Consider the following 56047-nt stretch of genomic DNA (forward strand, 5'->3'; position numbering starts at 1 on the left):
TGTGCCGACGATCGAACTGGCCGGCGGCTCGGTGCGCTGCATGCTCGCGGGCATTCATCTCGCGCGGCGTCACGGCTGAGTCGCGCCGCGCTCGCCCGTCGTGACCGTGCAGACATCAGCGGATATCGGCGCCGTAGCACAAACCGCCGATCGGCCTCGGCAGTTTGCGCATCGGCGCTCGCCATCCGGCAGGTTTGCTCACTGTCCATTGGCGCAGCTCTTCGAAATAATCGCTGCACGACACGGCAGATGACGGACGCGACCCGTCGCATCCGCCGAAGGTCATTCATCCCCTCACCCATCCCAACACACAACAGCTGCATCCGGCGAGCGTGCGTCGCCGGTACCGCGGCAATGAACGGAGACAACATGTCGCAACGGCAAGCATCGCTGCATCGCGGACTCGAGGAGCGCCACGTCAGCCTGATGGCGCTCGGCACGGCCATCGGCGTCGGGCTGTTTCTCGGCTCGGGCAGCGCCATCACGACCTCCGGGCCGGCGATCCTGCTCAGCTACACATTCGCGGGTGTCGCGATCTTCATCATCATGCGCGCGCTCGGCGAAATGGCGATCACGAACCCCGTCGCGGGGTCGTTCAGCCGCTACGCGCAGGACTATCTCGGCCCGCTGACCGGCTATCTGACGGGCTGGACCTACTGGCTCACCGCGCTCGTCGGCAGCATGTGCGAGATCACCGCGGCCGGGGTCTACATGCACATCTGGTTTCCGCACGTACCGACGTGGATCTGGACGCTCGCCGCGCTCGCGTCGGTGACCGCGGTCAACTTCATCGCGGTACGCGCATACGGGGAGTTCGAGTTCTGGTTCGCGCTGATCAAGGTCGTGACGATCGTGCTGATGATCGTCGCCGGCGCCGGCATGATCGTCTTCGGCATCGGTAATGGCGGCATCGCCACCGGCATCTCGAACCTGTGGTCGCACGGCGGTTTCATGCCCAACGGTATCGCAGGCGTGCTGAAGGCGTTACCAATGGTCATGTTCGCATATCAGGGCATCGAGATGCTCGGCATTACCGCCGGTGAAGCGCGCAACCCCGAGAAAACGCTATCGCGCGCGGTGAACTCGGTGTTCTGGCGCGTGCTGATCTTCTATGTCGGCGCGCTGTTCGTGATCATGTCGATCTATCCGTGGAACCAGATCGGCACGCAGGGCAGCCCGTTCGTCCTGACCTTCGATCGCCTCGGCATTCATTCGGCCGCGGGTATCATCAACTTCGTCGTGCTGACCGCTGCGCTGTCGTCGTGCAACAGCAATCTGTACGGGACTTCCCGGCTTCTCTACAATCTCGCGCTCCAGAAGCAGGCACCGAAGATGTTCGCCCGCATCTCGGGCAACGGCATTCCGGCGGTCGCACTGACGTTCTCCTGCGCGTGCTCGCTGCTCGGCGTGCTGCTCAACTACATGAGCCCGAAGCACGTATTCGTCTGGCTGACGGCCGTGTCGACGTTCGGCGCATTGTGGACGTGGGGCGTCATCCTGGTTTCCCACTACCGGTTCCGAAAGACGCTTTCCGCCGCCGAGATCGCGAAGCTGCCGTGCCGGGTGCCGTTCTTCCCGTCGGCCAACGTGGCCGCGCTCGCGTTCCTGCTGATCGTCGTGACGCTGATGGCCGCGTTTCCCGCGACGCGCATCGCGGTGGTCGTCGGTCCGCTCTGGATCGCGCTCGTCATGTGCGTGTTCTTCATGACGAAGACGCAGCGGATGCCCACGCAACTTGGCGCGTCGTCGCTCGACTGAAACCGCGCTCAGCCCCGTCGGCCGCCGCGCGTCCCCTTGCGCGCGGCGGCCGGCGGCGCGCCCCCGCTCATCCGGTCCAGTTGCCGGACGATCTCCGCGCGCAGCTCGGCCGAAATCTCGACACTGTCGAGCAGCTCCGAGATCCACAGCCCGTCGGCCGCGAGCCGGCAGATCATCAGCGTCGCCGCCTGCTCGAGCGGCACCGGGTCCGGGCGCGTCCACTCGCGCATCGGCACCGACCAGCGCGCGCGCGTCTCCTGTTCGGTAATCATCGAAGCGACCAGCACGCGCAGCACGTCGGTACTCGCCGCCGGCTGCGCCGTGTCCAGCACCGCATGCAGATATGCGCGCGCCGCCGCCCCTTCGCCGTGCGGATCGGCCGCCCGGCGCGCTTCCATCTGCGTCGCGAAACGCTCGGTCGCCTGCCCGAACAACGCATCGAGCAACCCCTGCTTGTTCGCGAAGTGATATTGCAGCGCGCCTTTCGTGACGCCCGCACGCTCGGCCACCGCGTCAAGCGTCAACGCGGTCACGCCGTGATGGGTCGCGATTTCCGATGCGGCCGCCAGCAACTGCGCGCGCACCTGTTCAGGCGCCTTTTTTCGCCGCACGCCGACGGCGGCAGAAGCAGCGGCCGCGGCAGCAGGCGCTTCCCGGGCGTCGGCGCGCCGCGCGCCGGCCGGTTCGGCCGATTCGTCGGGCACGGCTGCGTCATGCAAGGCGGGTTCGAGGCGTTTTTTCATGGGGGCGATGGTAGCACCCGCGGTCTCGATATAAACATTCCGTCTGGATGGTATGATCCGCCGCATGAACAGACCCGCCTCTTCCCCCTGGTCCGCGCTCGACACCGCGATCGCCCGTGGACGCGACGCGCTCGCGCGTCTTCAGCAGCCCGACGGCAGCTGGTGTTTCGAACTCGAATCGGATGCGACGATCACCGCGGAATACATCCTGATGATGCATTTCATGGACCGGATCGACAATGCGCGCCAGGAAAGGATGGCCCGCTACCTGCGCGCGATCCAGCGGCTCGACACGCATGGCGGATGGGATCTGTACGTCGACGGCGCCCCGGACGTGTCGTGCAGCGTGAAGGCGTACTTCGCGCTGAAGGCGGCCGGCGACAGCGAGCATGCGCCGCACATGGTCCGCGCCCGCGATGCAATCCTGAAGCTCGGCGGCGCGGCGCGCTCGAACGTGTTCACGCGCATCCTGCTCGCGACGTTCGGCCAGGTGCCGTGGCGCGCGGCGCCGTTCATGCCGGTCGAATTCGTGCTGTTCCCGAAGTGGGTGCCGATCTCGATGTACAAGGTCGCGTACTGGGCGCGCACGACGATGGTGCCGCTGCTTGTGCTGTGCTCGCTGAAGGCGCGTGCGCGCAATCCGCGCAACATCGCGATCCCCGAGCTGTTCGTCACGCCGCCCGACCAGGAGCGCCATTACTTTCCGCCCGCGCGCGGGATGCGCCGCGCGTTCCTCGCGCTCGACCGCCTGGTGCGCCATGTCGAGCCGCTGCTGCCGAAACGCCTGCGGCAACGCGCGATCCGGCATGCGGAAACGTGGTGCGCGGAACGCATGAACGGCGAGGACGGGCTCGGCGGGATTTTTCCGCCGATCGTGTACAGCTATCAGATGATGGACGTGCTCGGCTATCCGGAAGATCATCCGCTGCGCCGCGACTGCGAGCACGCACTGGAGAAGCTGCTGGTCACGCGGCCCGACGGCAGCGTGTACTGCCAGCCGTGCCTGTCACCGGTATGGGATACCGCGTGGAGCACGATGGCGCTCGAACAGGCGCGCGGCGTGGCCGCGGCGGAGGCCGGCGAGCCGGCGGCGGCGCATGAACTCGACGAGCACATCGCGCGCGCCTACGACTGGCTGGCCGGGCGCCAGGTCAACGACCTGCGCGGCGACTGGATCGAGAACGCGCCCGCCGACACGCAACCGGGCGGCTGGGCATTCCAGTACGCGAACCCGTACTACCCCGACATCGACGACAGCGCGGTCGTCACCGCGATGCTCGATCGCCGCGGCCGCACGCATCGCAACGCGGACGGCTCGCATCCGTATGCGGCACGCGTCGCGCGCGCGCTCGACTGGATGCGCGGGCTGCAATCGCGCAACGGCGGCTTCGCGGCGTTCGACGCAAACTGCGATCGCCTGTACCTGAACGCGATCCCGTTCGCCGATCACGGCGCACTGCTCGATCCGCCGACCGAGGACGTGTCCGGCCGCGTGCTGCTGTGCTTCGGCGTCACGCGGCGCGCGGACGATCGTGCGTCGCTCGCGCGCGCGATCGACTACGTGAAGCGCACCCAGCGGCCGGACGGCAGCTGGTGGGGACGCTGGGGCACGAACTACCTGTACGGCACCTGGAGCGTGCTCGCGGGCCTCGCGCTCGCCGGCGAGGACGCATCGCAGCCGTACATCGCGCGCGCACTCGCCTGGTTGCGAGCGCAACAGCATGCGGACGGCGGCTGGGGCGAGACGAACGACAGCTACATCGACCCGGCGCTCGCCGGCACCAATGGCGGCGAAAGCACGTCGAACTGCACCGCGTGGGCGCTGCTCGCGCAGATGGCGTTCGGCGACTGCGAGTCCGACTCGGTGAAGCGCGGCATCGCGTATCTGCAATCGGTGCAGCAGGACGACGGCTTCTGGTGGCACCGCTCGCACAATGCGCCGGGCTTTCCGCGCATCTTCTACCTGAAGTATCACGGCTATACCGCGTACTTTCCGCTATGGGCGCTCGCGCGCTATCGGCGGCTGGCCGGCGCGAAGGATGCGGGCACCACCGCGTCGTCCGCGTCCGGCACGCCCGGCGTACCGGCCACACGCGCCACGGACAGCGCGCTTGCCTGAGCCGGAACCCCGGCCGAAACGGCAACGCGCCGGTAGGCCTCACGGCGCCCGGCGCGATCAGGACGACTTCCTCCTTCCTGCCTACGCATCGCGCGGCGCCCGCATCCGCGCAAACGCGTCCCGCAAGTCCGCACAGAACGCGTCGCCGATCATCGATAACGGCTGCGATGCTGACGTCACCAGATAGAAATGGTCGGGCACGGCGGGCTCGAACGGCTTGACGGCCACGCGTTGCCCCGCATACGCGGCCGTCACCGGATCGATCAACGCGACGCCCGCGCCGTTCGCGACGAACGCGACGATCGTCTGCGACAGTTGGGCCTCGATCGACAGCACACGCGACACGCCCGCCTCGACGAACACGCGATCGATCGCGCTGCGCGCCTCGAAGCTCGGCGGAAACGAAATGAACGGTTCGTCGCGCAGGTCGGCCGGCCGCACCACGCGCTTGCGCGCGAGCCGGTGTCCGCGCGGCACGATGCAGCACATCGCCGCTTCCGCGAGCCGTTCGCCGCGCACCGCCGGATGCGGCACGGGCTCGGCGATCAGCCCGACGTCGCACTGCCCCGACGCGACCTTGTCGACGACCGTGGACGCGCTGTGCGCGAGCAGCGTGATGTCGACGCCCGGATGCGCGCCCGAGAAGCGCGTGACGAGCTCCGGCAGCAGGTCGAGCGCGACGGCTGGCGAGCCGGCCACGCGCAGCGTGCCGCGCCGCATCGCGCGGATCTGCTCGGCGGCCTGCGCGACCCGGTCAAGCCCGACGAATGCGCGCTCGACCTCCTCGTACAGCACGCGCGCCTGCGCGGTCGGCGTGAAACGCCCCTGCTCGCGCTCGAACAGCACGAAGCCGACGCGATCCTCGAGATCGGCGATCAGCCGGCTCACCGCCGGCTGCGAGATATGCAGATCGCGTGCCGCGCGCGTGACGGTATGGCGCTGCATCACCGCGCGGAACGCTTCGATCTGACGAATCCTCAGCGAAGGCGTGGTCATAACATTGGATTATGGCTCGTTGATCAAGCTGTATTGGACAGTCTATTTTGCCTGCCCGAACATCGGTTCCGCAACGCTATAGAAGCCAGGAACCGCGCCATCATGGCCCATAACACGCAGAAATCGACCCACCACCACCGGAGCCGCACATGACCGTGCGCCGCTTCGACGTCGTCGTGGCCGGCGGCGGTCTCGTCGGCATGGCCCTCGCGTGGGGCATCGCGCGGCTTGGCAAGCGCGTTGCCGTGTGCGACGGCGACGACATCGCGTTTCGCGCGGCGCGCGGCAACTTCGGGCTGGTGTGGGTGCAGGGCAAGGGCGGACGCTGCCTGCCCTATGCGCGCTGGTCGCGCGAATCGTCCGGGCGCTGGCGCGCATTCGCCGCGCAATTGCAGCGCGAGACCGGCGTGGACTGCGGATTCGAACGCCCGGGCGGGATCGAACTCTTCGAGCACGATGCCGAGCTGGAAAGCGCGGCCGCGCTGCTCGAATCGCTGCACCGGCAGGACGCGGCGCTGTCGTACGACGTGCTCGATCCGGCTGCGCTGCGCAAGCGGATTCCGGCCGCGTCGCCGGCACTGGCCGGCGCGCTGTGGTCGCCGAACGACGGTCACGCGAATCCGCTCTACACGCTGCGCGCGATGCTGCAGGCGTTTGTGCAAAACGGCGGCGTGTACTTGCCGCGCAACGCGGTCAGCGAGATTCGCCCGCGCGCCGGGCGCTTCGAGATCGAGACGCGCGCGGGCCTGCTCGAAGCCGGTCGCGTGGTGCTCGCGGCCGGCCTCGACAACGCACGACTCGCGCCGATGGTCGACATGCTCGCGCCGATCTCGCCGCTGCGCGGCCAGATCATGGTCACCGAGCGCCTCGCGCCGTTTCTCGACTATCCGACGCTGGTCGTGCGCCAGACGCCGGAAGGCTCGGTGCTGCTCGGCGACTCGGCCGAAGACGTCGGCTTCGACGATGGCCAGACGCGCCCCGCGATGGTCGACATCGCGCGCCGCGCACGCACCGCGTTTCCGGCGCTCGCGCACGCACGCATCGTGCGCGCGTGGGGCGCGCTGCGCATCATGACGCCCGACGGCCTGCCCGTCTACGAGGCGTCGACGGCACACCCCGGCGCGTTCGTCGCGATCTGCCACAGCGGCGTGACGCTCGCGGCCGCGCATGCCGATCTCGTCGCGCCGTGGATCGCGGGCGACACCGCGCCCGCCGACCTGTCCGCCTTCACCACCGCGCGCTTTGCCGCACCCACGGATGCCCGGCATGTTTGAATCCATCGTTCCCTCCGCCGCGACGCTCGAGCGCGTGCGCATCCATATCGACGGCACGCCGCACGACGTGCCCGCGCATTACAGCGTCGCAGCCGCGATGCTCGCCGCCGGCGCCACGGCATGCCGCACGAGCGCGGTGAGCGGCACGCCGCGCGGCCCGTTCTGCATGATGGGCGTGTGCTTCGACTGTCTCGTCGAAGTCGACGGCGTGCCCAACGTGCAGGGCTGCATGACGCCCGTGCGCGACGGCATGCAGGTGCGCGCGATGCACGGCAAGGCGAGGCTCGCATGACGCGCCGCCAGTACGACCTGCTGATCGTCGGCGCCGGGCCGGCCGGGATGGCGGCAGCGGCTGCCGCGCGCCACGCGGGGCTGTCCGTCGTCGTCGCCGATGAAGGTCGCGCGCCCGGCGGCCAGATCTATCGCAACGTTGCGGACGCGCCCGCGACGCTCGCGCGATGGCTTGGCAAGGATTACGAAGCGGGCCGCGCGCTCGTCGACGGGCTGCTCGCGAGCGGCGCGCACTATCTGCCGCGCAGCACGGTGTGGCAGATCGCGTTCGAACCGGAACCGGTCGCGATGCTCACGCAAAGCGGCCCGTCGGGCGGCACGCTCGAGATCGGCGCGCGCGCGGTGCTGATTGCGACCGGCGCGCAGGAACGCCCGTGGCCGGTGCTCGGCTGGACCTTGCCCGGCGTGATGGGCGTCGGCGCCGCGCAGACGTTGCTGAAATCGTCGGGGCTCGCGCCATCGGCCGACACCGTGCTCGCGGGCAGCGGCCCGCTGCTGTGGCTGTTCGCCGCGCAGTTGCTGCATGCGGGCCGGCGCGTGCGCGCGCTGGTCGACACGACGCCGCGCGATGCATGGCGCCATGCGCTGCCGCACGCGCTGCCGGCGCTGCGCGGCATCGACTATCTGCTCAAGGGCTGGCGCATGCTGCGCACGGTGCGCGACGCCGGCATCCCGGTCTATCGCGGCGCGACCGACGTGCGCATCGACGGCGACGGTCGCGCGCAACACATTCGCTTTCTCGACGCGGACGGCATCGCGCAATCGCTCGACACGTCGCTCGTGCTGCTCCATCAGGGCGTGATTCCGTCGACGCAGCTCGCACGCTCGCTCGGCTGCGCGCACGCATGGGACGAACGCGCGGCATGCTGGCATCCGCAATGCGACGCCCGCGGGCGCAGCAGCGTCGCGCACGTCTGGATCGCCGGCGACGGCGCGGGCATCGGCGGCGCGCAGGCCGCGGCGCTCGCGGGCGAAGTGTCGGCGCTCGACATCGCGGCCGCGCTCGGCGCACTCGATCGTCAGGGACAAGGCGCACGCGAGCGCCCGGTGCTGCACGCGTTGCGCCGCCATCTCGCGGTCCGGCCGCTGCTCGATGCGTTGTACACGCCGCGCGCCGCATTGCGGCGCCCCGACGGCGACACGATCGTGTGCCGCTGCGAGGAAATCACGGCTGGCGAGATCCGGGAGCTCGCGGCGCTCGGCTGCCAGGGGCCGAACCAGATGAAGGCGTTCACGCGCTGCGGGATGGGGCCGTGCCAGGGACGCTGGTGCGGCACCACGGTCGGCGAACTGATCGCCGACGTGCAGCAGCGCGACGTCGACGACGTGGGTCACTACCGGATCCGCGCGCCGATCAAGCCGGTCACCGTCGGCGAGATGGCCGACGCACTCGAACTGTCGAACGATTTCCGGCGCGGCGAATTCCCGAGCTGACGCGCGGCCCGCACACCCCCACGCTAGTCCACACGAACGGAGCCTGATCATGAAGAACAAGACGCGCATCACGATACTGCTGTCCGCGGCCGCGATGGCCTTCGCGACGCTCGCCTCGGCGAAGGAATGGACGACGATCCGCATCGGCGTCGACCCCACCTATCCGCCGTTCGAATCGACCGCAACCGACGGCAGCGTCAAAGGATTCGACATCGATCTCGGCAACGCGCTGTGCACGAAGCTCAACGCGAAATGCGTATGGGTGTCGAGCAGCTTCGACGGGCTGATTCCGGGGCTGCAGGCGCGCAAGTTCGACGTGATCCTGTCGTCGATGGCCGCGACCGAACAGCGCCGCCAGCAGATCGACTTCACCGATCGCCTGTACCGCAACCAGACTCGGCTGATCGCGCGCACCGGCTCGGGGCTGCTGCCCGAGGCGACGAAGCTCGCGGGCAAGCGCATCGCGGTCGAGCAGGGGACGATCCAGGAAACCTATGCGCGCGAGAAATGGTCGGCGGCGAAGGTCGATGTGGTGCCGTATCCAAGCTACGACCAGGCGTATGCGGACCTCGCGACCGGGCGCGTCGACGGCGTGCTGATGGATGCGGTGCAGGGCCAGCTCGGCTTCCTGTCGACGCCGCGCGGCAAGGGCTTCTCGTTCGCGGGCGGCGTCGTGTTCGACCCGAAGATCATGGGCAACGGCGACGCGGCCGGCGTGCGCAAGGCGGATACCGACCTGCGCGACGCGCTGAACCGCGCAATCGCGCAGATCCGCAGCGACGGCACGTACGACAAGATCCAGTCGAAGTATTTCGACTTCGACATGTACGGGAATTGAGCGGCCCTTCAGCGGCACCCGGCCGGGCAATTTCACGGCGCCCCGGCGGGCGACGGTGCCGCTGTCGCCGCCGACATCGATCAGCGGGCTACCCGACACCTCATACGAACCCCTCTTCGACCAGCGTACAGCCGTTCGCCGTGATCGCGTGCCGCTGCCCCGAGCCGCCGGCCACCCGGCTCCAGCTTGCCGACACGAGCGTCGTTGCATCGCCGTCCGCCTGCAGCGCATAGGCGAACCCGCCATACATGCCCGGCACCGCGAACCACATGCGCGGCGCCTGCGCGTCGAATTCGAGCAGCGGTTCGAGTTCGGGCAAGCGCAGCGCATCGACGCGCAGGTGCGCGATGCGGCCGACGATCATCGCGTGAAAATGGCGCTGGATGTTCGTCAGCGTGTCGTGCGGCACGCTGCGCTTCGGCTGCGGCGTCAGCAGGTCGACGAGCGCGCGATGGCCGCGCGCGGCGGCGATATCGACCGGGCGCCGGCCCTGCGCATCGCGCAGCATGCGCCATGCGCCGAGCCGCAGCAGTTCGGCGACGACCGTCGGCGCCGCGCCGCCGTATGCGGCCTGATGCAGCGGCGCATGGAGCGACGTGCCGCCCGGCCGCGTCGCGTTGACGAGATCAGGCTCGCGCGCGGCGAGCGCCAGCATCGTCGCCCAGTCGCCGTTGCGTGCCGCGTCGGCCAGCGCGTGCCGGCTCGCGACATGTGCGGCGTCGAGCATGTCGGCGCTGATGATGCCATCCCAGACGAGACTCAAGCGATTGCCCTCCGTCGACCGGCGTCACGCGCATCGTGCGCCGGATAGCCCGCCCATCATAAGCACTTCCGCCCGGGCAGGCACGATGGACGTTACAGCCCGCCGGTCACGGACTCGACGATCCGGTATGCCGTCTTCACGCGATCCGCGATCGGAAAGCTGCGGTTCGCGAGCATCACGATCGCGACGCGCTTCGCGGGAACGAACGCGACATACGTACTGAAGCCGTTGGTCGAACCCGTCTTGTTGATCCACACGTCTTGGCGCGGCGCGAGCGGCGGCTCGAGTTCGGTCGCGGGCGTCGCGTCGAACAGCATCGCCGGCGCGTTGCCGTCGAGCAGCGTCGGCAGCGTGACCGGATACGGATACTGTTCCCAGATCAGGTCCTGCGTCAGCGGTCCCGCACGGAAATAGCCTGTGTGCGTGCGTTCGAGCGCGCGCTGCAGCCGCGGCGGCGTCTCGACGAGCCCCATGTTCGCCTGCACGAAGCGCAACAGGTCGGCCGCCGTCGTCCTGACGCCGTACGCCGGCTGCCACAGCATGCCGCCCGTCATCCGGATCGGCTTGCCATCCTGCGTATAACCCTGCGCGTAGTCGGCCCGGCGTGCGGCGGGCACGTCGATATACGTATGCATCATCCCGAGCGCGGGGAACAGTTGCTGCTCCATCAACACCGAGAAATCGCGGTGCATCGCCTTCGCGGTGAGCCGCCCGAGCATCCCGATCGCGACGTTCGAGTACGTGCGGCGCGTGCCCGGCGTGTATGCGGGCCGCCACGCGTCGAGATAGCGCATCAGTCCCGCATCGTCGCGCACGCTGTCAGGCACCTGCAGCGGCATGCCGCCCGGCGTGTGCGTGCCGAGTTCGAGCAGCGTCACGCCGCCGAACGGCTTGCCCTGCAGCGCGGGCAGATACTTGCCGGCCGGGTCCGACAGCGACAGCTCGCCGCTCTCCTGCGCATCGGACGCGAGCGTTGCGGTCAACGTCTTGCTGACGGAGCCGATCTCGAACAGCGTGTCGCCGGTCACGGGCTTGCCCGTTTGCGTCGACATCACGCCATAGTCGAACACGTACGGCTTGCCGTCGGCGACGACGCCGATCGCCATGCCCGGAATGGAGTACTGCTTCATCAGCGGCGCGACGTTGCGCGTCACGGTGTCGTGAATGTCGTCCTGCGTGGCGGCGGCCGCGCGGCCGGCCGTGGCAGCGGCGCACGCGGCGACGAGCAGCGTCGCGGCGATGCGTATCGCGTCGAATCGCATGGTTGCGGTTCCTTCGATGTCAGTGGTTTGCATGGGCGCCGGGCCCGATGCACCGCACGGCAAGGGCGGCGGGCCCGGCGAAGCAGGACTATCCACCGCCGGCCGCGCGCCAACAATCGATGATTTTTTGCGCGAACATAAAGAAAATCTTATGCAGCGAGTGAGTCGGCTTGCCGAGCGTCAACCCGGCAAGCGATCGAGAAAGGCGAGCATCGCGGTGTTGAACAGCGCGGGCCGCTGCAGCGGCGCGAAATGGCTGACGCCCGGCAGGATCGTCAGCGTCGCGCCCGGAATCGTGCGCGCGAGATACGACGCATGCTCGACGTGGATGAATTCATCGTGCTCGCCCTGCACGATCGCGACCGGCACGGCGATCGCCGCGAGGTCGGCCGTGCTGTAATCCGGTTGCGTGCGCATCATTTCGCCGACGGCCGCGACGAATGCATCGAACTGTTCGGGCGTTGCGGACAGTCGCGCGTAGTCCTTCCGGTGCCGCGCGAAGCAGCGCTCGATCAGCGGGCTCGGCACCATCTCCTTCGTGCCGCCCGGATCCATGTTGCACGCGAAGAAGAACACCCCGGCCGCACGATCCGGCGCACGGGCCGCCAGCACGAGCGCGATGCACGCACCGTCGCTCCAGCCGACGAAACGTGCGCGGCCGATGCGCAGCGCGTCGAGCACCGCGAGCACGTCCGAGGCCATGCGGTCATATGAATAGGGGGGGTCGTCGCGCGTGCTGCGGCCGTGACCGCGACTGTCGATCACGATCGCGCGATAGCCGGCCGCGAGCAGCGCCGGCACCTGGTTGCCCCAGTTGCCGCCGTGGCCGAGGCCGCCGTGCAGCAGCACGACCGGCGGGCCCTGGCCGAACGACGCGTGCCAAATGCGCGCGCCATCATGGTCCAGCCATCCTTCGGTGTCGGCCGGCGGCAGCGGCGTACCGCCTTGCGTGTCGAAGCGGACGAGGTCGTCGTCGGTGAATGACGCATTCATCGTTCTGCCGTCCTGTCGGGGAGAGACGTGCTTCCGATTGTAGTGCGCGTCGCGCGCGGTCATCCCGCGCCGGCACATGCGGCGTGGTGGCAGCCCGCCGTCAGGCCTGCGTCGACACCAGGCCACCGGACGTCGAGCCGCCCGTCTGCTCGATCGCCTGCGTGAGTTGCGCAATCGCCGTCGACAGCGCGGCCGAGATCGAACTGGCTTCCGCGCCAAGCGACTGCTGCTCGATCGCGGCGGCCGGATCGTTCTTCGCGCGCTGCCCGGCATTCGCCATTTGCTGCTGCAGTTGCGCGAGCTGTTTCTGCAAGCGCTCGATGAGCTGCTTCAATTGCGCGACCGCGGGATCCACCGCCGACGATCCCGACGCGCCCAGCGTCTGGCCCGCGGCGTCGGACGACGCGGCGCCGCTCGTCGGCGAGGACGCCGAGGCCGAGACCGTCGAGGTGGAGGAGGTGGTGGTCGACGTCGAGGCCGCCCCCGCGCCGGACGGGCTGGCGGTCGCATTGGCCGTGGTGAGCGGGGTTTGTGCGGCGGAAGAGAGATCGATCTGCATCGTGTCGGTCCGTCGTGAGTCTGCGACTCGTATCGGTTGATCGGGAATACCTTCCAATCGGTTTACGGCATTCGTCCGATGTAACTTTAGCGACGCTGAAATTCCCGAAGGGGCCAGATTGACGCTCCGATCGCGCTGGTAAAATCGCCGGCTGGCCTACCGACGCAACACGTCGGCTGCTCCCCGCAGCGCCGCACGGCACGTCCGTATCGGCGCCCGCCCGGTCGAGCACGAGCGCCAGGTCGTCCAGCGCCGGCACGTGGCGTGCCTTGCGCTCGCGTCGACCCGACGAAGCGACGGCCGGGCCGCGCACGCTCTTCATCACGCATCTCGAGGTACTCACGATGGCCCGCATCGGCGCCTTCTGCCTGACGACGTGGCTCGCCGCCGCGATTCTCTATTTCGGCCAGCACTCGGTCGCGATGATCGCGCTCAGCGGCGTGGTCGTGTTCGGCGGGTTCGACTTGCTGCGTCCGTAACCGCCTCCGGCGGCGCGCCGGCGCCCGATCCGCTCGCAGCGGCCTCTCGCGACCGCGCGCCGCCCCCCCGCCCCGTTCGCCACCGCAGACCCGCTCTCGCATGCACGAACCGGAACGACTCGCATGCCGTTCCGGCTCATGCGCAGCCCGTCACCGCGGCAACGTCCGCAACGACGACGGGCCGCCCGACAGCGCGATGCGCTTGCCCGTATCGCGCAGCTTGCCGCCTTCCACCGCATACAGTGCGAGTTGCCGCTCGACGTTGAACTGCACGATCACGTGCCTGCTGTCCGCCGTGAACACGATCCCCTGCGCGGCCTCGCCGCCGGGCACTGCGCTCGTCTGCACCGCACGGCCATCGCGGATCTCGAACAGCACCACCTTGCCGAGCGTGTGGCGGCCCGGGTTGTCGGGCGTCAGGTTCGAGCCGTCCATCGCCTGCACGGCGATCCACTTCCCGTTCGGCGAGATCGCGACGCCTTCCGGCAACGACGGCACCGTCAGGTACTGGACCGTGCGGAACGGCACGCGCGACACGTCGATCAGCGCGATCGAATCGGCATCGCCGGCGAGCGTGCCCGTGTAGCCCGGCAGCCCCGCGAGCCCGACGTTGCTGACCACCGCCCAGCGGTTGTCGCTCGACACGTCGATCGTGTAAGGCGCGACACCTGTGCCGAGCCGCGTACCGCTGTCGGTCACCTTGCCGTCGTCGACGTTCAGCACCGCGACGCCCTGCTCGTCGCGCAACGACACGAGCGCATGCTTGCCGTCGTGCGTGAAGCTGATCCCGGCGAGCCGCTTCTTGCCGATCTTCAGGTTGCCGTCGAGCGTGACGTGCGTCCCGTCGATCCGCAGGATCGACACGCTGCCATCGACGTTCGCGACGAGCGCGAGCCGGCCCGAGCGGTCGATCGCGATGCCTTGCGGATGCGTGCCGAGTTCGATGCGCGTGACGGCCGGCGGCGACGCGTCGAGATTCACGACCTGCAGGAACGTGTCGTACACGAGCTGCTTCGCACCCGGGTCGTAGCGCGTCGGCGCGCCGACCAGCACGACTTTCGCGTCGGGCGTGATCGCGACCGCCTGCGGCGGTCCCTGGATGCCGTTCTCGACGTCGACCTGAAGCGCGACCTTCGGCGGGAAGACGCTCGCGTCGAGCAGCGTCAGCGTATCGGCTGGCGGCGACGCGAGATAGGTATCGCGCCCTTCGACGCGCTGGTATTTGCCGTCGTTGCCGGACACGATCCAGTCGGATGCATGCGCGGCGACGGCGGTCGTGGCAAGCGTCAGCGCGGCGAGCAGGTGGGCGCGGCGAAGGCGAAAAGGGTTCGAATGCATGGTGGTCGGTTCTCCGGATCGGTTGCGGACGCAAGGAATGGCACGACCCTGCTGCTCGACGGGCCGATGCAGTCGCATGATGCACGAAAGCGCGCAAAACCGGCCTCGCGTACGCACGGCACCGTGACCGGCCCTGCTTCCCGCTCCCGCGTCACGCCGGATCGACCGAACGCGCGACCGGCGACCGCGAAACGCACGCCGCCAGTGCAACGAGCGACAGCACGAGGATCGACACCGTCAGCACCGTCCGGCCGGTGCCGGCCATTGCGCTGACACCCGTCGTGACCAGCGCCGCGCTGCCGATCTGGCAGAAGCCCACGAGCCCCGACGCGGTCGCCGCATGACCGTGCCGGCCCGCCACCGCACCGGATACGGCCAGCGACAGCGACGAACCGTTCGCAAGACTGACGATGCACATCGGCACGACGATCGCCGCGACGCCCGCGATCCCGCATGCGCTCGCGATGCCGAACGCCACGCCGCCGAGCACGAAACACGCGATACCGGCCGCGACGATGCGGTCGTACGGCCAGGAGTCGAGCAGCCGCTTCGCCGCGAAGTTCGCGACGATGATGCCGGCCGTCAGCGGCAGGTAGAGCCAGCCGCGGCGTGCCTCGTCCAGCCCCGCCGCCGCAAACAGAAACGGCGATTGCGTCAGATAGACGAACCATGCGCAGTAGATCGCACACACCAGTGCCGTATAGCGGCGAAACGCGGCATCGCGCAGTACGCGGCCGAACCCGGCGAACGGCGACGTGCGGGCGCGGGCATGCGCGGGGCGGGTTTCCGGCAGCAGCGCGAGCGTACTCGCGAGCGCGGCACCGCCGAATGCCGCGACGAACACGAAGTCGGCGCGCCAGCCGGCCCACGCGGCGAGATGCCCGCCGATCGCGGGCGCGAGCGCCGGCGACAGGGAAACCAGCGGATAGACCACTGCATAGACCTTCGCGGACACGCGTGTGTCGCAGGTGTCCGCGATCACGGCGCGGCCGATCACGAGCCCCGCCGCGGCGCCGGCCGCTTCCACCATGCGCCAGACGACGAACGCCGCGAAACTGCCGGCAGACGCGCAGCCGAGCGAGCCGCCGATATAGAGCAGGATGCCGGCCACCAGCACCGGCTTGCGGCCGTAACGATCGGACAGCGGCCCGTAAGCCAGTTGCGCGACGGCCAGCACGAGCAGGTACGCGGACACGGTCTGCGGCATCCGCCAGCCGGCGACGCCGAAATCGGCGGCCATGCCCGGCATCGCGGGCAGGTAGACGTCCGACGCGATGAGGCCGAATGCGCTCAGCATCGCGACGACGAGAATCAGGGAAAGACGCGGCATGACAAGGCTCCTCGCACGCCGGCCCGCCCGGCGCGCATGTGATTGAACTCAGGCGCCGCATGGTAGAGATCGGCCTGTCATGTGAAAATGCACGAAATCGCACGCCCTACCTGCAAATTCGCATCACCTCGGCACGACATGAACTGGGACGACGTTCGCATCTTTCTCGCCGCGCATCGCGCCGGCACCCTGCGCGGTGCGGCCGAGCAACTGGGCATCGACCAGACGACGGTCGGGCGCCGCCTCGGCGCGTTCGAGCGCACGCTGGGCAGCCGGCTGTTCCTGCGCACCACCGGCGGGCTCGTGCTGACCGACAGCGGTCGGCAGGTGCTCGACACCGCCGAGGGCATGGAGCGGCTGGCCGTGTCGTTCGAGCGGCGCAGCGAAGGCGCCGACGCGCGTGTGGCCGGCGAAGTGCGCGTGACCACGACCGATGCGCTGGCGGTCGATTTCGTGGTGCCGGCGATAGAACGCCTGCAGCAACGCCATCCCGACGTGCGCGTGCTCCTGAGCACGACGACGCGCGTCCTCGATCTCGCGCGGCGCGAGGCCGACATCGCGGTGCGCACGACGCGCCCCGACCAGCCCGACCTGATCGTGCGGCTGCTCGCGCGCTGGGACGTCGGGCTGTATGCGACGCGGCGCTATCTCGCGCGCTTCGGCGAGCCGCAGCCCGGCAGCCGCTTCGCGGGCCACGACATCGCGCGCTACCAGCCAGGCGTCACGCAACGGCAGCACGACACGCTCGCCGGTGAATCGGCCGCCGACGGACGCATCGTGGCCGAACTCGATTCGAGCCTGATGCTGGCCACGTTCGTGCGCGCCGGCCTCGCGCTCGGCGAGCTGCCCGCGTACCTCGCGCAACGCGATCCGGAACTGGTGCGCATCTGGCCCGAACGGCAGCGCGCGCAACCGTACGAGACATGGCTCGTGCTCCATCAGGATCTTGCCCGTACGGCGCGGGTACGCGTCGTCGTCGACGCGCTCGTCGAGACGTTCGCGCACTAACGACGCTGACGCCCGGCCGCGCGGCTTGCGCACGACTTGCGCGCGGCGGGTGATGCTGCGTCAACGCATCCACATCAGAGCGCGACGCCAACCGCGTGATCGACCGCGGTCGTATCGGCCGGCCCATGTCCGGCGTAGGCAGCCCATTCACCAGCAGCGTCTCGATCGCGTGCATGATCGCGGCGCGCCACGATCCGCGTGCGCCGCCTAGCGCCGCGATCCGAGCATCGTCGCCAGCGCGACGTCCGCGAGCTTGCCGAACGGCGCACGCAGCAGGCTCGGCAAATTCCAGCGCCCCTGCACGAACACGCCCTTCGCATGACTCATCGCGCGGAATCCTTCGATGCCGTGATACGCGCCCATCCCGCTCGGGCCGACGCCGCCGAACGGCAGATCCTCCTGTGCGACGTGCAGCAGCGTGTTGTTGATCCCGACGTTGCCCGACGTGGTGCGTTCGAGCACGGTCTTGCAGTCGGCGTCCATCGGGCCGAAGTAATAGAGTGCGAGCGGGCGCGGACGCGCGTTCACGTAGTCGATCGCGTCGCTGATCGTCCGGTACGTGCGCACCGGCAGGATCGGCCCGAAGATCTCTTCCTGCATCAACGCCGAGTCGTCGCTGGCACCGACCACCAGCATCGGCGCCAGCGTGCGCGGACGGCTGCCCGCGTTCCGCGGCGTGACGCCCGCCTCGATCACGCGCGCACCCTGCCTGCGTGCGTCGTCGACCAGCCCTGTCAGCCGGTCGTAATGCCGGTCGCTGACGATCGACGTGTAGTCGGCGCTCGTCGGGCCGTCCGGATAGAAGCGCGCGACCGTCGCGCCGTATCGCGCGACAAATGCGTCGAGGTCGTCTTCGTGCACGAGCGCGTAGTCCGGCGCGACGCAAGTCTGCCCGCCGTTCGACAGCTTGCCGAACACGATGCTCGACATTGCCCGGTCGTCGACATGCCCGCGCGCGACAATCACCGGACTCTTGCCGCCCAGTTCGAGCGTGACCGGCACCAGGTTGTCGCTGGCCGCCTTCATCACCTTGCGCCCCACCTGCGTGCTGCCCGTGAACAGCAGATGATCGAACGGCAAGCCGCTGAACGCGGCGCCGACCTCCGGCCCGCCGGATACGACCGCGACTTCCTCGCTCGGGAACGTGGCCTCGAGCATGCGCCGCATCACCTCGCTCGTGCGCGGCGTCAACTCCGACGGCTTGAGCATCGCACGGTTGCCGGCGGCGAGCGCGGTGGCCAGCGGTATGAACGTGAGCGCGAACGGATAATTCCACGGCGCCATCACGCCGACCACGCCGACCGGCTGGTATTCGACGCGCGCATGCCCGGCGCGATAGAACAGGCCGACGTGCCGGCGCTGCGGCTTCATGAAGCGACGCAGGTTGCGCGTCAGGTAGTCGATCGCCTGGACCACGCCGACGAGTTCCATGATCGCGGTCTCATGGCGCGAGCGGTTCCCGAAATCGGCACTGACCGCCTCTTCCACTTCGCGGCGATGCGCGAGCACCACGGCGCGCAGCCGCGCGAGCCGCGCCTTGCGCTGCGCAAGGCCCGGCGGCCCGTCCGCGATGAAAGCACTGCGCTGGCGGGCAAGCAACGCCGCCGGATCGATACTCAAGCTGGATTCTGCGGGAACGCCCATGTCGAACCTCATCGGTTTGAGTCAATGTAGACACTGTCAACTTGCGTGCCACGGATCATAGGATCACAATGTGTTCCATGTCAACATTGGAACCTCACGATGCCAGCTGACGCCGATGCCGGGCAGAAGACCTACCACCACGGGGATCTGCGTCGCGCGATCATCGACACGGCGCTCGACACGTTGCAGGAGCAACAGGGTTGGCAGTTCACGCTGCGCGAAATCGCGCGGCGCGCGAACGTCAGCCATTCCGCGCCATACCGCCATTTCCCGGACAAGGCCGCGCTGCTGCACGAACTCGCGCTGATCGGGTTCGATCGCCTGCGCGACGAACTCGCCGTCGCCATCGATGCCGCGTCGGACGCACCGACCGTGCTGCGCGCACTCGCCTACGCGCACCTCGCGTTCGGCCAGCGCCACCCCGATCTCTATCGCCTGATGTTCGCGGCCGATGCCGGCGACCCGTCGGACATCCACCGAGATCCGCGCACGCAAGCGCCTTTCCTGCTCGTCGTCGATTTGCTGGAACGCGGGCAGCAAGCCGGCACGATCCGTCCGCGTTCCGCGCTCGGCCAGGCGACCGCGTGCTGGGCGCATCTGCATGGCCTGACGATGCTCGCGATCGACGGGCGGCTGGTGCGCGAGAAAGTCGGCGATCATGCGATCGAGGATGCGCTGACGACCTTGCTCGACGGCCTCGTGCTGACCGACGAACCGCGACGAGCGAGCCGGTCGAAAAGATCTTGACCTTCAACTTTACTCAAAGGTTATGGTCTGCGTCAGAAACGGCCGCCGGTGGCCGATGAAAAGGAGGTCGCACCCATGACCAGGCGGATACTTCATGTCGTCAGCAACGTCGCGCACTACGCCGATCCGTCGCAGCCGACCGGGCTATGGCTGTCCGAGCTGACTCATGCGCATGACATCTTCGCGAAGAAGGGTTATGAGCAGCGGCTCGTGAGCCCCAGGGGCGGCGTGTCGCCGCTCGAGCCGCGCTCGCTCAAATGGCCGCACTCCGATGCCGCAACCAGGGCGTGGCGCGCCGACCGGGCCAACGAGGCGCTGCTCGCGCACACCGCGCGCCCCGACGAGATCGACCCGGCCGAATTCGATGCGATCTACTTCACGGGCGGCCACGCGGTGATGTGGGACTATCCGGACGATGCGGGCTTGCAGCGGCTCACGCGCGAAATCTACGAACGCGGCGGGATCGTGTCGTCGGTCTGTCACGGCTACTGCGGCCTGCTGAACACGACGCTGTCGGACGGCTCGCTGCTGGTCGCCGGACGCCGGATCACCGGCTACTCGTGGGTCGAGGAAGTGCTGGCCGGCGTCGCGAAGAAAGTGCCGTACAACGTCGAGGAAGCGATGCAGCAGCGCGGCGCGCGCTACGAGAAAGCGTGGCTGCCGTTCACGTCGAACGTCGTCGTCGACGGCCGCCTCGTGACCGGACAGAATCCGCAATCGGCGAAGGCGACGGCCGAGCAGGTCGTCGCGCTCCTGTAACGCGGCAGGCGGCGCGACGTACCCGCGACAACCCGCGCCCGACGCTCCGCCTACGCGCCGTTCGGGCGGCGCCGCACCGGCTTGTCCTGTATTTTCCGCTTCCTGTCGCAACGCGCTCAAAACAATTCGAAACGCATCCCGGCATGACGCACGAGGCGCTCGACGAAGCGCTCGTCGAACATCGTCGCGGGCGTCCAGAAGCCGCCGGGGCGCCCGGTCTTTTCGCCGCCGCCGGCCCGGTCCAGCGCGAGGCCGACGGCGGCCTGCCCCAGCATCTTGCCGGTGGAGCCGTAGCCGGGATCGCGATCGCCGGTGACTTTCACGCGCAGCGTCCGCCCGTCGTCGGCGCGGCCGAAGAAGCGCAGGTCGTAGCGGCCGGCCTGCTGCGCGGCGACGCTCGGCCCCTCGCCCGGCTTCGGCAGCAGGAAGCGCTCCATCAGGCCGCGCACCGGCTTGATCAGCACGCCCGCCATGAACGCGCCGAGGCCGGCCACCATCGTCAGCGCCGCGAGGCGGCCCTTCAGGCCCGTGCCCGTGATGACCGCTTCGTCATACGTGAAACGGCTGCCGTACGCGTAGCCCGCGAGCGCATTGGAGCGATGCACCACGCGCTCGTTGATCGCCGCCATCACGAACGGCGCGATCCACGTGCCGCCGTCGCGATCGAATTCCGCCGACCTGACCGCATGCTGCCGCACCGTGAAGCGATGATCCTTCGGGCACAGTGCATACGGATCGAGCAATTCGCGGCGCAACGCGGGATCGGCCGCGGCTTCGCGCACGACGTTGATCACGCTCGCGACCGTGCCGCCCGACGCGCCGCCCTTCAGCGTCCTGACGCGCATCTTCACCTGGGTGGCCGGCACGCCCCACTGCCGCCGCGCGTGCTGCTGCAGGAACAGCACGCCGAGATCGGACGGCACCGAGTCGAAGCCGCAGCAATGCACGATGCGCGCGCCCGATTGCCGGGCCGCCGGCTCGTATCGTTCGATCATCCGCTTGATCCACTGCGTCTCGCCGGTGAGGTCGCAGTAGTCCGTGCCGGTTTGCGCGCAGGTCCGGACCAGCGGCTCGCCATACAGCGCATACGGGCCGACGGTCGACACGACGACGCGCGTTTGCGCACACAACGCCCGCAATTGCGCTTCGTCCGCCGCGTCGGCGACGATGATCGGCAGCGCCTGCCCCGCGGCGCCCAACGAATCCCGGAGTTCCCGCAGCTTCGTTTCCGAGCGGCCGGCAAGCGCCCAGCGCAGCGTTTCACCGCTGCCCGGCAGGTATTCCGACAGGTAGCGGGTCAGGATCTGCCCGACGAAGCTGGTGGCGCCGAAGACGACGAGATCGAGAGCGGGGGCCGGCTGGGTCATCGACGCGTCCTCCGGAAAGGGGTGGCTACGGGCGGCCGGGTTCATCGAACGGGTTCATTCAACGCCTGCAACGGCGTCGGCAGGTTCAGCACCAGCTGCGCATCCTCGACCACGTCGAACCGCATGACGGTGGCTACGCCCAGCCCGTCGAGCAACTGGCTCAGCGGGCCGCCGTGGCGCACCAGCTCGACGTCGCGCGGCAACAGGCGCTGCGCGAACGACAGCGTATTGGTCTGCACCGAACTCTGGTGCCACACGCCGTCGACGAGATTGATCATCGTGTTCGTGCCCATGCGCGATTGCGGTGCCACGCGAGTCAGCGCAGGCGCCGGCGCGTTCAGCGTCAGGTCCGGCCGACCGTCGGGCCCGGCAATCCGGGCGCTGACGCGCGTGCCGATGTTCAGGTCGATATCGGCGAGCCATTTGGGCAGCTGATAGCCGTGCACGCCGCGCACCCGCGCGATTTCCGTGGTGACGGGCAGCGCCAGCACATGCGCGAAGAAGCACCTGCGCCGCATCGCGTCGAGCAGTTCCAGCGCCTGCGAGCCGCGTGCGCCGGGCCGGCGAATCACCACCGCGACGGATACCTCATCGTACGGATCGTTGTCGCAGACCGAATACGAAAAGAACGTCAGCGCGACCAGCCCGTATCCGGGAACCGCGCGCAGCGGCTCGAGCGGCGCCGGCAGCATCGTGCGCAGCCTCTCGAGCGGCGCGAGAAACAGCAGCTGCGCGCTGCTGGAACGATAGTAGAAGTTCGGCGCCCACGTCGGCCCGACGCGCGACGCGACCTGACGCTTCGGAATCCGACGGAAAAAATCGATGTTCCCGGCGGCGGGATCCCGCGCGACTTCGTCGAGATCCGGATTCATCCGGAACCGGTCGTAATACCCGCCTTCGGGCACGTCGACCTTGTGCGGCCCGAATTCGACCTGTGTAAAGCGCCTGTCCATGTGCGTTGCCTCCCATCGAAGATTGATCGTGGCAGGCAACATGTGCGGCCCGCTGATTCACTACCGTCAGCAGGCACTCTAAGATTCAACTCGACTTCAAGGTCAAGGCCCCGACTAGAGGAACGGGTCGGAATCCACGACGCACCTCATTTGGCGTTCGGCCGGCGCCCCTTGCCGCGTATCGACACCGCGCCGCGATCGCGCAAACGATCCATCACCCAGCGCGTGCGCTCCGCGCAATCCAGATCGGCCGGCCGGTTGCGGATGCTGTCGATCGCGACGAGCAACTGCGCCTTGTTCTCCTTCAAACGCTTCTGCATCGCGTCGATTTCGGTGACCTTCCGTTCGAGCGCATCGATCAGCGCGTCGTGCTGCCAGTTGCCGGCCTTCAGCGGCAACAGATGGCGGATCTGCTCGAGCGAGAAGCCGGCGCGCTGCGCGCCCGCAATGATCTCGAGCATCCAGACCGCCGCCTCGGAATATTCGCGATAGCCGTTCGCGCCGCGCTCGACGGCCGTGATCAACCCTTCTGCCTCATAGAAGAGGATCCGCGACGCCGTGAGGCCGCTGAGCTTCGCGAGCTCCCCAATTCTCATACCTGCCTCGCCAGCGTATTGACATTCAACCTAACTTTAACCCTAGAGTCGATTCGTCGCCAGGCCACGCCGGCACCGGCCCGCGATTTCGGCAGACCGTGCACCACGGATCGAATCACTCACTGAATCAGGAGCCAACATGGGCTACGTCACCACGAAAGACAATGTCGACATCTTCTACAAGGACTGGGGTCCGCGCGACGCACCGGTGATCTTCTTTCACCATGGCTGGCCGCTCAGCGCCGACGACTGGGATGCACAGATGCTGTTCTTCCTCGCGCAGGGGTTCCGCGTGATCGCGCACGATCGTCGCGGCCACGGGAGATCGAGCCAGGTATGGGACGGGCATGACATGGATCACTACGCCGATGACGTCGCGGCCGTGGTCGACCACCTCGGCGTGCAGGGCGCCGTGCATGTCGGCCATTCCACCGGCGGCGGGGAAGTCATCCACTACGTCGCCCGCCACGGCGAGGATCGCGTGTCGAAGGCCGTGCTGATCAGCGCCGTGCCGCCGCTGATGGTCAAGACCGACAGCAACCCCGGCGGCCTGCCGAAAGAGGTGTTCGACAACCTGCAGGCGCAACTCGCGGCGAATCGCGCGCAGTTCTACCATGACATTCCGGCCGGCCCGTTCTACGGCTACAACCGCGACGGCGCGACACCGTCGCAGGGCGTGATCTGGAACTGGTGGCGCCAGGGAATGATGGGCAGCGCCAAGGCGCATTACGACGGCATCGTCGCGTTCTCCCAGACCGACTTCACCGACGACCTGAAAAGCACCACGATTCCCGTGCTCGTGATGCACGGCGACGACGACCAGATCGTTCCGTATGCCGATTCCGGCCTGCTGTCGGCGAAGCTCGCCAGGAACAGCACGCTGAAGACCTACAAGGGCTTCCCGCACGGAATGCCGACGTCCAACGCCGACACGATCAACGCCGATCTGCTCGCGTTCATCCGCGACTGAGCCGGTGACCGTCGCTGCCTTCGACCGGCAATCGCCGGCCGGGGGCAGCCCCGGCTGCCGGCCGCCGCGCTGCATCCGCCTCACCCGATCCGGAGCGTCACTGCGCCGGCATCCGCACGTCGCCATCCACGCGTAACGTGCGCTTGCCGCGCGCGACATCGTATTCGACCGTCTGCGCCGGCGCCACCGAACCGTAGGACACGCCGTTCACATAGACGGTGCCGGCCTTCAGTTCGATCCTGTCCCCGTTGACCGTCGCGGTACCGTGTTCGCCCTGCAGGACCGCGCCCGCGCAGCCCTGGCGGGAAAAACTGCGGACCGACGAACCGGATATGCCGGCGGCCCCGCCCTGACCGGGCGACGCAAACGACGGGATCGCGGGCGTCGGCGCGCTCGATGCGCTCGCCGCGCGACATGGCGCGGTGTCGCCGCCATCGGCGGCGCGGGCAGCCCGGGGGAAGAGGAACAACGAGGCGAAGCCGAATGCGGCGAGCAATGCGATCTTCATGGATTGCGGTCGGTTCATGTCGATCTCCATCGTCGCTCGATCGGGTTGAACGTTTCGAGTATGCGCCCATTCCGCCAGCGTCGGCCATCCGATCGAATACCCGTCGCATCCACTGCGGCGGGTATCCGGAACCCATACGGGGTCACAACGACACCGCGCGCCATCGCGTTTTCCGTTCGACCGGGCGCGCTCCGAGTTCCACAACGTGCCGCTCTTTTCGACGCAGGCGGCCGTCGTCGGGCGACGCGGCCATCCGAAGCAGGACTGCCGCACGCTGCACGACCTCGTGGATGCGGAATGGCTGCTGACGTGGGGTCCGACCGATCAGGCATCGTTGCTCGATACGCTGTTCCGCAAGCACGGGATGCGCGTGCCGCAAACCATCCATCTCGCGCACTCGGTGTCGGTCGGGCTCGGCCTGCTCACGCAGACCGACATGCTGGCCGTCTATCCGTGGCCGTTCGTCGCGAGCGAGCGGCGCGCACGGAGAACGGCGCCTCCGCATGCTGACGACGCGCGCGGAAGCTGGATTCGCCGCCCGCGCGCGCCCCGCCTATTGCACGACCGCCTCCGCCGCCTGCCGCACGGCCGCAATATGCTCGGCCGCGACGTAGCCGAACGTCATCGCGGGCCCGATCGTCGAGCCGGGGCCCGGATAGGTCTTGCCCATCACGGCCGCCGACGTATTGCCGAGCGCGTAGAGCCCGTCGATCACCGAGCCGTCGGGCCGCAGCACGCGCGCATGCGCGTCGGTGCGCAAGCCGCCTTTCGTGCCGATCTCGCCGGGATCGATCCGCAGCGCATAGAACGGCGCACGCTTGATCGGCCCGAGGCACGGATTGGGCTTCGACGACGAATCGCCGTAATAGCGGTCGAACAGGTTGCCGCCCTTGCCGAACTCGGTATCGATGCCCGTTCGCGCATAGCCGTTCATCTGCTCGATCGTCTGCGCGAGCCCCTGCGCATCCACGCCGATCTTCGCGGCCAGCTCGGCCAGCGTGCCGGCGCGATAGATGACCGAGTCCAGCCAGCCGGCCGGCATCTTGCTGTCGGGCTGCACGCTGCCCGGCAGCAACACGCCGCACGGATAACGCTTCCGGTATTCGGCATCGAAAATCAGCCACGCCGGTACGTTGGCCCCGGTTTTCGCCTGGTCGGCATACATCGCGTGGATCACGTCCGGATACGGCGCTGATTCGTTGACGAAGCGCCGTCCGAGCCGGTTGACCATCACGCAGCGCGGCGCCGAGCGCTCGACGAACAGCCCGCGCTGCTTCTCCTCGCCCGGCACGCGCACCGTCGGCACACCCCACACGAAATCCATCAGCGCGACGCCGGCGCCGAGCGCGAGTCCCGCGCGGATGCCGTCGCCGGTGTTGATCGGCGGTGCCGCGCTCCATTCGGCGCGCGTCGGCTTCGGCAGATACTGGTCGCGCATCGCCTGGTTCGCTTCGAATCCGCCACACGCGAGCACGACGCCGTGCGTCGCGCGAATGCCGAACGGCCGGCCGTCGCGCTCGACGATCACGCCGTCCACGCGCGCGCCGTCGGTATGCAGCGAGCGCATCGGCGTATCGAGCCACAACGCCATGCCGCGCTGCGCGAGCGCCGCGCGCAGGCTCGCGACGAGCGCGTTGCCGAGCGTCAGGCGCCGGTCGCGCGGCGTACGGCGGCGCCATCTGAAATCGGTCGCATAGCGCAGCATCAGGCGCGCGGCGAGCCGCAGCCAGCCGCGCTCCTTCGCGAGAATCGTGTGCGCCTCGATCTGCGTCATCGCGATGCGCCCGCCGATCAGCGTGGCCGGCGACGGCGCGCGCAACGTGTCGAAATGCGCGCCGAGCCGCGCGGCATCGAACGCCGCCGGCTCCATCGTCCGGTAGCCGGGCTTGCCGCCCTTGCAATCCGGGTAGTAGTCGGGATAACGCGGCACCGCGTTGAAACGGGTGTGTGCGTGCTTCGCGAGATACGCGACCATCTTCGGGCCGTTCTCGAGATACGCGTCAATCCGCTGCGCGTCGAAATCCTCGCCGACCACATCGCGCAGATACGTAATCGCTTCGTCATACGAATCGTTTCCGCCGAGCGCGGCGATCTGGTCGTTGCAGGGAATCCAGATGCCGCCACCGGACACCGCCGTCGTGCCGCCGTAGACGGTGCTTTTCTCGACCACCAGAACTGACAGCCCCTGATCGTGCGCGCGCAGCGCCGCCGTCATCGCGCCCGCGCCGGAGCCCACCACCACCACGTCGTACGTGGCGTCGCCGAGCGGATCGTGTCGATCGTCGTGCATGATGGCCTCCCGTCAGATCGTCGCGAGCCGGCTCGCGGCATCGGCCGGCACGTCGGCGAGCTGGCGCCACGCGCCGTGCTCGCCGCGGTACTCGTGCACCTCGACGCGCGCGTGCTGCGCGGGCAACGCGGCCACGTCGGTATAGAACTGCCGATACCACTGGCGCAGCCGGTAGATCGGTCCGTCGCCCTCGCACAGCAGCGGGTTGTCGACGCGCGTCTTGTGATCCCAGATCGCGACGTCCTCGCGGAACGCCGACTGCGCGGCCTGCACGTAGCCGTCGACCATCGCGCGATTCTGTTCCTCCGTGAGCGCCGGATTCCGTTCGACCATCACGCCGAAGCGCAGCTCGAAGCTGTTCGTATCGATCGGCACGTGGCTGTTGAGCAGGATCGACCGGAGCGGCTGCCCATGCGCTTCGCCCGTCATCAGCGTGACGTGGTACGCCGGGCCGAAGTACGCGGAGTCGGCCGTCAGGCCGCCGCTGCCGGCGAGCCGCGTACTGCCGCCGCGCAGCTTCTGGTACGCCACCGGGCCCTCGAACGTATTGCAGAAGTAGTCGATCGGCGCGCCGTGCACGGGGCCGAAGTGCGCCATGTCGGACTGGTTGTCGATCAGCTCGCGGCAATTCGTGCCGATCACCCATTTGACGATCGCCCAGTCGCTCCATGCATCGGAGAAACACGCGGCGATGCGCGGAATCTCCACCGCCGGATCGGGCACGTTGCCCTCCGGATCGTTCCATACGAACAGCAGGCGGTTCTGCTCCAGCACCGGCCACGACTTGATGCGCGCCTTCGGCGGGATCCGCTGCGAATACGGAATCGCGACGCAGGTGCCGTCGCCGTCCCACGACCAGCCGTGAAACGGACACGCCAGCGCATTGCCTTCGACGTGTCCGCGCCCGAGGTCGGCGCCCATATGCGGGCAATAGCCGTCGAGGATCCGCAACCGTCCGTCCTCGCCCTGGAACACGACCACGCGCGTGCCAAACACCGACAGGCCATGCGCCCGGCCGTCGCGGTAGTCGTCGGCGAGGCCGAGGCAATGCCAGCCGCGGGCATAGCGCGCGTCGATCGGCGCCGCATGAATCCGGTGAACGGGATGCCGGCTGGCCGGCGCGAGTGATTCGGTCATGGATCGTCTCCTTCCAGTCGAGAGGCGCAGCCCTGCATCCGTATGGCGGACCTTGCCGGGAGCACGTCGGGCCGATCGATCCGCCCGAGCGCTATGTCACAAATTCTCTAATTTGTGACGCTCATAATGACACAAATTCCAATTTTGTGACAATGTGTGAGAAAATCCGGTGCTGACGCATTCGGTCGGCACACCGGCACATCGGGACGGGCCGCGCGACACACGGCATCGAGGAAGGGTATGGATCGGCAACTGCGCTGGGGCGACGCCAGCAGGATGGACAGCGTCGATGACGGGCGAAGCGCAATCCTGCGCGCGACGCTCGACGCGATGATCGAGCACGGGATCGACCGCCTGTCGATCGACGACGTCGCACGCCGTGCGAATATTTCGCGGCGCACGCTGTATCGGTATTTCAGTACGAAGAAGGCGTTGATCCAGGGCGTGATCGGCGTGCAGAACGCCGAGTTCTTCGACGAGATGCAGCGCGCTCTCACCGGCTTCGAGCAGGATTTCGAGGCCTACTGCGAAGAGAGCGTGTGCTTCGCGGTGCGCTACCGCGATCGTCATCACGGCGGCTTTCACCACAACTACCTGGCCACCAACCTGTCCACCGACGTGTTCGGCTACATCGTCGAGAACATCGCGCCGATGTGGCAACGCGTGCTGGAAAAACCGTATGGCGAATACGTCGCCGCGCACGGCGCACAGGTGCCCGCGCTCGACGACATCATCGCGCTGATCAGCCGCATCGGGCTCGCATACTGCCTCGTGCCGGCCGACGAGCCGGCAATGCGCGCGCAGATGCGCATCCTGCTGACGTTCCCGCGCGAGCCGGCCGGCAAGCCGGTCGCGGCGCGGATGAAGGCAGCGCGCTGAACGGCGACCTGCCGCACAACCCGGCCGATATCGTTCCTGCCGGCCCCGCCCCCATTCAACTCACACCGGATCACCCCATGACGACCTGCGGAGTTTCTGTCTCCGGCCGAACGCTCGATCGCGCCGACCTGCTGCTTCTCGTCGAAAGCTCGCCTGCACCGCTTCATCTGGAAGACTGCGACCTCGAAGGCGCGGACTTGTCGCGGCTCGACTTGCGCGGCGTACGGTTCGAGCGCTGCGCGCTCGCGGAAACGTCGTTCGTCGGCGCCACGCTCGCGCAAACCGCCTGGATTCGCTGCCGCGCGCGCCAGGCGAGCTTCGCGTCCGTCGATCTCGAAGACGCGCAGTTTCAGTCCTGCGACCTCAACAACACGAGCTGGCGACGCAGCAAACTCGGCTCGGCGCGCTTCGATGAATGCCGGTTGACCGGCGCCGATTTCGACGAATGCAAGACGCTCGGCATCGCGTTCTCGAACACATTGCTCGTCGGCGCGAGCTTGCGCCGCTTTTCATTCCGGAAGACGCGACTCGTCGCGCTCGACTTCTCGGACGCCGATCTCGCCGGCGCGGACTTTCGCGACGCCGTGTTCGAAGGCGGCAGCCTGCGCAACGCACATCTGAACGATGCCCGCTTCGACGGCGCCGACCTGCGCGACGTCGAGCTGGACGGCACGCCCAAGCTGCTCGCGTCGGGCGTGCTGCGCGGCGCGATCGTGTCGCACGACCAGGCCGCGCTGCTGATCGAGAATTTCGGGATTCGCGTCATGTGATGGCTGCGGCGTTGCGGCAACCGCAGCGCGGCCTGCAGCCGAACGACGCGCGCCGCCGTGGCGCACGTCGCACGCGATCAGAACCGGTGAATGATCCCCGCACCAAACGCGAACTGGTTACCCGTCGACGACGGCGCGCTGTTGAACCCGTCGCCCAGCGTCGTGGTCGCATCGACGATGCTGCCCGCGCCGCTCGTGCCGAGCGTCTTGCCCTTCGCGTGCTGATACGCTTCCAGCAGGTACAGCCCGGTACGCTTCGACAACGCGTAGTACTGCGACAGGTTGAACTGGTGATACTGCGCGCTGTCGGTGATGCCGTTCGACTCGGTCGCACGCGTATACGCATAGCCCGCGCCGAAATCCCACACCGCCGACGGCTTCCAGTGCAGCACCGCACCGGCCGTGTTGAAGATCGCGGTATTGAAGAATTTCGACGCCGAGCCAGGGATGTATTCGGTGTTGGTGTACGTGGCCGTCGCATCCCACGCGTCGCTGAACCGGTAGCTGAGGCCGACCGCGAACCGCTGCTGCGCCTTCGCGGTCTGGTAACCGTTCGTCAGCGCCGACACGCCGACCTGCGAGCCGCCGTTCGACGTCGTCGAATTCGCGCCCCATGTGCCGCCGGCCGTGTTCGCGTTGTTCACGCGCTCGAACGCGACGCCGACACCGAACGGGCCGGCCGCGTACTGGATGCCGGTCGCCCACGTCGAGCCGGCGTTCGTGCTGCCGGCCACACCGCCAAGCGAATACGAACCGCTCAGCGTCAGGCCGTACCATTTCGGCGACGTGTATTCGATCGTGTCGTTCGCGCGGTAGATGGTGTCGAGCCCGTCGACGTCGCCCGGATGCGCGCCGTAGTAGCCGGTGACCCACGTGGTCGGACTGAACGGCGCCATCGTCTGGTAGTACGACGCATATTGCCGCCCCGCGGTCAGCGTGCCGTACGTCGCGTGGGTCAGCCCGACCCACGCCTGCCGGCCGAACATCGCATCGGTGTATTGCGTGGCACCCGAAGCCGAATTGAATCCCGATTCGAGCGTGAAGATCGCCTTCGCGCCGCCGCCGAGGTCTTCGGCGCCCTTCAGCCCGAACCGGCTGCCGGCCCACACACCCTGGTTCATCCGGACGACGGACTTGCCGCCGCCCGTCGAGCCGAGCGTCGTCGCGTTGCTCTGGTAGCCGATCCCGTTGTCGACGATCCCGTACAGCGTCACGCTGCTCTGCGCGAATGCCGGTGCGACCGCCGCCATCGCGACGCCGGACGTCAGCACCGCCCGCAATGCCTGCTTCTTCATCGATCAGTCTCCTTCCTTGCCTTGTTGAGTGGTGAATGCGTTGTTGTGGTGGCGGCTCGCCATCGCCGGATCACGGTCGATACACATGCCAGCCGTTGCCGCCCGTGCAAACGAGTTGCGAACCCCTGACCTGGCATTGCGCCTCGTACCCCGGCGAGTACAGCCATTCGCCGGCCCAGTGCAGGTCGACGTACGGGTCGGCCTTCGGCGTGTCGGCGACGAAACTGGCCGCATCGTCGGTGCTGCCGGCGCCGGTGTAGCGCGCGGTGGCCGGATACGGAAACACCGGGCGCGTACGCGTCGTATTGCCGTTCGCATCGACGATCGACGCGACGATCCGGCCGGGCGTTGCGCCCGTCTCGGTCCACGCCATCAGCGGCGTGAGGACATCGAACACGTTCGGCCCCTGCCCGCCGCCGCAGTGCGCGACACCCGGGAACAGGTAGAAGCGCGCGAAGCGCTCGACGTTCGTATCGCCCATGTCGCGCTTCATCGCTTCGTAGTACTCGATGCTCGAACGCGGCGAGATGTGCTGGTCCTCCAGCCCGTGCCACAGCAGCAGCTTGCCGCCGCGGCCGGCGAAGCGGCCGAGGTCGGGGTCGGTCGCGGCCATGTAGTTCGACACCGGCACCGTCTTCGCGAACGCGTCTACCGAGAATTTCAGGTCGCCGATCGTCGCGGCCGGATACGACGCGTTGTAATAGTCGAGATAGCGCAGAAACGGCAGCACGAAGCTGATCGTGCCGCTTGGCGCGGCCGCGGTCGCCGGAACGAACAGGTCCCAGTTCAGCTCCGAGCCCCATTCGCGCGACACGGGCGGCTCGAGCCGCGTACCGTTCGCCGCGGTCGCGCCATCGTGAATCCGGCGCACGACGTCGGCTTCCTGCGGCGTCAGACAGGTCGCGGTGGATTGCCCCTTCGCGCAGACGAGCGTCGCGGGATCGAACCGGCATGCGCGCGGATTGTCGATCACGCCGTCGACCACGCCATCCAGCCCGTCGCACGCCTTCAGCACAGCCGCGTGCAGCATCGGCAGCTTGCCGGCGAGCAGGATCGCGTTGCCTGTCTTCGGGTCCGTGTTGACCGCGGCCGGCCACGCATGGTGGAACGTGTTCTGCACGATCACGTCGTTGGCGGGCGCACCGGCGGCGATGCCGTCGAAGTCGTCGGGGAAACGCTGCGCTTCCATCAGCGCCTCGCGGCCGCCGTCCGAACAGCCGTCGAAATACGCGTATCGCGCGGGCCGTCCATAGAACTTCGCGATGATGGCCTTCGCGACCTGTGCGGTCGCGTGTTCCGCGCGATAGGCGAAGTCGAGCTTCGCCTTCGGGTCGAGCGCCCACGAGCCGTCGTTGCCGCCTTCGTGCCCCATGTCGGTCGCGGCCATCGCGATCGTGCCGTTCGTCACCGGAACGCAGGTCGATGCCATCGGCGCGTTGACCGACAGGTTGCCACACAGGCCGCCGCAGCCGGTTTGCAGATAACGCAGCGTCCAGCCCTGGGTCGGCAACTGCAGTTCGAACAGCGACGCGCCCGGGCCGATCGTGCCCTTCACGTCGCATACGGGGGCGGGCAGCGCGTTGGCCCCGACGACCGTGCCGGCCGGCAGCAGTACCGCCGACGTGATCGTCACCGTGCCGTCGGTCACGCCGCTCAGGTCGAGCGCCGCCACCGACGGGCACGACATCGCCGGCATCACGGCCGGCAGATTCGCGAGGCCGTTCGCGGCACTTGCGGCGTTCGCCGCGGCGGGCCAGCCGGCCAGCGCCGCGCACAACCAGACGACGCCGATTGCCCATATCCGAACGAGCGCGCCACGCCGGACATCCGCCACGCGACGCCGCGCGTTCAACCACCACCCTGCCCTGCAGTTCGCCTGCATGTCTGTCTCCTTGTCGTTCCGTTCGATATGCCGCTCGCCCGGAACGAGCGATGCGGCAACGTTGCGAAGGTGCTGCGGTAAACCGGATAAAGCCGACCGATCCGGCTTGTCGCGTGTTACTTCATCAGTATGACTAAGTGCTGTATCCGAACCCGTTGCGAAGAAGCCTGAATCCCATCCGATTCGTTTATCGACGCCGGCCGACCGCGGCCTTACGCGGGTTCCATACCGTATTCGCGCTTGACGCGATCAACCTGTGGCGACGCGATATGCGCAAGAAACCGTGCCGCGGCTGCGCGGTCCTGCGCGGTATTGCAGATCGCTGCCGAGAACACCGTCACGGACTGAGCGGCATCCGGCAGCGCGCCGACAACGGCGATGCCCTGTACGTGCATCAGCTCGCTCAATTGCTGAAAACCGAGTTCAACATCGCCGGACGCGATCAACGCACCGACCGGCACGCCTGGCGGCGCCTGGACGAGACGCGGCGCGATCTCGTCGGCGATGCCCCAACGCGCGAACAGACGACTCAGGTGCGTGCCGCTTGGCCCCGTCGAATAGCCGATCCGGCCGGCCCGCAAGACGGTGTCGCGCAACGCGGCGTCGGTGCCGATCTCCGGCCGCACACGGCCCGCCGCAATCGCGACCGCAATACCCGAGCGCGCGATCGCCACGCGGCTGCGCGGATCGACATGGCCGTCTGCCGCCAGCCGCTCGATCGCATCGGACGCCAGCACGAGAAAGTCGAACGGCTCGCCTTCTCGCACGCGCCGCGCCGCATCGACGCCGCCGACCGACGTGATCGCGACACGCGTGCCGGTCTCGTGTTCGTAAGCGGCCGCAAGCCGCGCAAGCAGCGACCGCGTCGCCATCGACGAAATGCCCGTGACGGCGCCCGTCGCGCCCGGTGTCTGCTCCATCGCCACCGCCCGCATCAGTCGATGTAACGCAAGCCGGCCTGTCGCAACGGCTCGCGCATGTCGTACATGTCGAGACCGAGCACGCCAGACGCGAGCTTCGCGCGCTTCGCGGCTTCGTTCGCCTCGCGCGCGACGGCCTTCTCGAGCACCTGTGCCGCGCGTGCGGCCGGCACCGCGACCACGCCGTCGTCGTCGGCGACGATCACGTCGCCGGGATTGACGAGCGCGCCCGCGCAGACGACCGGCACGTTCACCGAGCCGAGCGTCGCCTTGATCGTGCCTTTCGCCGAAACAGCCTTGCTCCAGACCGGGAACGGCATCGCCTCGAGCACCGCGACGTCGCGCACGCCGGCGTCGATGATCAGTGCATGCGCGCCGCGCGCCTTGAAGCTCGTCGCGAGCAGGTCGCCGAAATAGCCGTCGGTGCAATCCGCGGTGACCGCCGCGACGACCACGTCGCCGGGCTGAATCTGTTCGGCCGCGACGTGCATCATCCAGTTGTCGCCCGGATGCAGCAGCACCGTGACGGCGGTGCCGGACGCGTGCGCGTGCGGATAGATCGGCCGCATGTACGGCTTGAGCAGCCCCGTGCGGCCCATCGCCTCGTGCACCGTCGCCGAGCCGAGCGCGCCGAGGCGCGCCGCGACATCCCGGTCCGCACGATGGATCGTGCGGTACACCACGCCAAGTTCAGTCATGTTCACAGCCCCTTCGCTTTCAGTTGCGCATCCAGGCGCGGATACACGCGCCGTGCATTGCCTTCGTAGATCTTGTGACGCGCCTGCGCATCGAGCGACGATGCTTCGATGTAGCGCTTCGTGTCGTCGTAGTAATGGCCGGTTTCGGGATCGATGCCACGCACCGCGCCGATCATCTCGCTCGCGAACAGGATGTTGTCGACCGGAATCACGCCGGTCAGCAGGTCGATGCCCGGCTGGTGATAGACACACGTATCGAAGAACACGTTGTTCAGCAGGTGATCCTTCAGCAGCGGCTTCTTCAGCTCCTGCGCGAGCCCGCGAAAGCGCCCCCAGTGATACGGCACCGCACCGCCGCCGTGCGGAATCACGAAGCGCAGCGTCGGGAAATCGCGGAACAGGTCGGAAGTCAGGCACTGCATGAAGGCCGTCGTGTCGGCGTTCAGGTAGTGCGCGCCCGTCGTGTGGAAGCACGCGTTGCAACTCGTGCTCACGTGGATCATTGCGGGAATGTCGTACTCGACCATCTTCTCGTAGATCGGGTACCAGTAGCGGTCCGACAGCGGCGGGCTCGTCCAGTGGCCGCCGGAAGGATCGGGATTCAGGTTGATCGCGACGTTGCCGTATTCCTCGACGCAGCGCACGAGCTCCGGAATGCAGGTCGCGACGTCGACGCCCGGGCTCTGCGGCAGCATCGCGGCCGGCACGAAGCGATCGGGAAAAAGGCGATGCACACGGTGGCACAGCTCGTTGCACACGGCCGCCCAGGTGCTCGACACCGAAAAATCGCCGATGTGATGCGCCATGAAGCTCGCGCGCGGACTGAAGATCGTCAGGTCGAGACCACGCTCGCGCATCAGGCGCAACTGGTTGTGCTCGATCGATTCGCGCAGTTCGTCGTCGCCGATGTGCAGCTCGGCCACCAACGGCCGCTCCGACGGGCTGCCGATCGCCGCGACCTGACGATTGCGCCACGCTTCCAGCGCCTTCGGCGCAGTGGTGTAGTGGCCGTGAATGTCGATGATCATTGATGCTCCTGCGTTTGATGATAGGTCCGGCACCCTGCCGGCAGCCGCGCCGGACAGCGGTTTCCACACGCCGTCAGTGCGCCGGGTTTTCCAGTTTCTGCGGTTCGGGCGGGCTCGCGCGCTGCGTCGTCATGATCGCGATCGCCGCCAGCGCGGCCGGCACCGCGAGCATCGACAGGATCGCGTCGAACTTCCAGCCGACCCCGAGCAGCGCACCGCCGATCGCCGAGCCGAAGATGCTGCCGAAGCGGCCCATGCCCAGCATCCAGCTCACGCCGGTTGCGCGCGCAACGGTCGGATAGCGTCCCGGCGCATACGCGTTCAGCCCCGTCTGCGCACCGCTCATGCAGAAACCTGCCGCGAACACCAGCAGCGCGAGCGACGACGACAGCACACCAGTCCACGCGAGCACGGCCACGCACAGCCCGCCGCCGAGATACGCGGCGCCGATCACCGGCGCCGGCCGCACGCGGTCCATCAGCCAGCCCACGCCGATCGCGCCGATCGTGCCGCCGATCTGGAACATCGCGGTCACGTTCGCCGCCGTGCTGACGGACAGGCCCGCGTCCTTGATCAGCGTCGGCAGCCAGCCGGTCAGCAGATAGATCACGAGCAGGCCCATGAAGTACGTGATCCACAGCGACAGCGTCACGCGGCCATATCCCTGCGAGAACAGCACGCCGATCGGCTTGCGCGTCGGCAGCGGCGGCTCGTTCGACACGAACGTCTCGTCGCCGCTGAACTGCCCGCCGCACACGCGGTTCAGCAGTGCGCCGATGCGCTGCGACGGCGCGCCGCGCACGGCCATCAGTCGCGCCGATTCCGGCAGCAGCCACAGCTGCAGCGGGATCAGCAACAGCGGCAGCGTGCCGCCGAACAGCAGCACCGCGCGCCAGCCGTGCAGCGGAATCAGCCAGCCGGCGACGAAGCCGATCAGCGCCGAGCCGAGGTTGAAGCCGGTGAACATCACGGTGATCATCAGCGCGCGCATCCGTAGCGGCGCGTACTCCGACAAAAGCGTCGTCGTGTTCGGCATCGCGGCGCCCAGACCGATGCCGGTCAGCAGGCGCAGCATCGCCATCTCGAACGGCGAATGCGCGTGCGCGGTCACGATCGTGAACACGCCGAACAGGAACACCGACGCGATCAGCACGCGCTTGCGCCCGAACCGGTCGGCGCTCGGGCCGGCCACCAGCGCGCCGATCACGAGCCCGATCGGCGCGGCGCTCATCACGAGCCCGAACTCGGGCCGCGAGATCGCCCAGTCACGAATCACCGAAGGCGCAACGAACCCCATGATCGCGACGTCCATCCCGTCGGCGATCACGACGAGGCAGCACAGCACGACCAGCAGCCACTGGTAGCGCGAGACCGGCCGGTCGTCGATGAACGACTTGATGTCGATTGTCTTGCCACTTGCCATCATCTATCTCCTGTCTCCTTGGCGACGATCGTTCATATCGATTCGTCGTCCTATTTATACGGCCTGGCATGCTGCCGGATTTCCGTCCTGGAAGGCGCCGCGCTGCCGCGTGCTCCTTCGTTACGCGTTACGGATTGCGTTTCTCCCCGGCGCCGTCCCAGCCGAGCGTGCCCGCACTCTTGCCGGCCACCGAGTACAGCGCGCCCGGCGCATTGCGCGTGCGCTGGAAATCCTCCAGCGATTCGCCGCGCATCGCCGCGTAGATGTGCAGGTTCGATACGCCCGTCACCGCGCCCAGCTTTTCCAGCAGGAAGAAGATCACGCCATGGCGCAACAGGCCCGGCCAGTCGCGCTGGCGGATCAGCTCGCGCTCCTGCGTGCTGAGGCCCGCCGCTTCGAAGCTCGCTTCCGGGTCGCTCAGGAACTGCGCGCGATGCGCGGGTTCGATCATCCGGTGCAGATAGTCGTTGATCCGGTACGCGCGGACGGCGCGCTCGATCGTGAACGGATACGTGCCCGGCAGCGTCTCGACGCCGGCCAGCTCGGCCGCCAGCCGTTGCCGGTGCCGTTCGGCCGCCACCTCGTCGACGTCGGTGTCCGCGGGCTCGTAGACGGCCGTCGCGATCCCCGTCATCGATGGCAGGTAGTAGCTGCGATGACGGCACACGACACCCGCCGGCAACGCACCGCGCATCGTGAGCCACATCACGACCTCGGCCCCTTCGAAGCCGCCGAGCGTCGCGTATTCGCCGAGCGTCATGCCGGCGAGACGTTCGGGGTCGCGCTCGAACAGGTCGAGAAAGCGTGCGTCCCATTCCGGATTGTTGAAGCCCGAGCGCTCGCCGTGCACCTGGTGCGACAGCCCGCCGGTCGCGACGATCGCCACGCGCAGGTCTTCCGGATAGCTCTCGATCGCGCGCCGCAGAGCCTGCCCGAGCCGGTAGAAGCGGCGCGCGGACGGCACCGGCAACTGCAGCACGCCCATCTGCAGCGGCACGAGCCGCACCGGCCAGTCGGGCCGGTGCGGACACAGCACCGACAGCGGCGAGAAGCAGCCGTGGTCGAGCGGCTTGTCCTGGAAGAACGACATGTCGAACTCGTCGGCCATCAGCGACTGGCCGATATGCGCGGCCAGCGCCGGATGACCGGCGATCGGCGGCAGGTCGCGCGCGCCGCCGCCCTCGTCCGCCGGCTGCCACTGCGGCCCGACGCCCAGCGAGAACGCCGAGTAGTGATCGAAGAAGAACGACGTCACATGGTCGTTGTAGATGAACAGCAGCACGTCGGGGCGCTTCTCGGCGAGCCACCCGGCGAGCGGTGCGAAGTTTTCGAAGATCGGCGCCCAGGCCGGATCGTCCTGCTTGTTCTTGTCGAACGCGAACCCGATCGTGGGCGTGTGGGAGGCCGCGATGCCCCCGATAATCCGTGCCATGCCTGTGCTCCTTCGTGATGCTCGAATGCGGCCCGGCCTCGCCGTCCGCAACAGATTGAATGCGTGCGTGTTCGCCGGCTACGCGCGGCCGTACGGCTGCGGCGCGAAGCTGCGCTTGACGACCAGCGCGAGCGGCATCGGGTGCTGCGCGCCGACCGACACCAGCGCTTCGTACACCCGGATCAGCACCGCGCCCGTCAGGCCGCCGCGGATACCGGCACGTACCGTGCCGGCAAACGGCGCGCGCGCCTGCACGGCGTCCGTCGCGCTGCCTGCGACCGGATCGCCGGCCCCGACGATGTACTGTCGTCCCATTGCGCCGCCTCGCTCGTGAGTTCGGGCGGCGCACTCGGCCAAGCCCTTTCGTGATCGGACCAACAATGAATCAGATGGCGGTCCGATGCGCCGGCCACCGCGCTTGTGCAGTGCCCGGGATCGAAATTACTCATTCGGTGGCCTGGCCAGACAGTCAGGGCAAACCCTAATAAACCGATGAAACCGCATGCCCGACGAGCTTTCAGGCGGCATGCGATCGGCCGCGTCAGCGCCCGGAAGGCCCGCCGGATATGGCGCTCGCGCGCGGGCTCGCCCGCGGCCGCCGGCACCGCGATACCGCCGCGCGCTTCACAACCGATAAATAAAACAGATAGATCGATAAGCACGACGCAAGCTCCGGCGCCACCGTTCCGGTAAAGTCGGTCAACCGTCGACACGACGCGCGCAGACCCACCGACCGCCCCATGGACGACACCGAACTACCGAACCTCGCATGCCTGTACGCGGTGCAGCGCGTGGCCGAAACCGGCAGCGTGAGCCGGGCGGCCGCGACGCTATTTCGCGCGCAGTCGGCCGTCACGCGTGCGGTGCAGGATCTCGAAACGACCCTCGGCGAGGCGCTGTTCGACCGCAAGCCGTCGGGAATGCTCGCGACGCCGGTCGGGCGTGCGGTATTGAAACGCGGCGAGCGCGTGTTCGCCGAACTCGGTGCGCTCGCGAACTGGTGCGCACTGCGCCAGTCGCGCCGCCGCGCGTCGGCCGACGGCGGGCTGCCCGCATACCTGCTCAGCACGCGGCGGCTGCAACTGTTCTCGACGCTTGCGCGGCACCGGCACATGCCGAGCGCGGCACGCACGCTCGGCGTCACGCAGCCGGCCGTCAGCAGCGCGATCCGGATTCTCGAAAGCGGTGCGGGGTTCGCGTTGTTCCATCGCCATCCGCGCGGCCTGCTGCTGACGACCGACGGCGAAACATTCCTGCTGCACGTGCGGCGCGCGCTGAACGAGTTGCGGCACGTCGCCGACGACGTCGCCGCGTTGCACGGCAGCATCCAGGGCGTCGTGACCGTCGGCGCGCTGCCGCTCGGCCGCACGCTGATCCTGCCCGAAGCGGTCGCACGCGTCGTCACGCGCTTCCCGAAAGTCCGCGTGATCACCGACGAAAGCGCATACGAAGCGCTCGTCGCCGGCGTGCGCGCCGGCGACATCGACTTCATCCTCGGCGCGTTGCGCGCGAGCGATCCCGCGAGCGATCTCGAGAACGAACGCGTGATGTCGGAGAGCCTCGTGGTCTTGGCGCGGCACGATCATCCGCTCGCGAGCGTGCGCAACCTGGGGCTCGGGAGCGTGGCCGACGCACAATGGATCCTGCCGCGCAGCCACTCGCCCGCGCGCGGCCTGTTCGAATCGCTGTTCCGGCGCATGAAGCTCAAGCCGCCGATGCCGACGGTCGAGAGCGCCGACCTCGCCGTGATCCGCGGCGTGCTGCTGCACACCGACATGCTGGCGGTGCTGTCCGCGCAGCAACTGCACTACGAATGCGAAGCGGGGCTGCTGACCGTGCTCGATGTGCCGATGCGCGAGACGACCCGAGACATCGGCCTGATGACGCGCGCCGGCAGCCCGCCGTCGCCGGCCGCGCGCGCGCTGATCGACGCGATTCGCGTCGTGGCGACCGAAGTCGCGCGCACGCCGCACGCCATGGCCGCACGATAACGAAAGCACATGGCCGCCGCGCAACGCGACTATCGCGGCGCGGGCTAGGCGCGCGAAGGCGCCGGCGCGAACGTGGCTTCGATGAACCGGATCACGTCATCGAGCGACGACGTGCAGGTGGCGCCCGGCGCGAGTTCCCGGAACGCGCCGTCCGGGCCGAAGCAAACGAGCGGCTTGCGCCAGCGCTGCGCAAGCGCGATTTCCTCGGCCGTCCCGTGGCCGCCGGGCAACGCGACGATCAGGTCGCTGCTCAGCACGTTCACGTAATTGCGGTTGATCGTGTGCGGATCGGCGCCCGGTTCGCGGCGCGGCAGCGGCGTGAGGATCGGGATCTCGACGAACGGATGCGGATAGCCGTCGAGCGGCACGAAGCCGGCATGTGGATCGGCTTGCGTCGGCAGGATGCCGATCGAGCGCCCGGCGCGCGCCGGCACGGCGGCGAACGCACGCGCGACCGCGAGCATCACGCCCTGCCCGCCGCCCGTCAGAAGATTGAAGCCGGCGTGCGCGAGCCATGCGCCGAGCGGCTCCGAAAACGCGAGCCACGGCTCCTTGCCCGAGCCCATCACGCCGATCGTCAGTTTGTCGCGTTGCATAGGGAATTCCGGTGGAGATCGTCAAGTTGTCTTGAGTAGCGTCGACGCGCTGCGTCGAGCCGGGCTGCACATGCCGCTATTCGAGTTCGACGCCCTTGAGCTCGGGGATCAGGAACAGCGTCGCGACCATGTCGAGCACGTAGAGACCGGCGAGCAGCGCGATCGCCGTCTGGAACGAGTAGTGCGCGGCCAGCGCACCGACCGCGACCGGCCCGAACCCGCCGATCGCGCGGCCGATATTCCACAGCACGTTCTGCGCGGTCGCGCGCGCGGCCGTCGGATAGCCTTCGGACATCAGCGTCCCGTATCCGCCGACCATCCCGTTGACGAACATCCCCATCAGCGCGCCGGCCCACAGCATCGTCGCCGGATCGGACAGGCGCGCATACGCGATGACCGTCACGACCGCGCCGAGCTGGTACAGCAGGAACGTCGGCTTGCGCCCGATGCGATCGGCGAGCTGCCCGAACACCCACACGCCGGCCATCATTCCGATCACGGTCGCCGCCGTCCATAGCCCCGACTTCGTCAGCGAGAAGCCCATCTGCTTCGACAGGAAGGTCGGCAGCCAGATCATGATCCCGTAGTAGCCGAAGTTCTGGACCGCGCAGAGGATCACGATGCCGAGGCTCGTGCGCGCAGTACGGCCATCGGCGACGAGCATCCGGAACGTGTTGGCGCGCGGCTGCGTCGCGCGCTGCACGAACACTTCCGGCTCGTGCAGCCGGTTGCGCAGCACCCACGCCAGCAGCGCGGGCAGCACACCGACAACGAACATCCCGCGCCAGCCGAGCGCGACGTAGCACGACACGCGCGCCCGCTTGCTCGCCGGCCATGCTTCCGCAGCGAGCGCCATGCCGATCCCGAACTCGCCGCCGAGGCCGATGCCGGCGATGGTCCGATAGACGAGCAGATCGCGGAAGCCCTGCGCGAACGCGCAGAGGCCGGTGAAGATCGCGAACAGCAGGATCGTCCAGGTCAGCACGCGCACGCGTCCGTAGCGGTCGCTCAGGGCACCGAACAGAATGCCGCCTGCAACCGCACCGATCAGCGTCCACGTGACCAGCGCGCCGCCCTGCCCGGGCGTCAGTTGCAGCGCCGCGGTGATCGCGGGCAGCATGAAGCCGAGGATCAGCAGGTCGAAGCCGTCCATCGCATAGCCGATCGCCGAGCCGGCCAGCGCCTTCCACGCGTAAGCGCCGACCTGTTCCCCGCGCGGTGCCGCCCGGTCGCCGAGCGCCGAAGATTTCATGTTTGCCGCCATCGTGTTGTGCCGGAAATGTCCGGGCGACATTCTAAGGCCAGTTGCCGCGCGTGACCGGCCGGTCAACGGGTTCAGGCGGAAAAGCACCGCGTCCCGCCTTCCGGAACGGGAAGCGGGACGCGAAAAGTAATCTGTTTGAAAGATGGAGCGGACGACGCCGCGCTTGCGCGGGACATCGAAAGGACAGGACGGTGACACCTGGCCGGAATCCCCGCCGGCGCGTGTCGAACGGTGCCGGAGCGGCTCCGGCGCCGTGCTGGATCAGCCCTGGTCGTCTCCGGGCCACCACGTTTTGGCCTCGCGGTCGACGAGCAGCGCGCCGAGGTCCTTGCCTTCGAGCCATTTCGGCTTCGGGCCGCGGCCCGACCACGAGCGCCCCGTCGTCGGATCGTAATACTTGGCGGGCGACTTGCGTTTTCGCTGGACGATATAGCCGAGGGCGCTCAGCACTTCCTGCTGCGAGATTCCCAACAGCTCGACCTGTTCCTTGAATGCCGCGAGCGCGGCCTGCTTCTCCTTCTGCTTGGCTTCCGACAGCTTGATGTTCAGGTCCCGAAGTTGTGCTTCGAGTTCCTGCAGGGCCTGGGTCATGTACTCATCCTCTTTGGGCATGTTTTTATTCAAAAAACGTCCGATGGCTGAACCTATCACGAAGTTCCGCCAATCAGTGTTGCGATATGTGAATCGTTTGCCTGAACCCGAAAGGCTTTCGAAGTTTGCCGAGGGCAAATGCCAGCGTCGAAAGCCGGACCGATCCGGCGCGCAACACGTGGCCCACCGCACGCGAACGCGTGGCGAACCGTGGGCAGCGACCTCCTCGCCGCCAGGCGCCGCCCCCTGCACGGGCGCGACATGGCGCGAATGATAGCAGCGCGCAAGCGTCGTGTTTGAAGACTTTTTCGATCCGGCCCGCGCCCGTGTCGGTGAACGGCGCGCGGCGACGCGCGCACGACGATTTACGTGCCCGGGCTGCGTGTATCCCACGTTATCCGGTCGAACAGCGCCTGCAGCTTCGCGCCGCGCGCGGGGTTCAGCGCGGCGGCGTGCGCGACCCGCCCGGCCAGGTGCGCGCGGAAATCCGCGTGGTTTGCACGATTCTGCGATGCCGGCCCGTGACGGATGCAGTTGGTCAGGATGGCTTTCAGCAGATCGAACGCGTCGCGCGCGAGGTTCGGGTGACGGTTGACCACGACGCCGGCCAGTTGCTGCCGTGTGCCACGCCGCATCACGCGCGTCTTGCGCAACTGCAGCGCGAAGCCTTCGTCGAACGCGATCGCGGCGACCCGGCGTTCCAGCCGCCCGGCGTCGCGCGCGAGAACGTCGCCACCCGAGAACGCAAGATCGTCCGCATAGCGCGTGTAGGTCGCGCCGAGCGAACGCGCGAGCGCGGCGAGCCGCATGTCGAGGCGAAACGCGCACAGGTTCGCCAGCGCCGGCGACGTCGGCGCCCCCTGCGGCAGATGCCGGTAACGGTAGCGCTGACGGGCGGCCCAGTCGAGCCGGTCGCGCAGGTCGGGCGCGAGCAGCCGCGCCGACGGCACGCGGTTGGTGCACAGCGCGGTCAGCGTCCGCGCGACCTCGACCGGATAGCCGAGCGTGTCGAACAGCGCATGGACCCGCGCCGCCCGCACCGACACGAAGAAATCCGCGAGATCGAAACGCACGACGACGTCGCGATCCGCATGCGGCGCGGCGAACGACACGATCCCGCACGCCTTGCGAAAACCGTGCACCGCTTCGTGCGGCGGAACGCGATCGAGCAGCCCGTGCAGGATTCGCCGCTGCGCTTCGCGCAGCCGGCCCTTCGGTATTTCGATCAGCCGGCAGCCGCCGCTGCGCTTGTCGTATCCCGTGTACGTGTAGTGATGCAGCGGCGTGTCGGCGCTACGCGCGTCGACGCGCCAGCGATCGGACAGCCAGTCGAGCTCGGCCGCGCTCACGCCGAGCCACTCGGCAAGATCGCCGCATGTCGGCCAGAGCGGTACGTCGCAGCCGGCGAGCCGGGGCGGCAACGGCCGCTGCGCCGCCGGCCGCCGCACGACGCGAATCACGACCGGCCGATGCGGGCCGTACCACGCGTTCAGGAACGCCGGCGCGTCGGCCAGCATGCCGGCGAGCCGGTCGGTATCGACGTCGGCCCACTGCGCGCCGAAGCGTGCCAGCGCGTCGTCCGACACGTCGTGTGCCCATGGCGGCGCGGCGCCGAGCACGGCCGCGATCCGGTCGACGACGCCGCCGCGCTCCGGCGCACCGGCCAGCATCGCTTCGGCAATCGTGCGGACGGTATCGAACAGGGACGCGTGCATGAGGAAGAATGGGCGGGACGATGAGTCAACGTGACAGGTGCTGCGAGAGCAGTCTTTGCGCAACGCGCAATCTGCGCTCTTGCGACGCATCGGCGTGTCGATCTCATCCACGGGGTAGCCCCGTGGTCCTGGAACATCGGCTGCCTGTTCCGGGGGGGGTGCTTGACCCACCGCCCCGCGACGCGACTTTACTGGCCGCGAACGCGGGGTGTCAATTCGAGGGTCGCGCGCCGCTCATGCGCGCCGCGAAAAAAGCTCGCTGAACGCGATCGGCGACACGCCAACACCGGCCATGTTGTTCAGCATCATCGCCCAGGTCGCTTCGTCGACACAGACCGGAAACGATCGCACGCGATTCGCGAGCAGCCAGTAGGTGCGCGTCATGCCGTCGCTCATCGCGACTTCGTAGCCGCTGCCCTCGAGCCAGTAGCCGACCGGCGGCAGCGTGACGGGTTCGAGACGGCCGGCCCTGAACGCGGCGGCAGCCGTCGAGAACTTGCGATCGAGCGGCATGATGCGGCGCGGCACGCAATCCTGCGAATCGGGCCGGGGAAAGGCCGGGCTCGTGCCAAGCCACAGCGCATAGAACCGGTCGGCATCGAGATGCACGACGTAGCGTTCCGTTTCGCCGGGCGTCGCGGCCAGATAGCAGTCGGCCTGGCCGGGAACGGGCACGCGCCAGGTCGCGCGCCTGGCGCTCAGGTCGACCAGCTCGCATGCCTGCGGGCGCGGCTGAATGGGCGATGGTCGGCTGGCGTCGCGCAGGTCGCGCGCGCGATCGAGTCCGATACGAAGACGTGTCAGCATGGGCCCTCTCTCTTTCTTGATTTGTTCGAATGAGTCAGGACATCGGCGAACCAGTCCGGCGCCCTGACGCTCCCCGGCACTCGGGAACCTGCGCAGTGTATCGCCATTCCGTGCACGCACGATGACCGGGGGCACCGTGCCGCGGCACCCCGGCGCGCCGGCTTTACGGCAGCGGCGGCGCGTTGCGCAGCACGGCTTGCAGCGCGGTGTCGAACGGCGTCGCCCGGTCGATCCCGAGCACGCGCACGCGCGATGCATCCAGATGGCAGTCGTACGGACGCGGCGTCGCGTCGGACGGCTGGTCGATTGGCATGAGCGATGCGTCAATGCCGAACGCGGCCGCGATCCGCCGCGCGATGTCGTACTTCGTCATCGGTTCTTCGGCGGACCAGTGACGGATGCCCGTGACGGACGCGTCCGCGAGATGCCGCAGCGTCAGGTCGCGGATGACCTGTGCGACGTCCGGCGTGTAGGTCGGGTAGCGGATCGCCCACGCGTCCATGCCGACTGCCGGTGCGCCCGGCCGCGCGGACGCGACGATCGCCGGCACGAGGCTCGTGACGGCCGACTCGCTCCAGTCGACGATCGGGCCGTACAGCAACGGCAGGCGCAGCACGCAGGAGAGCGGCGACGCGGCGAGCAAAGCCGCTTCGCCCTCCAGCTTCGTGCGGCCGTAGATGTTCAGCGGGTTCGGCGTCGCGTCTTCGCGGTAAGGCGCGGCCTTGCCGTCGAATACGTAGTCGGTGGAAATGCCGAGCGTCCACGCGCCGTACCGGGCGGCGAGCGCGCCGATGCGGGCCGGGGCGTCGACGTTGATCGCGCGGGCGCCCGCCGGATCGCGCTCGCAAACGTCGGGGCGGCGTTCGGCGGCACAGATGATCACGGCGGCCGGCCGGCGTGTGTCGAACAGATGCTCGAGGGCCGGCTGGTCGAGAACGTCGAGCGTGACGACGTTGTCCGGCGGCAATGCGACGCGGGCGGTACCAGCGCGTTGCGGATTCCGGATCGTCGCGATCAGGTCGAGCGACGATTCGCGCGACAACGACGCGGCGACTGCGCGGCCGAGCAGGCCGGCGGCGCCGATGAGAAAGATGGTCGGATGCGGCACGATAGTCGGCGATGAACGGGAAACATGGGGCTTCCAATCTATACGGGAACCGGCAGCCGATGTCGAGCTCCGCCGGACGTGGGCGACACGCGCCATGAAAAAACCCGGAGCGCGATGGCGCGCACCGGGCCCGTCATGCCGCACGAACTGCCGTGCTATCTCACTTCCGGTCGAGCGAATACCGCCCCGGCCCGGTCACCGCGAGCAACAGCAGCCCGCCGATAATGCTGATGTTCTTGTAGAAGTTGATCATCGCCACGTACTGGTCCATCCCCTGCAATTGCCAGTAGCGATGCCCGATCAGCGCGGTCGCGAGCGTATAGGCCGCGAACAGCAGCGCGAGCGGACGCGTGTAGAAGCCGATCGCGATCAGCGCGCCGCCGACCAGCTCGACCGCCACCGCGATCACCGCCGACAGCTCGGGCGACGGCGAACCCGTCGACGCCATGTACGCGACCGTACCCGAGAAACCGTTCAACTTCTGCCAGCCGAACAGCACGAACAGGATCATCAGCAACACGCGGGCTGCCAGCAGCAGCTCGTCCTTCTTCGACTCCAGCGAAACGTAACGCATGGCACTCACCTTGAATTGACGGTTTGACGCATCCGCTGCCGGCGTCCGCCGGGACGGCGAACCTGCGGGTCGGCAACGAACCACTCCTCGCGCAATCGGACCACGGGCCGGTCGGCCCGCCGCCGAAGAATCCGCCCCTGCCGCACCGTCGTGGCGCGCTCCGGATCGGTTCTGGCGAAGCACGGGTGCAGTCTACTGTCTCATCGAAAATCATCAATCCGTCGAAATAATATTCGCTGTCACACTAAAGTGGACAATTGTCACGTAACAAACGCGTCATGAAGGGCCGACACGTGTGTCGGCCCTTTGTCCCATCGCATCACATCATGTCGATCGGCAGCGTCTTGCCGAGATTGTCGTGCCACGCGCGAATGGTCTTCGGCACGGTCTTTTTCCACGTCGGCACATTGGTGTAATAGCGCATCCGCACGTTGTCATGCGCATCGAACACGAGCAGCCCGATCCACAGATCGGTGCCGCGGCGCATCACGATCGCCGCGTTCGTCGTCGCGATGCCGCGCACCCAGTACGACTGCACGCTGGCGTTCAGGCCGTCGAGATCCTCGTCTTGGGCGCCGTAATTGATCGTGTCGACGAGCGTCTGATAATCGGCGCCGAGCAGCTTGTGCGCGATCGCGTTCTGCTTCGCATCGGCCAGCACCTTCAGCGTCACGAGGTCGGCGGGCGACTTGCTCTGCGCCTTCGCTGCGGTCACGTAGTCGCCGCCATACACGACGCCCGCACCGGCGCCGCAATCGGCATCGTCGCCGTGTTGCACGATCTGCACGCGTGCGCCCTTGCGGCTGAAATCGAGCCGGCATCGATCCTGGCGGAACGTGCCGCTGTCGCCGTGCAACTGGATATCGCCGCCGAGCTCGCCGGTATTCGCGCCGTTGTTGCCGCTCAGTTCGAAATGAAGACGCGGCGCGGTGCCGGTGAACGTCAGCGCACCGCCGAACGACGGATTGTCGCTGTCGAGATACCACGTCTGCCGCCACCGGTCGGCCGCGAGCGGCGTACCGTTCAGGCTCGCGAGCCGCTCGCGATAGCGATCGCCGACGCACGCGGCGTCGCCGCCGCACAGGTCGCGCTGCTTGAGCCATTTCAGTTGCGCGACTTTCAGCGCAGCCGTATCGCCGCCTTTGGCCAGCACCGCCTTCCAGGCCGCCGACAACTGGCCGTCGAGCTTCGACAGGCCGGCGTCCGCGCAGATCGCCTTCTCGGTCGGCGAAGCGGCTTTCGCACAGTCGAAGCCGGCCGCATGCGCGGCCAGCGGCGAGATCATCAGTACTGCCAATGTCATCGCGGATCGCACGGTCGCGTTCCGGACCAGCCGGCCGCGAAGCACGGCTTGCCCTCGCGCGCCGGCGCGAGCATTCGATCGGTTCTGGATTGTCATGGCCTGGAATCGTCGCTGGGTCGCGGACCCGTAAAAACGTCGTGTCCGCAACGTTCGAAGTAAAAGTACCCGACGCGGCATGCGCGGCATGTCACGCCCGCCGAAGCGTAACCCGAACCGGCCGCGCCATCCACGCCGATCACGCGCACGATGCCTTTGCCCCGCCGGCGACGCTCGCGAAGGCCGGCAGCGCCGTGTCTTGCAAGCATTTCGCGAGAGCGGCCCACTTGCTGGCCGTCAGCGTCCCTTCGAAGCCGTCGACCAGGCAATTCATATTCATGACCTTGACCTGACGTGCATTCATCGCGACGCCAGCACATCGCTGCCAGAGCGGCACCTTGGCCCGAACCGCATCGAGCGTCGTGCGCGCGCGATCGACGGATCTCCACTCATGATGCGAGGATGACCCAACCGATTCCCCGCGTCGCTCGACAATCTCCGCCAATCCTGCGGAGATTAAGCCCCTGTTCGCCGCCCGCGCGCTCCGCGACCGCCGCCGGCACGCACCGTCGCCGCGGCCGGCTATCCGCGCGCATCCAGCCGCTCCGCGATAAACCCGATGAACGTGCGCAGCGTGACGAATCCCTCCCGATGCTGCGGAAACACCGCGTTCAGCGTGATCGGCGACGGCGCATACGCATCGAGCACCGGCACCAGCGCGCCGCTGTCGATCGCCGCGCCGGCGATGAAATGCGGCAGCAGCGCGACGCCGAGCCCGGCGATCGCCGCATCGCGCACGACTTCACCGTTGTTCGCGACGAGCGGGCCCTGCACGTCGAACGTGCGCGCCGCGCCGTCGACCCGGAATTCCCAGCCGACACGCCGTTCGCGCCCGTACATCAGGCACGTGTGGCCGGCCAGCTCGGCGGGCGTCGCGGGTATGCCGTGCCGCTTCAGGTAGGCGGGACTCGCGCACGCGATCATCTTCCACGCTCCGAGCGGACGCGCGATCAGCGTCGAATCCTCGAGCGCGCCGATCCGCAGCACGAGATCGAAGCCTTCGCCGATCAGGTCGACGCGCCGGTCGGTCAGGTCAAGGTTCAGCCGCACGGCCGGATGCGCTGACAGGAATTCGGCGATCAGCGGCGACAGATGCGTGATCCCGAACGACAGCGGCGCACTGATCTTCAGCGAGCCGTGCAGCTCGGTGCTGCGCACCGACATCGCCTGCTCGGCATCGGCGACCTCGGCGAGGATCCGCTGCGCGCGCGCATAGAACTCCTGCCCCGATTCCGTGACCGCGAGATTGCGCGTGTTGCGATGTAACAAGCGCACGCCGAGCGCGGCCTCGAGCGCCATCGTGCGCCGGCTCACGAACTGCTTGGACAGCATCAGCTGATCGGCCGCGGCCGTGAAGCTGCCCGCATCGACCGTCGCGACGAAGATCCTCAGGTCGTTGAGTTCCATATTGTCCACTCCAAAGAGACAGTCATTATCTATATGGCCATTTATTTGTCAAATAGATTGACCTAAGATTCATCTCAACGAATGTCCGGGCCCACTTCCGAGGTCCGGCAGACATCCAGGACAAAATCATGATCGAGACTCGTGCAGCAAACCAACGTGGCCGTGCCGAGCATGGCTGGCTCAGCTCCCGTCACACGTTTTCTTTCGCAAACTACTACGACCCGCAGCAAGTCGGCTTCTCCGACCTGCTGGTGATCAACGACGACCGCGTCGCGCCGGGCCGCGGCTTCGGCACACACCCGCACCGCGACATGGAAATCCTGTCGTACGTGCTCGACGGTGCGCTGGAGCACAAGGATTCGATGGGCACCGGGTCGGTGATCGTGCCGGGCGACGTCCAGCTGATGAGCGCGGGAACCGGCGTGCGTCACAGCGAGTTCAACCACTCGCACGAAACGCCCGTCCACTTCCTGCAGATCTGGGTCGGGCCGGCTGAAAAGGGTGCCGCGCCGCGTTATCAGCAGACGAATGTCGCGGCGGCCGACAAGCGCGGCAAGCTCGCGCCGATCGTGTCGCCTGACGGCAACGGCGGCTCGCTGACGATCCGGCAGGACACGCGGATCTACGCAGGCCTGTTCGACGGCGACGAGCGCGCCACGCTCGAACTGGCACCGGACCGCTTCGCCTACGTGCACGTCGCACGCGGCAGCGTGACGGTCAACGGCGTGACGCTCGGCGAAGGCGACGGCGCACGCATCCGCGGCGAACAGGCGCTGACGTTCGCCGACGGCAAGGATGCCGAGGTGCTGGTATTCGACCTGCGTCCGGTCGAAGTGACGGCCGAATGGGCATAACGCCCGTTCGGAGAACCAGGCCCCGCCGAATGCGGGGCCTTCTTAATCGGAGATTCGCAACATGGCCAAGGTACTCGTCCTTTATTACTCGTCCTACGGGCACGTCGAAACGATGGCGCAGCACGTCGCGGAAGGCGCGCAATCGGTGCCCGGCGTCGAGGTCACGCTCAAGCGTGTACCGGAAACCATTCCCGTCGACCAGGCGAAGGCGATCGGCGTGAAGGTCGACCAGGCTGCACCGGTCGCCACGGTCGACGAACTCGCGAACTACGACGCGATCATCTTCGGCACGCCGACCCGCTTCGGCAACATGGCCGGCCAGATGCGCACGTTCCTCGACCAGACCGGCGGCCTGTGGATGAAGGGCGCGCTCGTCGGCAAGATCGGCAGCGTGTTCGCGTCGACCGGCACGCAGCACGGCGGCCAGGAAACGACGATCACGTCGTTCCACACGACGCTGCTGCACCACGGGATGGTGATCGTGGGCGTGCCGTACGCCTGCAGCGGGCTCGTCAACATGAACGAAATCACGGGCGGCACGCCGTACGGCGCGACCACGCTCGCAGGCGCGGACGGCAGCCGTCAGCCGAGCGCGAACGAACTCGATATCGCGCATTACCAGGGCAAGCACGTCGCGGAACTCGCCGCGAAGCTCGCGTCGTAACGCGGGACGCCGCCACACCGGGAAGCCCGGGGCGGCGGCGCGTCCGGCCTGCACGGGACGCGGATGAACGAACGGCGCCGGTCGAAACCGGCGCCGTTTTTCTTGCGCGACCGCTGGCCGCTACTGGCCCGCTACTGGCCCGATGCCGGCGCGGCCGGCGCCGCCTTCGTCGCGGGCGCCTTCTGCACTGCGTTTTGAGGATAGTTGCTCTGATCGTTGGTCAGCCGATAGCCGCTGCCCGTGCCGATCGCCTTCAGGTCCTTCGCATGGCGCGCGCGGGCCGCCTTGCGGGCTGCTTTCTTCTGCGCCTTGTCGAGCTGCTTCTGCGTCGGCGCGGACGCCGGATCCTGCGCGTATGCCGCCGGCGCGGCGGTCAACAGCAGACCGAACGACGCCGTTACTGCCACTGCCACCGAAACCACGCGAGACTTCGTCATGGCCGGATCTCCTTGTCGATTGTTGATTGTGGGTCGAACGCCGGCACGCACGCCATGGACGTCGGCGAGCGACGACGGCGCCGATGCAACGTTAGCCGATCGCTGCGCAAATGTCCGTGCGCGTTCCCGAATTCTCCCGATAACGGCTGCGATACATGCGCGGCCGATGCCCGGCCCGCCGATGCCGCGCGTGCGCCATCAGGGAAACCGATAGCGTCGCGCGCCGCCGGCGGCGCTCACAGCCAGCGCGACAGCATCGGCAGCAGGATCGGCACGACGAACGCCGTCAGCACGCCGTTCAGCCCCATCCCGAGCCCGGCGAACGCGCCGGCCTCCTCGCTGACCTGGAACGCGCGCGCGGTGCCGATCCCGTGCGACGCGACGCCGAGCGCGAAGCCGCGCACAGCCGGCTCCTCGATGCGCAGCGCGTTGAGTATCCCGCGCGCGCACACCGCGCCGAAGATCCCGGTCGAGATCACCAGCACCGCGGTCAGCGACGGAATCCCGCCGATTTCCTGCGCGACGGCCATCGCGATCGGCGTGGTCGCGGATTTCGGCGCGAGCGACGCGATCGTCTGGTGCGATGCGCCGAACAGCGCGGCGATGCCGACCGCCGAGGCGATCGCGGTCAGCGAGCCCGCGAGCAGGCCGACGAGCAGCGGCACCGCAGCGCGGCGCAGCTTCGACCACTGGCGGTAGAGCGGTAACGCCAGCGCGACGGTCGCCGGGCCGAGCAGGAAGTGAACGAACTGCGCGCCTTCGAAATACGTCGGATACGGCGTATGCGTGAGCGTCAGCAGCACGACGATCAGCGCGACCGCGATCAGCACCGGATTCGCGAGCGGATTGAAGCGCGCGCGGGCATAGACGGCCTGCGCGACGAGGTACGCGATCAGCGTGATCGTCAGGCCGAGCAGCGGCGTCGCGGCGAGATAGACCCAGATCGCGCCGAGTTTCGGGAAGGCCGTCATTGCGTGCCCTCCGCCGCGGCATCCGCGCGCCGCTGGCGCCGCAGCAGGGCGCGCGTGACGAGGGCGGTCACGGCGATCGCGAGCGACGTGCTCACCGCGAGCGCGACGACGACCGCGAGCGCATCGCCGCGCACGCGATCGGCCGACACCATGATGCCGACGCCGGCCGGCACGAACAGCAGCGACAGATGGCGCAGCAGCTCGAGCGCGGTCGGCTCGATCGCGTCGGCCACCTGCGGGCGCAGCATCACGAAACCGAACAGCAGGAGCATGCCGATGACGGGGCCCGGCACCGGCAGGCCGAACAGATAGGACACCCCTTCCCCGAGACACTGGAAAGTCAGCAAGACCGCAAACGCCTGCAACATGAACCGCTTCTCCCGAACGTGGCCGCGCGGGTCGTGCAGCCGCGCGGCCGATGAGCCGGCGGCATGCGACGCCGGCGTGGACGATACGCGCGATCGTACCAACATTGGATACGATGCGGGACCGCGGGCAATCGCGCGATCGAGATTCAGCGGTTTCCGTCCCGTCGCCGACGTCGCACCTCATCACGAATTACTCCGAGAAACCCCGCCGTTGCCCCCAAAGGGGGGGTCCTCCGGGGCGCATGGCGGGAAGGAAAAGATCGCGGTTGACAGACCGTTTCTTCCACGAGTTAGGATCACTGGCGTGATCCTCGTCTACCGCTACCGGGTGAAATCGATCAACGGACTGCTCAACAAGCAAAGCCGTGCGATGAACGATGTCTGGAGCATCAGCAACGACACGCGGAAACACGCACTCAAGTGGAGCAAGAGGTGGCCGTCCGGTTTCGACCTGAGCGTTCTGACGACGGGCAGTAGCAAGGAACTCGACATCCACTCCGGCACGATCACCGCAACGCGTGAGCAATACGCGAAGTCGCGTAGTCAGCACCGTCGGCCCTACCTGCGCCATCGCAACAGGAAATCGCTTGGCAGGCTGTGGCCCGATCGCGACGGGATTTTTCCCGGCCAGCCGCAAGCGGACGACGCGTTGAACGCTGCGCAGCCGCGCCTGTTCGGATCCCGCAACGATTGCCACTGACGTGCATCGGCCGCCGGACGTTGCGCGCACACCCATCACCGAGCCGCCTCATAACGATTCGACAATTTATTGGTTCCCTCGACGATGCGCAGCCCGTATCTTTCACCGACTCGTCAGACCTACCGACCAACGGGGAATCCAACAATGAAACGAATCCGTTCACTCGCACTGCTCGCGCTGCCGGCCGCGCTCTCCGCCGCCGGCGCGCACGCGCAAAGCAGCGTCACGCTGTACGGCATCGCCGACGCGGGCATCGCGTACGTGCACAACGCGCAGAACGCCAACGGCACCAACGCGTCGAGTCTCGTCAAGTTCAGCAGCGGCAACCTGTCGGGCAGCCGCTGGGGCCTGCGCGGCGTCGAGGATCTCGGCAGCGGCCTGTCCGCGCTGTTCCAGCTCGAGAACGGCTTCAACATCGGCACCGGCGCGCTCGGCCAGGGCGGCCGCGAATTCGGCCGCAAGGCCATCGTCGGCCTGGGCAGCAGCACGTACGGCACCGTGACGCTCGGCCGCCAGTACGATCCGGTCGTCGATCTCGTGCAAGGCCTCACCGAGGACAACTACTTCGGCGGCGTATTCGCGACGCCGGGCGACCTCGACAACTACGACAACAGCCTGCGCGTAAGCAACTCGGTGAAGTACACGAGCCCGCTGATCTCCGGCTTCCAGTTCGCCGCGCTGTATGGCCTCGGCGGCGTCGCGGGCGCGACCGGCAACGGCCGCACGTACAGCTTCGGCCTGAGCTACGCGAACGGCCCGCTGTCGCTCGGCGCCGGCTACTTCTTCGCGAACGGCGGCACGACGGTGGCAGGCGGCGTGCGCACGTGGTCGAGCAGTTCGGATACGCTGTTCAACACCGTGATCAACCAGGGCTTCTCGAGCGCGAAGTCGATCCAGATCGTGCGCGTGGCCGGCCAGTACGTGGCCGGGCCGGCAACCTTCGGCCTCGCGTATTCGAACACGCAGTACGGTGCGGACACGTTGTCGGCCTTCACGCAGAACGCGAAGTTCAACAACGGCTCGGCGTTCTTCAACTGGCAGTTCACGCCGGCACTGCGCGCGGGCGTCGGCTACAACTACACGTCGCTGACGGGACCGAGCTCCGCGCACTACAACCAGGTGAACCTCGGCGCCGACTACGCGCTGTCGAAGCGCACCGACGTGTACGCGCTGTTCGGCTACCAGAAGGCGAGCGGCAACACGCTGAACGCGAGCGGCGCGATCGTGAAGGCCGCGGCGTCGGTCGGCTCGTACGGTGTGAACTCGGGCACCGATACGCAGGAACTCGCGATCGTCGGCATTCGCCACAAGTTCTGATCGCGTCGTCACACGACGAAGGCCGACCGGCGCGCACCTCGGTGCGCGCCGGTGGCGTTTACACTGTCCGCTTTCGCGTTCGCGCTCCACACCACACAAGGAGCCCGGCATGCTGACCGTATGGGGGCGCCGCAATTCGTTCAATGTCCAGAAGGTCATGTGGCTCGTCGGCGAGTTGGCGCTTGCCCATCGGCACGAGCCGGCCGGTGGGCAGTTCGGGCGCGTCGGCGAACCGGAATTTCTCGCGATGAACCCGCACGGACGCGTGCCCGTGATCGACGACGGCGGCACGATCTCGCTTGCCGACATCGCGGCCGGCACGCATCTGTACCGCTATTTCGAGCTGGACATCGCGCGGCCGGACATACCGCACGTGCAAACGTGGTACGAACGGCTGAAGGCGCGGCCCGCGTATCGCACGCACGCACGCACGCACGCACGCACGCACGCACGCAAATGATGATCCTGTTCGACGATCTGCGCGGACGGCTCGATTACCAGCGCACGAGGCAAGTCGGGTTGGCGGAACGTTGCGAGCACAACAGCCCAGGTTGCCGACCGGCGCACCCGCCGGCTGCGCGCGCATCGCGGCATTGTCGTTGCGATCGCCATGGCCCGCTGCATCGCGTGCGTGGCGTGCTATCTGTTTGCCGGCCGGTTGCTTCGCGTACCCTGGCACGCGACGTGATGGACGGCCGCGGCCGTGATCCCGAATACCACGTGGGCGATCAGCGTGATCCCGCCGCGGACCTGGACGAACCACGGGAAAATCGCAGTGAATCCGTACAGATTGACGCCGTA

General features: G+C 67.9%; 54 protein-coding genes and 3 pseudogenes (1 of these 57 cut by a window edge). 19 read left to right on the top strand and 38 right to left on the bottom strand.

Going from position 1 to position 56047, the window contains the following annotated elements; genetic code table 11:
- Positions 1–369 precede the first annotated feature (369 nt).
- Entirely contained in the window at positions 370–1758 is a 1389-nt protein-coding gene (locus tag J7024_RS22100; RefSeq protein ID WP_234745504.1) for an amino acid permease, read from the top strand.
- A gap of 8 nt (positions 1759–1766) precedes the next feature.
- Here J7024_RS22100 and J7024_RS22105 read toward each other — a convergent pair whose 3' ends face one another.
- Positions 1767–2501 (bottom strand): TetR/AcrR family transcriptional regulator, encoded by a 735-nt coding sequence (locus J7024_RS22105; RefSeq protein ID WP_124897543.1) that lies wholly within the window; start codon positions 2499–2501, stop codon positions 1767–1769.
- A gap of 52 nt (positions 2502–2553) precedes the next feature.
- On the opposite strand from J7024_RS22105, the gene shc reads away from it, so the two are divergent.
- The gene (shc, locus tag J7024_RS22110) at positions 2554–4620 is read left to right on the top strand and encodes a squalene--hopene cyclase (RefSeq protein WP_175751502.1); all 2067 of its coding nucleotides are present in this window, start codon (positions 2554–2556) and stop codon (positions 4618–4620) included.
- A gap of 81 nt (positions 4621–4701) precedes the next feature.
- On the opposite strand, the gene J7024_RS22115 is transcribed toward shc, so the two are convergent.
- Positions 4702–5616, bottom strand: a complete 915-nt coding sequence (locus tag J7024_RS22115) for a LysR substrate-binding domain-containing protein (RefSeq protein ID WP_124897541.1) — start codon at positions 5614–5616, stop codon at positions 4702–4704.
- 149 nt (positions 5617–5765) lie between these two features.
- Here J7024_RS22115 and J7024_RS22120 point away from each other — a divergent pair, with 149 nt between their 5' ends.
- From J7024_RS22120 to J7024_RS22135, 4 genes are read left to right on the top strand one after another with little or no spacing between them, the layout of a single operon-like run.
- Positions 5766–6890, top strand: a complete 1125-nt coding sequence (locus J7024_RS22120; protein WP_175751504.1) for an NAD(P)/FAD-dependent oxidoreductase — start codon at positions 5766–5768, stop codon at positions 6888–6890.
- The gene (locus tag J7024_RS22125) at positions 6883–7182 is read left to right on the top strand and encodes a (2Fe-2S)-binding protein (RefSeq protein ID WP_124897539.1); all 300 of its coding nucleotides are present in this window, start codon (positions 6883–6885) and stop codon (positions 7180–7182) included. Before J7024_RS22120 ends, J7024_RS22125 begins: the two co-directional genes overlap by 8 nt.
- A complete protein-coding gene (locus tag J7024_RS22130; RefSeq protein ID WP_124897538.1) occupies positions 7179–8615 on the top strand; it encodes an FAD/NAD(P)-dependent oxidoreductase in 1437 nt (478 codons plus the stop codon). Before J7024_RS22125 ends, J7024_RS22130 begins: the two co-directional genes overlap by 4 nt.
- 49 nt (positions 8616–8664) lie before the next feature.
- A complete protein-coding gene (locus J7024_RS22135; protein WP_124897537.1) occupies positions 8665–9453 on the top strand; it encodes an ABC transporter substrate-binding protein in 789 nt (262 codons plus the stop codon).
- A gap of 100 nt (positions 9454–9553) precedes the next feature.
- Here the strand turns inward: J7024_RS22135 and J7024_RS22140 are convergent, their stop codons facing one another.
- The 4 genes from J7024_RS22140 to J7024_RS22155 form a co-directional block, all read right to left on the bottom strand.
- Entirely contained in the window at positions 9554–10216 is a 663-nt protein-coding gene (locus J7024_RS22140) for an ankyrin repeat domain-containing protein (protein WP_124897536.1), read from the bottom strand.
- Between the two features lie 92 nt (positions 10217–10308).
- Positions 10309–11478, bottom strand: a complete 1170-nt coding sequence (gene ampC, locus J7024_RS22145) for a class C beta-lactamase (RefSeq protein ID WP_124897535.1) — start codon at positions 11476–11478, stop codon at positions 10309–10311.
- A 180-nt stretch (positions 11479–11658) separates the two neighbouring features.
- Positions 11659–12471 (bottom strand): alpha/beta fold hydrolase, encoded by an 813-nt coding sequence (locus J7024_RS22150; protein WP_175751509.1) that lies wholly within the window; start codon positions 12469–12471, stop codon positions 11659–11661.
- Positions 12472–12571: 100 nt separating this feature from the next.
- Positions 12572–13030 carry a hypothetical protein gene (locus J7024_RS22155; protein ID WP_124897533.1) on the bottom strand — a complete coding sequence of 153 codons (459 nt, stop codon included), beginning with the start codon at positions 13028–13030 and terminating at the stop codon, positions 12572–12574.
- Between the two features lie 269 nt (positions 13031–13299).
- Here J7024_RS22155 and J7024_RS22160 point away from each other — a divergent pair, with 269 nt between their 5' ends.
- A complete protein-coding gene (locus tag J7024_RS22160) occupies positions 13300–13509 on the top strand; it encodes a hypothetical protein (protein WP_175751500.1) in 210 nt (69 codons plus the stop codon).
- A 150-nt stretch (positions 13510–13659) separates the two neighbouring features.
- Here J7024_RS22160 and J7024_RS22165 read toward each other — a convergent pair whose 3' ends face one another.
- Both J7024_RS22165 and J7024_RS22170 read right to left on the bottom strand, forming a co-directional pair.
- Positions 13660–14847: a YncE family protein gene (locus J7024_RS22165; RefSeq protein ID WP_175770518.1), complete on the bottom strand. Its 1188-nt coding sequence runs from the start codon at positions 14845–14847 to the stop codon at positions 13660–13662.
- 151 nt (positions 14848–14998) lie between these two features.
- A complete protein-coding gene (locus J7024_RS22170; RefSeq protein WP_124897531.1) occupies positions 14999–16177 on the bottom strand; it encodes a multidrug effflux MFS transporter in 1179 nt (392 codons plus the stop codon).
- A gap of 138 nt (positions 16178–16315) precedes the next feature.
- Here J7024_RS22170 and J7024_RS22175 point away from each other — a divergent pair, with 138 nt between their 5' ends.
- Complete coding sequence (locus tag J7024_RS22175) at positions 16316–17185, top strand: LysR family transcriptional regulator (protein ID WP_124897530.1); 870 nt, start codon at positions 16316–16318, stop codon at positions 17183–17185.
- A 207-nt stretch (positions 17186–17392) separates the two neighbouring features.
- Here the strand turns inward: J7024_RS22175 and J7024_RS22180 are convergent, their stop codons facing one another.
- Positions 17393–18805, bottom strand: a complete 1413-nt coding sequence (locus J7024_RS22180) for a coniferyl aldehyde dehydrogenase (RefSeq protein ID WP_234745505.1) — start codon at positions 18803–18805, stop codon at positions 17393–17395.
- Positions 18806–18928: 123 nt separating this feature from the next.
- Between J7024_RS22180 and J7024_RS22185 the strand changes: the two genes are divergently transcribed.
- Together J7024_RS22185 and J7024_RS22190 are read left to right on the top strand one after the other, a co-directional pair.
- A complete protein-coding gene (locus J7024_RS22185; RefSeq protein ID WP_124897528.1) occupies positions 18929–19576 on the top strand; it encodes a TetR/AcrR family transcriptional regulator in 648 nt (215 codons plus the stop codon).
- Positions 19577–19651: 75 nt separating this feature from the next.
- Positions 19652–20335: a type 1 glutamine amidotransferase domain-containing protein gene (locus J7024_RS22190; RefSeq protein ID WP_124897527.1), complete on the top strand. Its 684-nt coding sequence runs from the start codon at positions 19652–19654 to the stop codon at positions 20333–20335.
- A 116-nt stretch (positions 20336–20451) separates the two neighbouring features.
- On the opposite strand, the gene J7024_RS22195 is transcribed toward J7024_RS22190, so the two are convergent.
- From J7024_RS22195 to J7024_RS22205, 3 genes are all read right to left on the bottom strand, one after another.
- Positions 20452–21702, bottom strand: a complete 1251-nt coding sequence (locus J7024_RS22195; RefSeq protein ID WP_124897526.1) for a saccharopine dehydrogenase family protein — start codon at positions 21700–21702, stop codon at positions 20452–20454.
- 41 nt (positions 21703–21743) lie between these two features.
- The gene (locus J7024_RS22200) at positions 21744–22655 is read right to left on the bottom strand and encodes an acetoacetate decarboxylase family protein (RefSeq protein WP_124897525.1); all 912 of its coding nucleotides are present in this window, start codon (positions 22653–22655) and stop codon (positions 21744–21746) included.
- Between the two features lie 146 nt (positions 22656–22801).
- Positions 22802–23251, bottom strand: a complete 450-nt coding sequence (locus J7024_RS22205; RefSeq protein ID WP_234745506.1) for a MerR family transcriptional regulator — start codon at positions 23249–23251, stop codon at positions 22802–22804.
- A gap of 139 nt (positions 23252–23390) precedes the next feature.
- On the opposite strand from J7024_RS22205, the gene J7024_RS22210 reads away from it, so the two are divergent.
- Entirely contained in the window at positions 23391–24221 is an 831-nt protein-coding gene (locus J7024_RS22210) for an alpha/beta fold hydrolase (RefSeq protein WP_124897523.1), read from the top strand.
- Between the two features lie 97 nt (positions 24222–24318).
- Here J7024_RS22210 and J7024_RS22215 read toward each other — a convergent pair whose 3' ends face one another.
- From J7024_RS22215 to J7024_RS22230, 4 genes are all read right to left on the bottom strand, one after another.
- The gene (locus J7024_RS22215) at positions 24319–24759 is read right to left on the bottom strand and encodes a sugar ABC transporter ATPase (RefSeq protein ID WP_234745507.1); all 441 of its coding nucleotides are present in this window, start codon (positions 24757–24759) and stop codon (positions 24319–24321) included.
- 112 nt (positions 24760–24871) lie between these two features.
- Positions 24872–25126, bottom strand: coding sequence for a hypothetical protein (locus J7024_RS22220; protein ID WP_124897522.1), 255 nt, complete (start codon positions 25124–25126; stop codon positions 24872–24874).
- A 156-nt stretch (positions 25127–25282) separates the two neighbouring features.
- Positions 25283–27019, bottom strand: coding sequence for an FAD-dependent oxidoreductase (locus tag J7024_RS22225; protein WP_234745508.1), 1737 nt, complete (start codon positions 27017–27019; stop codon positions 25283–25285).
- A gap of 12 nt (positions 27020–27031) precedes the next feature.
- A complete protein-coding gene (locus J7024_RS22230; protein WP_124897520.1) occupies positions 27032–28156 on the bottom strand; it encodes a Rieske 2Fe-2S domain-containing protein in 1125 nt (374 codons plus the stop codon).
- 240 nt (positions 28157–28396) lie between these two features.
- On the opposite strand from J7024_RS22230, the gene J7024_RS22235 reads away from it, so the two are divergent.
- Positions 28397–29035, top strand: coding sequence for a TetR/AcrR family transcriptional regulator (locus J7024_RS22235; RefSeq protein ID WP_124897519.1), 639 nt, complete (start codon positions 28397–28399; stop codon positions 29033–29035).
- A gap of 77 nt (positions 29036–29112) precedes the next feature.
- Positions 29113–29805 (top strand): pentapeptide repeat-containing protein, encoded by a 693-nt coding sequence (locus tag J7024_RS22240; RefSeq protein ID WP_124897518.1) that lies wholly within the window; start codon positions 29113–29115, stop codon positions 29803–29805.
- A gap of 77 nt (positions 29806–29882) precedes the next feature.
- Here the strand turns inward: J7024_RS22240 and J7024_RS22245 are convergent, their stop codons facing one another.
- From J7024_RS22245 to J7024_RS22280, 8 genes are all read right to left on the bottom strand, one after another.
- Complete coding sequence (locus J7024_RS22245; RefSeq protein WP_234745509.1) at positions 29883–31100, bottom strand: porin; 1218 nt, start codon at positions 31098–31100, stop codon at positions 29883–29885.
- 70 nt (positions 31101–31170) lie between these two features.
- Complete coding sequence (locus J7024_RS22250) at positions 31171–32982, bottom strand: tannase/feruloyl esterase family alpha/beta hydrolase (RefSeq protein WP_124897516.1); 1812 nt, start codon at positions 32980–32982, stop codon at positions 31171–31173.
- A 212-nt stretch (positions 32983–33194) separates the two neighbouring features.
- Positions 33195–33902, bottom strand: coding sequence for a substrate-binding domain-containing protein (locus J7024_RS22255; protein ID WP_124897515.1), 708 nt, complete (start codon positions 33900–33902; stop codon positions 33195–33197).
- A 14-nt stretch (positions 33903–33916) separates the two neighbouring features.
- Positions 33917–34600, bottom strand: a complete 684-nt coding sequence (gene ligK, locus J7024_RS22260; protein WP_124897514.1) for a 4-carboxy-4-hydroxy-2-oxoadipate aldolase/oxaloacetate decarboxylase — start codon at positions 34598–34600, stop codon at positions 33917–33919.
- Between the two features lie 2 nt (positions 34601–34602).
- Complete coding sequence (locus tag J7024_RS22265; protein WP_175751524.1) at positions 34603–35628, bottom strand: amidohydrolase family protein; 1026 nt, start codon at positions 35626–35628, stop codon at positions 34603–34605.
- Between the two features lie 73 nt (positions 35629–35701).
- A complete protein-coding gene (locus J7024_RS22270; protein ID WP_124897512.1) occupies positions 35702–37051 on the bottom strand; it encodes an MFS transporter in 1350 nt (449 codons plus the stop codon).
- A gap of 127 nt (positions 37052–37178) precedes the next feature.
- Positions 37179–38483 carry a gallate dioxygenase gene (locus tag J7024_RS22275; RefSeq protein ID WP_124897511.1) on the bottom strand — a complete coding sequence of 435 codons (1305 nt, stop codon included), beginning with the start codon at positions 38481–38483 and terminating at the stop codon, positions 37179–37181.
- 78 nt (positions 38484–38561) lie between these two features.
- Complete coding sequence (locus J7024_RS22280; protein ID WP_124897510.1) at positions 38562–38798, bottom strand: hypothetical protein; 237 nt, start codon at positions 38796–38798, stop codon at positions 38562–38564.
- 425 nt (positions 38799–39223) lie between these two features.
- Between J7024_RS22280 and J7024_RS22285 the strand changes: the two genes are divergently transcribed.
- Positions 39224–40474 (top strand): LysR family transcriptional regulator, encoded by a 1251-nt coding sequence (locus tag J7024_RS22285; RefSeq protein WP_124897509.1) that lies wholly within the window; start codon positions 39224–39226, stop codon positions 40472–40474.
- Positions 40475–40518: 44 nt separating this feature from the next.
- On the opposite strand, the gene J7024_RS22290 is transcribed toward J7024_RS22285, so the two are convergent.
- The 10 genes and pseudogenes from J7024_RS22290 to J7024_RS22335 form a co-directional block, all read right to left on the bottom strand.
- Entirely contained in the window at positions 40519–41070 is a 552-nt protein-coding gene (locus tag J7024_RS22290; RefSeq protein WP_124897508.1) for a DNA-binding protein, read from the bottom strand.
- 76 nt (positions 41071–41146) lie between these two features.
- Complete coding sequence (locus J7024_RS22295) at positions 41147–42334, bottom strand: MFS transporter (protein WP_234745514.1); 1188 nt, start codon at positions 42332–42334, stop codon at positions 41147–41149.
- Between the two features lie 261 nt (positions 42335–42595).
- Positions 42596–42925 carry an H-NS histone family protein gene (locus J7024_RS22300; protein WP_124897507.1) on the bottom strand — a complete coding sequence of 110 codons (330 nt, stop codon included), beginning with the start codon at positions 42923–42925 and terminating at the stop codon, positions 42596–42598.
- A 365-nt stretch (positions 42926–43290) separates the two neighbouring features.
- On the bottom strand, positions 43291–44640 hold the full coding sequence (locus J7024_RS22305; RefSeq protein ID WP_234745510.1) for a reverse transcriptase family protein: 1350 nt from the start codon (positions 44638–44640) through the stop codon (positions 43291–43293).
- 234 nt (positions 44641–44874) lie between these two features.
- The gene (locus tag J7024_RS22310) at positions 44875–45447 is read right to left on the bottom strand and encodes a plasmid fertility inhibition factor family protein (RefSeq protein WP_124897505.1); all 573 of its coding nucleotides are present in this window, start codon (positions 45445–45447) and stop codon (positions 44875–44877) included.
- Between the two features lie 163 nt (positions 45448–45610).
- The gene (locus J7024_RS22315; RefSeq protein WP_234745511.1) at positions 45611–46555 is read right to left on the bottom strand and encodes a dTDP-4-dehydrorhamnose reductase family protein; all 945 of its coding nucleotides are present in this window, start codon (positions 46553–46555) and stop codon (positions 45611–45613) included.
- 160 nt (positions 46556–46715) lie between these two features.
- The gene (locus J7024_RS22320; protein ID WP_124897503.1) at positions 46716–47129 is read right to left on the bottom strand and encodes a DoxX family protein; all 414 of its coding nucleotides are present in this window, start codon (positions 47127–47129) and stop codon (positions 46716–46718) included.
- A 319-nt stretch (positions 47130–47448) separates the two neighbouring features.
- Complete coding sequence (locus tag J7024_RS22325; protein ID WP_175751529.1) at positions 47449–48432, bottom strand: lysozyme inhibitor LprI family protein; 984 nt, start codon at positions 48430–48432, stop codon at positions 47449–47451.
- Between the two features lie 283 nt (positions 48433–48715).
- Positions 48716–48913 (bottom strand): annotated as a pseudogene (locus tag J7024_RS22330) (DUF4172 domain-containing protein); the annotation flags it as partial.
- Between the two features lie 137 nt (positions 48914–49050).
- A complete protein-coding gene (locus J7024_RS22335; RefSeq protein ID WP_175858621.1) occupies positions 49051–49935 on the bottom strand; it encodes a LysR family transcriptional regulator in 885 nt (294 codons plus the stop codon).
- 128 nt (positions 49936–50063) lie between these two features.
- Here J7024_RS22335 and J7024_RS22340 point away from each other — a divergent pair, with 128 nt between their 5' ends.
- Positions 50064–50789, top strand: coding sequence for a pirin family protein (locus J7024_RS22340; RefSeq protein ID WP_096508579.1), 726 nt, complete (start codon positions 50064–50066; stop codon positions 50787–50789).
- Positions 50790–50850: 61 nt separating this feature from the next.
- Positions 50851–51453, top strand: coding sequence for an NAD(P)H:quinone oxidoreductase (gene wrbA, locus J7024_RS22345; protein ID WP_124897500.1), 603 nt, complete (start codon positions 50851–50853; stop codon positions 51451–51453).
- A gap of 131 nt (positions 51454–51584) precedes the next feature.
- Here wrbA and J7024_RS22350 read toward each other — a convergent pair whose 3' ends face one another.
- The 3 genes from J7024_RS22350 to J7024_RS22360 all read right to left on the bottom strand — a co-directional run bounded on the left by J7024_RS22350 (position 51585) and on the right by J7024_RS22360 (position 53229).
- Positions 51585–51890, bottom strand: coding sequence for a hypothetical protein (locus tag J7024_RS22350; protein WP_124897499.1), 306 nt, complete (start codon positions 51888–51890; stop codon positions 51585–51587).
- A gap of 236 nt (positions 51891–52126) precedes the next feature.
- Positions 52127–52861 carry an LrgB family protein gene (locus J7024_RS22355; protein ID WP_124897498.1) on the bottom strand — a complete coding sequence of 245 codons (735 nt, stop codon included), beginning with the start codon at positions 52859–52861 and terminating at the stop codon, positions 52127–52129.
- Complete coding sequence (locus J7024_RS22360) at positions 52858–53229, bottom strand: CidA/LrgA family protein (protein WP_096508618.1); 372 nt, start codon at positions 53227–53229, stop codon at positions 52858–52860. The genes J7024_RS22355 and J7024_RS22360 overlap by 4 nt, the downstream gene beginning before the upstream one ends.
- Before the next feature lie 304 nt (positions 53230–53533).
- Between J7024_RS22360 and J7024_RS22365 the strand changes: the two are divergent.
- The 3 genes and pseudogenes from J7024_RS22365 to J7024_RS22375 form a co-directional block, all read left to right on the top strand.
- Positions 53534–53821, top strand: a pseudogene (locus tag J7024_RS22365) (RNA-guided endonuclease InsQ/TnpB family protein); the annotation flags it as partial.
- A gap of 252 nt (positions 53822–54073) precedes the next feature.
- Complete coding sequence (locus J7024_RS22370; RefSeq protein ID WP_124897497.1) at positions 54074–55246, top strand: porin; 1173 nt, start codon at positions 54074–54076, stop codon at positions 55244–55246.
- Between the two features lie 109 nt (positions 55247–55355).
- Positions 55356–55741 (top strand): annotated as a pseudogene (locus tag J7024_RS22375) (glutathione S-transferase); the annotation flags it as partial.
- A 144-nt stretch (positions 55742–55885) separates the two neighbouring features.
- On the opposite strand, the gene J7024_RS22380 reads toward J7024_RS22375, so the two are convergent.
- A protein-coding gene (locus J7024_RS22380; RefSeq protein WP_124897495.1) for a sodium:proline symporter crosses the window boundary here: on the bottom strand, positions 55886–56047 show its 3' end. The gene runs 324 nt beyond the window's last position; 162 of the gene's 486 nt are visible here — the last part of the coding sequence; its start codon lies off the right edge, out of view — the gene reads right to left on this strand; it ends in the stop codon at positions 55886–55888.

Origin of the sequence: Burkholderia sp. WTPI3 (genome assembly GCF_021483755.1) — a bacterium.
Taxonomy (GTDB): domain Bacteria; phylum Pseudomonadota; class Gammaproteobacteria; order Burkholderiales; family Burkholderiaceae; genus Burkholderia.

Bases quoted from the DNA above. Each gene is read 5' to 3' on its own strand.
- J7024_RS22100 (WP_234745504.1), top strand. From the start codon at position 370: ATGTCGCAACGGCAAGCATCGCTGCATCGCGGACTCGAGGAGCGCCAC.
- J7024_RS22105 (WP_124897543.1), bottom strand. From the start codon at position 2,501: ATGAAAAAACGCCTCGAACCCGCCTTGCATGACGCAGCCGTGCCCGAC.
- shc (WP_175751502.1), top strand. From the start codon at position 2,554: ATGATCCGCCGCATGAACAGACCCGCCTCTTCCCCCTGGTCCGCGCTC.
- J7024_RS22115 (WP_124897541.1), bottom strand. From the start codon at position 5,616: ATGACCACGCCTTCGCTGAGGATTCGTCAGATCGAAGCGTTCCGCGCG.
- J7024_RS22120 (WP_175751504.1), top strand. From the start codon at position 5,766: ATGACCGTGCGCCGCTTCGACGTCGTCGTGGCCGGCGGCGGTCTCGTC.
- J7024_RS22125 (WP_124897539.1), top strand. From the start codon at position 6,883: ATGTTTGAATCCATCGTTCCCTCCGCCGCGACGCTCGAGCGCGTGCGC.
- J7024_RS22130 (WP_124897538.1), top strand. From the start codon at position 7,179: ATGACGCGCCGCCAGTACGACCTGCTGATCGTCGGCGCCGGGCCGGCC.
- J7024_RS22135 (WP_124897537.1), top strand. From the start codon at position 8,665: ATGAAGAACAAGACGCGCATCACGATACTGCTGTCCGCGGCCGCGATG.
- ampC (WP_124897535.1), bottom strand. From the start codon at position 11,478: ATGCGATTCGACGCGATACGCATCGCCGCGACGCTGCTCGTCGCCGCG.
- J7024_RS22150 (WP_175751509.1), bottom strand. From the start codon at position 12,471: ATGAATGCGTCATTCACCGACGACGACCTCGTCCGCTTCGACACGCAA.
- J7024_RS22155 (WP_124897533.1), bottom strand. From the start codon at position 13,030: ATGCAGATCGATCTCTCTTCCGCCGCACAAACCCCGCTCACCACGGCC.
- J7024_RS22165 (WP_175770518.1), bottom strand. From the start codon at position 14,847: ATGCATTCGAACCCTTTTCGCCTTCGCCGCGCCCACCTGCTCGCCGCG.
- J7024_RS22170 (WP_124897531.1), bottom strand. From the start codon at position 16,177: ATGCCGCGTCTTTCCCTGATTCTCGTCGTCGCGATGCTGAGCGCATTC.
- J7024_RS22175 (WP_124897530.1), top strand. From the start codon at position 16,316: ATGAACTGGGACGACGTTCGCATCTTTCTCGCCGCGCATCGCGCCGGC.
- J7024_RS22185 (WP_124897528.1), top strand. From the start codon at position 18,929: ATGCCAGCTGACGCCGATGCCGGGCAGAAGACCTACCACCACGGGGAT.
- J7024_RS22190 (WP_124897527.1), top strand. From the start codon at position 19,652: ATGACCAGGCGGATACTTCATGTCGTCAGCAACGTCGCGCACTACGCC.
- J7024_RS22195 (WP_124897526.1), bottom strand. From the start codon at position 21,702: ATGACCCAGCCGGCCCCCGCTCTCGATCTCGTCGTCTTCGGCGCCACC.
- J7024_RS22200 (WP_124897525.1), bottom strand. From the start codon at position 22,655: ATGGACAGGCGCTTTACACAGGTCGAATTCGGGCCGCACAAGGTCGAC.
- J7024_RS22205 (WP_234745506.1), bottom strand. From the start codon at position 23,251: ATGAGAATTGGGGAGCTCGCGAAGCTCAGCGGCCTCACGGCGTCGCGG.
- J7024_RS22210 (WP_124897523.1), top strand. From the start codon at position 23,391: ATGGGCTACGTCACCACGAAAGACAATGTCGACATCTTCTACAAGGAC.
- J7024_RS22215 (WP_234745507.1), bottom strand. From the start codon at position 24,759: ATGGAGATCGACATGAACCGACCGCAATCCATGAAGATCGCATTGCTC.
- J7024_RS22225 (WP_234745508.1), bottom strand. From the start codon at position 27,019: ATGCACGACGATCGACACGATCCGCTCGGCGACGCCACGTACGACGTG.
- J7024_RS22230 (WP_124897520.1), bottom strand. From the start codon at position 28,156: ATGACCGAATCACTCGCGCCGGCCAGCCGGCATCCCGTTCACCGGATT.
- J7024_RS22235 (WP_124897519.1), top strand. From the start codon at position 28,397: ATGGATCGGCAACTGCGCTGGGGCGACGCCAGCAGGATGGACAGCGTC.
- J7024_RS22240 (WP_124897518.1), top strand. From the start codon at position 29,113: ATGACGACCTGCGGAGTTTCTGTCTCCGGCCGAACGCTCGATCGCGCC.
- J7024_RS22245 (WP_234745509.1), bottom strand. From the start codon at position 31,100: ATGAAGAAGCAGGCATTGCGGGCGGTGCTGACGTCCGGCGTCGCGATG.
- J7024_RS22250 (WP_124897516.1), bottom strand. From the start codon at position 32,982: ATGCAGGCGAACTGCAGGGCAGGGTGGTGGTTGAACGCGCGGCGTCGC.
- J7024_RS22255 (WP_124897515.1), bottom strand. From the start codon at position 33,902: ATGGAGCAGACACCGGGCGCGACGGGCGCCGTCACGGGCATTTCGTCG.
- ligK (WP_124897514.1), bottom strand. From the start codon at position 34,600: ATGACTGAACTTGGCGTGGTGTACCGCACGATCCATCGTGCGGACCGG.
- J7024_RS22265 (WP_175751524.1), bottom strand. From the start codon at position 35,628: ATGATCATCGACATTCACGGCCACTACACCACTGCGCCGAAGGCGCTG.
- J7024_RS22270 (WP_124897512.1), bottom strand. From the start codon at position 37,051: ATGGCAAGTGGCAAGACAATCGACATCAAGTCGTTCATCGACGACCGG.
- J7024_RS22275 (WP_124897511.1), bottom strand. From the start codon at position 38,483: ATGGCACGGATTATCGGGGGCATCGCGGCCTCCCACACGCCCACGATC.
- J7024_RS22280 (WP_124897510.1), bottom strand. From the start codon at position 38,798: ATGGGACGACAGTACATCGTCGGGGCCGGCGATCCGGTCGCAGGCAGC.
- J7024_RS22285 (WP_124897509.1), top strand. From the start codon at position 39,224: ATGGACGACACCGAACTACCGAACCTCGCATGCCTGTACGCGGTGCAG.
- J7024_RS22290 (WP_124897508.1), bottom strand. From the start codon at position 41,070: ATGCAACGCGACAAACTGACGATCGGCGTGATGGGCTCGGGCAAGGAG.
- J7024_RS22295 (WP_234745514.1), bottom strand. From the start codon at position 42,334: ATGGCGGCAAACATGAAATCTTCGGCGCTCGGCGACCGGGCGGCACCG.
- J7024_RS22300 (WP_124897507.1), bottom strand. From the start codon at position 42,925: ATGACCCAGGCCCTGCAGGAACTCGAAGCACAACTTCGGGACCTGAAC.
- J7024_RS22305 (WP_234745510.1), bottom strand. From the start codon at position 44,640: ATGCACGCGTCCCTGTTCGATACCGTCCGCACGATTGCCGAAGCGATG.
- J7024_RS22310 (WP_124897505.1), bottom strand. From the start codon at position 45,447: ATGCTGACACGTCTTCGTATCGGACTCGATCGCGCGCGCGACCTGCGC.
- J7024_RS22320 (WP_124897503.1), bottom strand. From the start codon at position 47,129: ATGCGTTACGTTTCGCTGGAGTCGAAGAAGGACGAGCTGCTGCTGGCA.
- J7024_RS22325 (WP_175751529.1), bottom strand. From the start codon at position 48,432: ATGACATTGGCAGTACTGATGATCTCGCCGCTGGCCGCGCATGCGGCC.
- J7024_RS22335 (WP_175858621.1), bottom strand. From the start codon at position 49,935: ATGGAACTCAACGACCTGAGGATCTTCGTCGCGACGGTCGATGCGGGC.
- J7024_RS22340 (WP_096508579.1), top strand. From the start codon at position 50,064: ATGATCGAGACTCGTGCAGCAAACCAACGTGGCCGTGCCGAGCATGGC.
- wrbA (WP_124897500.1), top strand. From the start codon at position 50,851: ATGGCCAAGGTACTCGTCCTTTATTACTCGTCCTACGGGCACGTCGAA.
- J7024_RS22350 (WP_124897499.1), bottom strand. From the start codon at position 51,890: ATGACGAAGTCTCGCGTGGTTTCGGTGGCAGTGGCAGTAACGGCGTCG.
- J7024_RS22355 (WP_124897498.1), bottom strand. From the start codon at position 52,861: ATGACGGCCTTCCCGAAACTCGGCGCGATCTGGGTCTATCTCGCCGCG.
- J7024_RS22360 (WP_096508618.1), bottom strand. From the start codon at position 53,229: ATGTTGCAGGCGTTTGCGGTCTTGCTGACTTTCCAGTGTCTCGGGGAA.
- J7024_RS22370 (WP_124897497.1), top strand. From the start codon at position 54,074: ATGAAACGAATCCGTTCACTCGCACTGCTCGCGCTGCCGGCCGCGCTC.